General features: G+C 61.8%; 53 protein-coding genes (2 of these 53 only partly in view). 19 read left to right on the top strand and 34 right to left on the bottom strand.

The window, feature by feature from the left end:
* From HPO_RS10045 to HPO_RS10005, 9 genes are all read left to right on the top strand, one after another.
* Positions 1-551, top strand: the 3' portion of a protein-coding gene (locus tag HPO_RS10045) for an OmpW/AlkL family protein (protein WP_035597885.1). It extends 130 nt beyond the left edge of the window; the window shows 551 of its 681 coding nt (coding positions 131-681); its start codon lies beyond the left edge, outside the window; it ends in the stop codon at positions 549-551.
* Between the two features lie 168 nt (positions 552-719).
* Entirely contained in the window at positions 720-2,555 is a 1,836-nt protein-coding gene (locus HPO_RS10040) for an ABC transporter ATP-binding protein (RefSeq protein WP_035597884.1), read from the top strand.
* 45 nt (positions 2,556-2,600) lie between these two features.
* Positions 2,601-3,827: a threonine ammonia-lyase gene (locus HPO_RS10035; protein WP_114106711.1), complete on the top strand. Its 1,227-nt coding sequence runs from the start codon at positions 2,601-2,603 to the stop codon at positions 3,825-3,827.
* Between the two features lie 174 nt (positions 3,828-4,001).
* Positions 4,002-4,802: an FKBP-type peptidyl-prolyl cis-trans isomerase gene (locus tag HPO_RS10030; RefSeq protein WP_241767895.1), complete on the top strand. Its 801-nt coding sequence runs from the start codon at positions 4,002-4,004 to the stop codon at positions 4,800-4,802.
* A gap of 17 nt (positions 4,803-4,819) precedes the next feature.
* Entirely contained in the window at positions 4,820-5,608 is a 789-nt protein-coding gene (cysQ, locus tag HPO_RS10025; protein WP_035597883.1) for a 3'(2'),5'-bisphosphate nucleotidase CysQ, read from the top strand.
* 22 nt (positions 5,609-5,630) lie between these two features.
* On the top strand, positions 5,631-6,980 hold the full coding sequence (gene glmM / locus HPO_RS10020; RefSeq protein ID WP_035597879.1) for a phosphoglucosamine mutase: 1,350 nt from the start codon (positions 5,631-5,633) through the stop codon (positions 6,978-6,980).
* 88 nt (positions 6,981-7,068) lie between these two features.
* Positions 7,069-8,922 carry an AMP-binding protein gene (locus HPO_RS10015; RefSeq protein ID WP_035597876.1) on the top strand — a complete coding sequence of 618 codons (1,854 nt, stop codon included), beginning with the start codon at positions 7,069-7,071 and terminating at the stop codon, positions 8,920-8,922.
* Between the two features lie 81 nt (positions 8,923-9,003).
* Positions 9,004-9,960 carry an alpha/beta hydrolase gene (locus HPO_RS10010; RefSeq protein WP_035597872.1) on the top strand — a complete coding sequence of 319 codons (957 nt, stop codon included), beginning with the start codon at positions 9,004-9,006 and terminating at the stop codon, positions 9,958-9,960.
* 177 nt (positions 9,961-10,137) lie between these two features.
* Positions 10,138-12,483 (top strand): TonB-dependent receptor, encoded by a 2,346-nt coding sequence (locus HPO_RS10005; protein WP_035597870.1) that lies wholly within the window; start codon positions 10,138-10,140, stop codon positions 12,481-12,483.
* 131 nt (positions 12,484-12,614) lie between these two features.
* Here HPO_RS10005 and HPO_RS10000 read toward each other — a convergent pair whose 3' ends face one another.
* Positions 12,615-15,569: a TonB-dependent receptor plug domain-containing protein gene (locus HPO_RS10000; protein WP_035597869.1), complete on the bottom strand. Its 2,955-nt coding sequence runs from the start codon at positions 15,567-15,569 to the stop codon at positions 12,615-12,617.
* 186 nt (positions 15,570-15,755) lie between these two features.
* Between HPO_RS10000 and HPO_RS09995 the strand changes: the two genes are divergently transcribed.
* Both HPO_RS09995 and HPO_RS09990 read left to right on the top strand, forming a co-directional pair.
* On the top strand, positions 15,756-17,183 hold the full coding sequence (locus HPO_RS09995; RefSeq protein ID WP_084324263.1) for a protein adenylyltransferase SelO family protein: 1,428 nt from the start codon (positions 15,756-15,758) through the stop codon (positions 17,181-17,183).
* A gap of 67 nt (positions 17,184-17,250) precedes the next feature.
* Positions 17,251-18,426 (top strand): CaiB/BaiF CoA transferase family protein, encoded by a 1,176-nt coding sequence (locus HPO_RS09990; RefSeq protein WP_035597863.1) that lies wholly within the window; start codon positions 17,251-17,253, stop codon positions 18,424-18,426.
* Here the strand turns inward: HPO_RS09990 and HPO_RS09985 are convergent, their stop codons facing one another.
* The 12 genes from HPO_RS09985 to HPO_RS09925 all read right to left on the bottom strand — a co-directional run bounded on the left by HPO_RS09985 (position 18,427) and on the right by HPO_RS09925 (position 30,374).
* Positions 18,427-19,185 (bottom strand): YebC/PmpR family DNA-binding transcriptional regulator, encoded by a 759-nt coding sequence (locus HPO_RS09985; protein WP_035597860.1) that lies wholly within the window; start codon positions 19,183-19,185, stop codon positions 18,427-18,429.
* Positions 19,186-19,274: 89 nt separating this feature from the next.
* Positions 19,275-19,964, bottom strand: a complete 690-nt coding sequence (locus HPO_RS09980) for a DUF4328 domain-containing protein (protein ID WP_084324262.1) — start codon at positions 19,962-19,964, stop codon at positions 19,275-19,277.
* 435 nt (positions 19,965-20,399) lie between these two features.
* Positions 20,400-21,005, bottom strand: coding sequence for a hypothetical protein (locus HPO_RS09970; protein WP_206742147.1), 606 nt, complete (start codon positions 21,003-21,005; stop codon positions 20,400-20,402).
* A gap of 43 nt (positions 21,006-21,048) precedes the next feature.
* On the bottom strand, positions 21,049-21,852 hold the full coding sequence (locus HPO_RS09965; protein ID WP_035597854.1) for a hypothetical protein: 804 nt from the start codon (positions 21,850-21,852) through the stop codon (positions 21,049-21,051).
* 127 nt (positions 21,853-21,979) lie between these two features.
* The gene (ftsH, locus tag HPO_RS09960) at positions 21,980-23,899 is read right to left on the bottom strand and encodes an ATP-dependent zinc metalloprotease FtsH (RefSeq protein ID WP_035597852.1); all 1,920 of its coding nucleotides are present in this window, start codon (positions 23,897-23,899) and stop codon (positions 21,980-21,982) included.
* A 47-nt stretch (positions 23,900-23,946) separates the two neighbouring features.
* Entirely contained in the window at positions 23,947-25,047 is a 1,101-nt protein-coding gene (gene tilS, locus HPO_RS09955; protein WP_051612501.1) for a tRNA lysidine(34) synthetase TilS, read from the bottom strand.
* Positions 25,035-25,988: a tol-pal system protein YbgF gene (gene ybgF, locus HPO_RS09950; RefSeq protein WP_035597850.1), complete on the bottom strand. Its 954-nt coding sequence runs from the start codon at positions 25,986-25,988 to the stop codon at positions 25,035-25,037. The genes tilS and ybgF overlap by 13 nt, the downstream gene beginning before the upstream one ends.
* 110 nt (positions 25,989-26,098) lie before the next feature.
* Positions 26,099-26,644, bottom strand: coding sequence for a peptidoglycan-associated lipoprotein Pal (gene pal, locus HPO_RS09945; protein WP_035597847.1), 546 nt, complete (start codon positions 26,642-26,644; stop codon positions 26,099-26,101).
* A 217-nt stretch (positions 26,645-26,861) separates the two neighbouring features.
* Entirely contained in the window at positions 26,862-28,217 is a 1,356-nt protein-coding gene (gene tolB / locus HPO_RS09940; protein WP_035598048.1) for a Tol-Pal system beta propeller repeat protein TolB, read from the bottom strand.
* Positions 28,218-28,257: 40 nt separating this feature from the next.
* Positions 28,258-29,181, bottom strand: a complete 924-nt coding sequence (locus HPO_RS19745) for a hypothetical protein (protein ID WP_051612500.1) — start codon at positions 29,179-29,181, stop codon at positions 28,258-28,260.
* Between the two features lie 23 nt (positions 29,182-29,204).
* Positions 29,205-29,654, bottom strand: coding sequence for an ExbD/TolR family protein (locus HPO_RS09930; protein ID WP_035597844.1), 450 nt, complete (start codon positions 29,652-29,654; stop codon positions 29,205-29,207).
* Positions 29,655-29,663: 9 nt separating this feature from the next.
* Complete coding sequence (locus HPO_RS09925; protein WP_035597842.1) at positions 29,664-30,374, bottom strand: MotA/TolQ/ExbB proton channel family protein; 711 nt, start codon at positions 30,372-30,374, stop codon at positions 29,664-29,666.
* A gap of 318 nt (positions 30,375-30,692) precedes the next feature.
* Between HPO_RS09925 and HPO_RS09920 the strand changes: the two genes are divergently transcribed.
* The gene (locus HPO_RS09920) at positions 30,693-32,159 is read left to right on the top strand and encodes a PAN/Apple domain-containing protein (RefSeq protein WP_035597839.1); all 1,467 of its coding nucleotides are present in this window, start codon (positions 30,693-30,695) and stop codon (positions 32,157-32,159) included.
* 3 nt (positions 32,160-32,162) lie between these two features.
* Here the strand turns inward: HPO_RS09920 and HPO_RS09915 are convergent, their stop codons facing one another.
* Positions 32,163-32,615: a YbgC/FadM family acyl-CoA thioesterase gene (locus HPO_RS09915; protein ID WP_035597836.1), complete on the bottom strand. Its 453-nt coding sequence runs from the start codon at positions 32,613-32,615 to the stop codon at positions 32,163-32,165.
* Complete coding sequence (locus HPO_RS09910; protein WP_035597833.1) at positions 32,612-33,754, bottom strand: DUF3137 domain-containing protein; 1,143 nt, start codon at positions 33,752-33,754, stop codon at positions 32,612-32,614. Before HPO_RS09910 ends, HPO_RS09915 begins: the two co-directional genes overlap by 4 nt.
* A gap of 76 nt (positions 33,755-33,830) precedes the next feature.
* Between HPO_RS09910 and HPO_RS09905 the strand changes: the two genes are divergently transcribed.
* Entirely contained in the window at positions 33,831-34,208 is a 378-nt protein-coding gene (locus HPO_RS09905) for a DUF983 domain-containing protein (protein WP_035597830.1), read from the top strand.
* Here HPO_RS09905 and ruvB read toward each other — a convergent pair.
* The 9 genes from ruvB to HPO_RS09860 form a co-directional block, all read right to left on the bottom strand.
* The gene (gene ruvB / locus HPO_RS09900) at positions 34,205-35,239 is read right to left on the bottom strand and encodes a Holliday junction branch migration DNA helicase RuvB (RefSeq protein ID WP_035597827.1); all 1,035 of its coding nucleotides are present in this window, start codon (positions 35,237-35,239) and stop codon (positions 34,205-34,207) included. The two genes, HPO_RS09905 and ruvB, sit on opposite strands and share 4 nt — an antisense overlap.
* Positions 35,236-35,856 (bottom strand): Holliday junction branch migration protein RuvA, encoded by a 621-nt coding sequence (gene ruvA / locus HPO_RS09895; protein WP_199285913.1) that lies wholly within the window; start codon positions 35,854-35,856, stop codon positions 35,236-35,238. The genes ruvB and ruvA overlap by 4 nt, the downstream gene beginning before the upstream one ends.
* The gene (ruvC, locus tag HPO_RS09890) at positions 35,853-36,359 is read right to left on the bottom strand and encodes a crossover junction endodeoxyribonuclease RuvC (protein WP_084324261.1); all 507 of its coding nucleotides are present in this window, start codon (positions 36,357-36,359) and stop codon (positions 35,853-35,855) included. Before ruvC ends, ruvA begins: the two co-directional genes overlap by 4 nt.
* A 92-nt stretch (positions 36,360-36,451) precedes the next feature.
* Positions 36,452-37,120 (bottom strand): TrmH family RNA methyltransferase, encoded by a 669-nt coding sequence (locus HPO_RS09885; protein WP_035597823.1) that lies wholly within the window; start codon positions 37,118-37,120, stop codon positions 36,452-36,454.
* Positions 37,121-37,250: 130 nt separating this feature from the next.
* The gene (locus tag HPO_RS09880) at positions 37,251-37,841 is read right to left on the bottom strand and encodes a fasciclin domain-containing protein (RefSeq protein WP_084324260.1); all 591 of its coding nucleotides are present in this window, start codon (positions 37,839-37,841) and stop codon (positions 37,251-37,253) included.
* A 137-nt stretch (positions 37,842-37,978) separates the two neighbouring features.
* Positions 37,979-39,076 carry an aromatic ring-hydroxylating oxygenase subunit alpha gene (locus HPO_RS09875; protein WP_035597821.1) on the bottom strand — a complete coding sequence of 366 codons (1,098 nt, stop codon included), beginning with the start codon at positions 39,074-39,076 and terminating at the stop codon, positions 37,979-37,981.
* A gap of 7 nt (positions 39,077-39,083) precedes the next feature.
* Positions 39,084-39,647 carry a protease inhibitor I42 family protein gene (locus tag HPO_RS09870; RefSeq protein WP_084324259.1) on the bottom strand — a complete coding sequence of 188 codons (564 nt, stop codon included), beginning with the start codon at positions 39,645-39,647 and terminating at the stop codon, positions 39,084-39,086.
* Positions 39,648-39,733: 86 nt separating this feature from the next.
* Entirely contained in the window at positions 39,734-40,528 is a 795-nt protein-coding gene (locus HPO_RS09865) for a hypothetical protein (protein ID WP_035597816.1), read from the bottom strand.
* Between the two features lie 4 nt (positions 40,529-40,532).
* Entirely contained in the window at positions 40,533-41,384 is an 852-nt protein-coding gene (locus tag HPO_RS09860; RefSeq protein ID WP_035597814.1) for a hypothetical protein, read from the bottom strand.
* A 247-nt stretch (positions 41,385-41,631) separates the two neighbouring features.
* Here HPO_RS09860 and HPO_RS09855 point away from each other — a divergent pair, with 247 nt between their 5' ends.
* A complete protein-coding gene (locus HPO_RS09855; protein WP_114106731.1) occupies positions 41,632-42,963 on the top strand; it encodes an OpgC domain-containing protein in 1,332 nt (443 codons plus the stop codon).
* Between the two features lie 57 nt (positions 42,964-43,020).
* The gene (gene lepA, locus HPO_RS09850) at positions 43,021-44,826 is read left to right on the top strand and encodes a translation elongation factor 4 (protein WP_035598035.1); all 1,806 of its coding nucleotides are present in this window, start codon (positions 43,021-43,023) and stop codon (positions 44,824-44,826) included.
* Between the two features lie 21 nt (positions 44,827-44,847).
* Here lepA and HPO_RS09845 read toward each other — a convergent pair whose 3' ends face one another.
* The 3 genes from HPO_RS09845 to HPO_RS09835 are packed head-to-tail and all read right to left on the bottom strand — an operon-like array spanning position 44,848 to position 46,442.
* Entirely contained in the window at positions 44,848-45,273 is a 426-nt protein-coding gene (locus HPO_RS09845; RefSeq protein ID WP_035597812.1) for an MAPEG family protein, read from the bottom strand.
* A gap of 52 nt (positions 45,274-45,325) precedes the next feature.
* Complete coding sequence (locus tag HPO_RS09840; protein WP_035597809.1) at positions 45,326-45,928, bottom strand: hypothetical protein; 603 nt, start codon at positions 45,926-45,928, stop codon at positions 45,326-45,328.
* A complete protein-coding gene (locus tag HPO_RS09835) occupies positions 45,921-46,442 on the bottom strand; it encodes an RNA polymerase sigma factor (protein WP_035597806.1) in 522 nt (173 codons plus the stop codon). Before HPO_RS09835 ends, HPO_RS09840 begins: the two co-directional genes overlap by 8 nt.
* A 196-nt stretch (positions 46,443-46,638) precedes the next feature.
* Between HPO_RS09835 and HPO_RS09830 the strand changes: the two genes are divergently transcribed.
* Entirely contained in the window at positions 46,639-47,352 is a 714-nt protein-coding gene (locus HPO_RS09830) for a YceI family protein (RefSeq protein WP_035597803.1), read from the top strand.
* A gap of 39 nt (positions 47,353-47,391) precedes the next feature.
* Positions 47,392-48,480, top strand: coding sequence for a tRNA (adenosine(37)-N6)-threonylcarbamoyltransferase complex transferase subunit TsaD (tsaD, locus tag HPO_RS09825; protein WP_035598028.1), 1,089 nt, complete (start codon positions 47,392-47,394; stop codon positions 48,478-48,480).
* A 365-nt stretch (positions 48,481-48,845) separates the two neighbouring features.
* Here the strand turns inward: tsaD and HPO_RS09820 are convergent, their stop codons facing one another.
* A complete protein-coding gene (locus HPO_RS09820; protein ID WP_084324258.1) occupies positions 48,846-49,535 on the bottom strand; it encodes a TetR/AcrR family transcriptional regulator in 690 nt (229 codons plus the stop codon).
* A 176-nt stretch (positions 49,536-49,711) separates the two neighbouring features.
* Between HPO_RS09820 and HPO_RS09815 the strand changes: the two genes are divergently transcribed.
* Complete coding sequence (locus HPO_RS09815; RefSeq protein WP_035597801.1) at positions 49,712-50,008, top strand: YciI family protein; 297 nt, start codon at positions 49,712-49,714, stop codon at positions 50,006-50,008.
* Positions 50,005-50,697 carry a glutathione S-transferase gene (locus tag HPO_RS09810; RefSeq protein WP_035597798.1) on the top strand — a complete coding sequence of 231 codons (693 nt, stop codon included), beginning with the start codon at positions 50,005-50,007 and terminating at the stop codon, positions 50,695-50,697. The genes HPO_RS09815 and HPO_RS09810 overlap by 4 nt, the downstream gene beginning before the upstream one ends.
* Here the strand turns inward: HPO_RS09810 and HPO_RS09805 are convergent.
* From HPO_RS09805 to HPO_RS09780, 6 genes are all read right to left on the bottom strand, one after another.
* The gene (locus HPO_RS09805; protein ID WP_051612498.1) at positions 50,645-51,505 is read right to left on the bottom strand and encodes a hypothetical protein; all 861 of its coding nucleotides are present in this window, start codon (positions 51,503-51,505) and stop codon (positions 50,645-50,647) included. The two genes, HPO_RS09810 and HPO_RS09805, sit on opposite strands and share 53 nt — an antisense overlap.
* Positions 51,506-51,573: 68 nt before the next feature.
* Positions 51,574-52,113: a hypothetical protein gene (locus HPO_RS09800; RefSeq protein ID WP_035597796.1), complete on the bottom strand. Its 540-nt coding sequence runs from the start codon at positions 52,111-52,113 to the stop codon at positions 51,574-51,576.
* A gap of 138 nt (positions 52,114-52,251) precedes the next feature.
* Positions 52,252-54,372: a PQQ-dependent dehydrogenase, methanol/ethanol family gene (locus tag HPO_RS09795; protein ID WP_035598016.1), complete on the bottom strand. Its 2,121-nt coding sequence runs from the start codon at positions 54,370-54,372 to the stop codon at positions 52,252-52,254.
* Between the two features lie 160 nt (positions 54,373-54,532).
* Complete coding sequence (pyrF, locus tag HPO_RS09790; protein ID WP_035597792.1) at positions 54,533-55,402, bottom strand: orotidine-5'-phosphate decarboxylase; 870 nt, start codon at positions 55,400-55,402, stop codon at positions 54,533-54,535.
* Complete coding sequence (locus tag HPO_RS09785; RefSeq protein WP_035597789.1) at positions 55,399-56,226, bottom strand: S1 family peptidase; 828 nt, start codon at positions 56,224-56,226, stop codon at positions 55,399-55,401. Before HPO_RS09785 ends, pyrF begins: the two co-directional genes overlap by 4 nt.
* A 5-nt stretch (positions 56,227-56,231) precedes the next feature.
* A protein-coding gene (locus HPO_RS09780; protein WP_233349199.1) for a DUF350 domain-containing protein crosses the window boundary here: on the bottom strand, positions 56,232-56,405 show its 3' portion. Its footprint extends 246 nt past the window's final position; only the last 174 of its 420 coding nucleotides appear in the window; the start codon falls outside the window, past its right edge — the gene reads right to left on this strand; it ends in the stop codon at positions 56,232-56,234.

Genomic DNA, 56,405 nt, shown 5'->3' with positions numbered 1-56,405 from the left:
GCGCTCTGTCCGTAGGTAACACGCGCCTGCAGGGCGGCGTGGACATCGGCGACCAGTACGTCCCGGAACTCGACATCACCTATTTCTTCACCAAGAGTATCGCCGCAGAGCTGATCCTCGGGGTGACACCCCATGATGTGAAAGCAACCAGCGTGACGGTGCCGGGCGCCCTGACCAATGCCAATATCGATCTGGGCGATGTCTGGCTTCTGCCCCCGACCCTGACATTGCAATACCATTTCCAGAACGGCACCCGTTTCAAGCCGTATGTGGGCGCTGGGGTCAATGCGACCTTCTTCTTCAATGAAGATGCCGGCCCGGTGGCGGACGGGATCGACTATGATCCGAGCTTCGGTCCTGCCCTTCAAGTCGGGTTTGACTACGATCTAGATGGCAAGGAAGGTGGCTGGGCGCTGAATGCCGACATCAAGAAGGTCTGGATCAATACCGATGTTACAGTCGATTTCACCACCGCGCTCGGCGCCAAGGTGAATGCGGATGTGGACATCAACCCACTGATCGTAGGCGTGGGTCTCGGCTATAAGTTCTGATCTGGCCACGATCAGATCGAGGCAATACCAGCCTCCCATCCCAACCCCAGACTGGTATTGCTTAAACGAGAGCGCCGCGCCTGCTAGTCAGCTGGCGCGGCGTTTTCTGCGCTCTGAATCTGCTGCTGCCTCTTGCGCCCCGGCCCCGGCCCGTTACTCGTCATGGTTATGACACTTTTGACTGTGACCGGCCTGAAGGTCGATTTCGAGACGCCCGATGGCACCGTGAACGCCGTGAAGGGAATTTCCTTCGGCGTTTCGCCTGGCGAGTGCGTTGGCATCGTGGGCGAAAGCGGTTCTGGCAAGAGCCAGTCCGCCCTTGCGGCCATGGGCCTGCTTGCCGGAAACGGCAAGGCCGAAGGCAGCATCCGCTTCGGTGACACCGAAATGCTGACAGCCTCGGTGGCACAGCTGCGCGATATACGCGGCGCTGAAATGTCGATGATCTTTCAGGATCCACTGACAAGCCTTACGCCCCACATGACCGTCGGCGCGCAGATGCGCGAGATATTGGCGTTGCATAAGGGCCTCAAGGGCGCAGAAGCCAATGAACGCTGCATCGAATGGCTGGAGCATGTGCGCATCCCGGAGGCAGCCCGGCGCATGGAACAGTTTCCGCATGAACTTTCGGGCGGCATGCGGCAGCGCGTGATGATTGCCATCGCAATGCTCTGCGGGCCGAAGGTTCTGATTGCGGATGAGCCCACCACAGCGCTCGACGTGACTGTCCAGGCCCAGGTTCTGGAACTGATGGATGAACTCAAGCGCGAAACAGGCACCGGAATTGTTCTGATTACGCACAATATGGGGGTCGTTGCCCGCATGTGTGACCGGGTGATCGTGATGCGCCATGGCGAGATCGTCGAGCAGGGCACAACTGACGAAATCTTCTATTCCCCCAAGCACGACTATACCAAAATGCTTCTGGCGGCTGTGCCGCGCCTGGATATGCCTGACCCGCCGGGACGCCCCCCGCTGTCGGCCCCACCCGCCGCAGATACAAAACCAATTCTGCAGGTCGACGATATGAAGGTTCACTTCCCTATCCAGATCAAGGGCGGCCTGCTTGGAAAGCGCAAACCCCTCAAAGCCGTGAACGGCGTGAGTTTCGACTTGAAGCCCGGCGAGACTCTGGGCGTGGTCGGAGAATCCGGGTGCGGAAAATCGACACTGGCACGGGGTGTGCTGCGGCTCATTCCACCGACTGCCGGCAAGGTTGCCTGGCTTGGCAAGGACATTGCCAAGGCCAGCCGCAGCGAGATGGACGGCCTTCGCGATGAACTCCAGATCGTCTTCCAGGATCCCCTTGCGAGCCTTGATCCCCGCATGACCATCGGTGCCTCAGTGGCGGAGCCTCTGCTGGTGCATGAGCCGGACCTCTCCCGCTCCGAGCGCGAGGCAAGGGTACGCGAAATTCTGCCGCGTGTCGGGCTCGATCCAAACCTCATCAACCGCTATCCGCACGAACTCTCCGGCGGCCAGAACCAGCGTGTCGGGATTGCCCGGGCGATGATCCTGAAACCCCAGCTCGTTATCTGTGACGAAGCGGTTTCCGCCCTGGATGTGTCGGTTCAGGCGCAGGTCGTCGATTTGCTGATCGAACTTCAGAAGGAGTTCGGCCTCTCAATGATTTTCATCAGCCACGACCTCGCCGTCGTCCGCCAGATCAGCCATCGGGTGATGGTGCTTTATCTTGGGCGGATCGTCGAACTCGCAGACCGGAACGCTATCTATGAAGATGCCCGCCACCCCTATACGCAGGGCCTGATCGCGGCAGTCCCGAATGCCGATCCGCGCGGCGAGCGCGCTCGTGAGCGTGTAAAACTGACTGGCGATTTGCCCAGCCCCCTCGACAGCCGCGCCGCCCTCCGTTTCCTCAAGTCGAAGCTGGTAGATGATCCGGATGTGGATCAGTACCAGCCGCAACTCGTCCAGGTGGCCGGCAATCACTGGGTGGCGGAGCACGACCCTGCCCCAGGCGCAGCAGGATTGCTTGTAAATTAACCCCCGCCCGAATAGGGTGCGGCCGCTTTGCCGGAACCCTTTATCATGCCCGATACCCTGACCTCTCCCCTGCCCGTTACCCTGGCCGACATACAGGCCGCTGCCAAAGTGCTTGAAGGGCAGATTGAGCGGACAGAACTCGCGCATTCGAAAACGCTCTCGGCGATCACCGGCGCACAGGTCTGGGTCAAACTCGAAAACCGCCAGTTCACCGCCGCCTTCAAGGAACGTGGCGCCCTGAACAAGCTGGTGAAACTTTCCGATAAGGAAAAGAAAGCCGGCGTCATTGCCGCATCAGCCGGTAACCATGCCCAGGGCGTTGCCTATCACGCGCGCCGCCTCGGCATTCCAGCCACCATCGTGATGGCCGAGACCACCCCCTTCAACAAGGTGGAGCATACCCGTGACCATGGCGCCCGCGTGGTGCTGGAGGGCATGATCTTTGACGAGGCCAAGGAATACGCCCTGAAGCTGGGCGAGAAAGAAGGCCTGACCTTCATCCACCCCTTTGATGATGCGGACATCATTGCCGGCCAGGGCACAATCGCGGTGGAAATGCTGGCGGACAATCCGTACCTCGATACGCTCGTGGTTCCGATCGGCGGGGGCGGCCTGATCAGCGGCATCGCTGTTGCCGCAAAAGCCCTGAAGCCTGATATCAAGATCATTGGCGTGGAAGCAGCGATGTATCCCTGCATGCATGCGGCGCTGCGCGGCAAGTCGCCCAAAATGGGCGGGGCCACGATCGCCGAGGGCATTGCGGTCAAGGAAGTGGGTCAGCTGACCCGCCTGATCGCCCAGGAACTTGTCGATGACATTGTTCTTGTGGAGGAAGAACATCTGGAGCGGGCCATCACCCTCTTCGTGGAAGTCGAGAAAACCATTGCCGAGGGAGCTGGCGCCGCAGGCCTGGCCGCTCTGCTCGCTCACCCTTCCCGCTTTTACGGGCGGAACGTGGGGTTGGTGCTCTGTGGCGGCAATATCGACACGCGCCTTCTCGCTTCCGTCCTGACGCGCGCGCTCGTTCGCGAGAACCGCCTGGCCCGCATCCGCATCGTGGGGGATGACCGGCCCGGCCTTCTGGCATTGGTGTCCAAGATCATCGGGGATCAGGGCGCAAACATCATGGAAGTGGCGCATAACCGGATTGCACTGGATGTGCCGGCCAAAGGCGCCGAGTTCGACATCCTGATGGAAACGCGGGACAGCCAGCACACGCAGGAAGTCATCGACGCCCTGGCGCAGGCGGGATACCCGCCCCGCGCCATTTAGGGTACCCCTCCGGGACACGTGACTAACCCGGGAAACCAGCCTAGAGAGCACCCGACAATTCAGCCCTTTCAGGAGGCTAGCGCCATGTTCCGCGCCTTATTTATCGCCGCAGCTCTCAGCGTTTCGCTGGCCGCTTGCGCCCCGCAAACCCAAGGCGCTGCCGAGGAATCCGCTATGACATCTCCTGTCGATAAATACCTTCCCTGGAACCCTGACGCCAAAGGGATCGTGACGACGGAAAGCGGTGTCCAGTATATTGTCGTGAAAGAAGGCCCCAAGGACGGCAAGAAGCCGGTCTCGTCTGACCGGGTCAGCGTGCATTATGATGGCCGCCTGCCGACCGGGGAAAAATTCGATTCCTCCCTGGATCGGGGCTCACCCGCCGAATTCCGCCTGGACCAGGTCATCCCCGGCTGGACCATCGGCCTTCAGGAGATGAGCGAAGGCGACGAGTTTGTCTTCTACATTCCCAATCGCTTCGCCTACGGCCAGCAGGCGCGCGGGAATGTCATCAAGGCTGGAGACGATCTTGTCTTCTACGTGTCGCTTCTCGGCATCGTGGAACCCAAGAAATCGGACGCGGCCGCCTGGGCAAAATACTATCCTTGGAATCCCGAGCTTCTCGAAGTCCAGAAGACTGATAGCGGACTGCAATACATCATTCTGAAAAGCGGAGATGCCGCAGGCCAGCCGCCCGTCGGCGGGCAACTCGTTGTCGTGCACTATGAAGGCCGCCTGGCGGACACAGGCGAGCTGTTCGACAGTTCCTACCAGCGCGGCGATCCGGAAGTGTTCCCCTCCAATCAGCTGATCAGCGGCTGGGTCGAGGCCCTCGCCATGATGAAACCCGGCGACCATTGGATGCTCTACATTCCCTCCGAGCTTGGCTATGGCGAACAGGGCACGCCAGGCGGCCCGATCCCGCCCAACACGGCCCTGCAGTTCGAAGTCGAACTGCTTGACGTGATGCGTTGAAGGCCGTCAGCTCACAGATGTCTCTCAACGCCACCACTCTCGCCGCCATCGCTCTCGCCGCTGGAAAAGAGATCATGCGGGTCTACCGCACGGATTTCAGCGTCAGCCACAAGGATGACCATTCGGTCCTGACAGAAGCCGATGGTCTCGCTGAAGCGGTCATCCTGAAGGGCCTCGCTGAAGCAGACCCCAGCCTGCAGGTCATTGCCGAGGAATCCGTCGCAGGAGGCCATATCCCGGAACATGGCGCCCGCTTTGCGCTCGTCGACCCGCTGGATGGCACCAAGGAGTTCGTCGCCAAGAACGGCGAGTTCACCGTGAACATTGCCATTATCGAACATGGCCGCCCGGTCATGGGAGTTGTCTACGTTCCCGCGCAGCACCGTCTGTTCGTGGCAGAAAGCCCCACGCACGCCTGGCAGGCAAAAGCCGCCCCCGACGGCCCGGTTCCCACCAAACGTGCACCGCTGAGAATCCGGCCCGCCCCCGCGGCTGGTCTGACTGCGGTTGCTTCGAAATCCCATCGCAGTCCCGATACGGATGAGTGGCTCTCCCGGTATCCGATTGCTGAAATCAAGGGTGCTGGATCTGCTCTGAAATTCTGTCTCGTGGCGGCAGGGGAAGCGGACGTGTACCCGCGTCTTGGTCGCACGATGGAGTGGGATACAGCCGCGGGCCAGGCCGTTGTGGAAGCTGCCGGAGGGCGCGTCCTGACGATCACCGGCGAACCCCTTCTTTATGGCAAAAGAGAACGCGGATACGATAATCCCAGTTTTGTCGTCTTTGGAGATGTGACGCCGCGCTGAACGGCCGTCCTCGGAGGAAAGCATGGCACGCCAGTATTTTGGAACGGACGGCATCCGCGGCCGCATCAACAAGAAGCCGATGACCGCCGAAACGGCGCTGCGCCTCTCCATAGCGGCTGCGCGGACCTTCGCGCCGCAAGGCGGGCGCGAAGTGGTGATCGGCCGCGATACGCGCCGGTCCGGCGAAATGATAGAAGCAGCCCTGATCGCCGGTTTTGCCTCCATGGGCATAACCCCCGTGCGCCTGGGCGTAGTGCCGACGCCCGCCGTCGCGTTGATGGCCCGCGAAACCGGGGCCGCCCTCGGCGTAATGGTCTCGGCGAGCCATAACAAGTTCGAAGACAATGGCCTCAAGCTCTTCAGTCCCGATGGTGTGAAGTTTGACGATACCGTTGAGGAGGCACTGGAGGCCAGCATGAGCGCGGCGCTCGAGGGAGACTACGCTGCCCCCGCAGAAATCGCCCTCCCCCGCGAGCTTGCGGGCGCCCCAGCCCGATATGTCCGGCGCTGCCTCGACACGTTGACCGGGGCGCGAGACTTTTCAAAACTGAAGGTCGTGCTCGATTGCGCGCACGGAGCAGGTTTCGAGACCGCGCCAGCAGCGCTGAGAGAACTTGGCGCGCAGCTTACGGTCATCGGCAACGCGCCCGATGGTGTGAATATCAATGCCGGCGTCGGCTCGACGGCAACGGGCGCTCTGAAAGCAGCCGTTCTGGAAACCGGCGCGGATATCGGCATCGCCCTGGACGGCGACGCGGACCGGCTGATCGTGATAGATGAGACAGGCATGGAAGCGGATGGGGATCAGGTAATGGGTCTCATTGCCGGAGAGATGCACCGCACCGGCCGCCTCAAGGGCGGCGGCATGGTCGCGACCGTCATGTCAAATATGGGGCTGTCGGAATTTCTGAAAGCCGAGGGCTTGACCCTCGCCCGAACAAAGGTCGGCGATCGATACGTGGGCGAGCATATGCGCGCACACGGATTTAATCTCGGGGGCGAACAGTCCGGGCACATCATATTGTCGGACGTCTCCACGACAGGAGATGGCCTTCTGGCAGGACTTCAGGTCCTGTCAGTGCTCGCCGCCCGCGGTGGCAAGGCATCAGACATGCTGCGCGTCTTCAAGCCCGCGCCACAAAAGCTCGTTAACATACGCTATTCCGGCGCGAACCCTCTCGAAAGTGATAGGGTCAAGGCCGCGCTGGCAGAGGCGGATGATATGCTCGCCGACCGTGGTCGGATGGTTGTGCGCAAATCCGGAACCGAGCCGCTTATTCGCGTTATGGCTGAAGCACTGGATGAAGCCCTGATGCAGAAAGCGCTCGACCATGCGGTGAGCGCGGTGAAAGCCGAAGACGGCGTCAGCTGACCGGCTCTTGGCGCGGCGTCACCTGTTGCGCGCGCTCACAGGCAAGTTATCCTCCGGAAAGATAATTCATACTTCCGGAGGAACTCCCATGGCCGAGGGTCAATCCCTTCCCCCGTTTCGCCCCCTGCCGCAAAAGACACCTGATGTCGAAATGACCCGCAAGGGCGGCGCCATCTATATCAGGTCCCGGCAGGCACCGGGCGCTCGCCCCGCCACTATCCCGCACGCGCTGGACGAACGCGCGGCGCTGCATCCTGAGAGGGTCTTCATCAAGGAGCGTGATCCGAATACGGATCAATGGATCGAGATCACCTACGGCGAAGCAAAGCGGCTGACAGATTCCCTGGCCCAGGCTTTCCTTGATCTGGGCGCTGGCCCGGACGCGCCCGTGATGATCCTTTCGGGCAACTCCATCCGCGCCGCCCTGATCATTCTGGCGGCCCAGAAGATTGGCGCGCCTGCCGCCCCCATCTCCGTTCCCTACTCGACCATGTCCAATGATTTCGACAAGCTGAAGCATTGCTACAACACGGTGAAGCCCGCCATAATCTTTGCCGAGCAGCTGGCCCCCTTCCAGAAAGGCATTGCCGCGCTCGGCGCTGAGAACTGCACTATTGTCAGCGCCGACCCTGGCGGGGACAATTCCGTGCGCCGGTTTGACGATCTTGTCGCAACCGTACCGACCCCCGCTGTCGCAGACGCTATGGCGACGCTCGGCGACGATACGGTCGCGAAGTATCTTTTCACATCAGGCTCCACAGGCCTCCCCAAACCCGTTCCGCAAACGCAAGGCTCCATGTGCTCCATGATCGCCGGCCAGGAAGGCTTGCGGGATGATGCGCGCGACCCCGACTATGATCCGGACAAGGTCGCCAATGTGCTCGACTGGCTGCCCTGGAACCACATTTCGGGATCGAATGTGAATTTCAACGGCGCCCTCTGGAATGGAGCCACCTTCTGGATTGATGGCGGCAAGCCCACCCCGGCCCTTTTCCATGAAACCCTCCGCAACATCCACGAGTGCAGCCCGTCGACCTTCGGGACCGCGCCAATCGCGCTGGCTATGCTCGCAGAGGCGATGGAGCAGGACGAAGGCCTCCTGAAGGCCTTCTTCAAGAACATGCGCTCTATCGGCTATGGTGGCGCCACGCTTTCAGACGACCTCTATGATCGCCTTCAGGCGCTTTCGATCAAGGCGACGGGCCGCCGTATTCCCATCATCACCATGTACGGCGCCACCGAGACGCAAGGCATCACCGTGGTCCACTGGGAAGTTGAGCGGGTTGGCCTGGTTGGCCTTCCGCTTCCCGGCACGACCCTCAAGCTGGTCCCCAATGGTGAAAAGCTGGAAGTACGCGTCAAAGGCCCGAGCGTCATGCCGGGCTATCTCAACGATCCGAAGAAGAACGCCGAAGTCTTTGATGAGGAAGGCTTCTACTGCCTCGGAGATGCAGTGAAGTTCGTTGATGAGAACGATCCCAATCAAGGCCTCATCTTCGATGGCCGGGTGGGCGAAGATTTCAAGCTGTCTTCCGGCACATGGGTGTCGGTGGGAACGTTGCGGCCAGATTTCGTTGCTGCCTGCTCTCCGCTCATCTTCGACGCCGTAATCTGCGGCCAGGACAAGGATTACGCCACCGCGCTGGTCTGGCCCTCTCCGGTCACAGTGGAGCAATATGCCAAAGCGTCAGGCGACACCGCCAAGGGCTTTGCGGCGCTGATGGCAGACCTTGGCCGCAAGGCAGCAGCCTTCAACGCAGGCGAACCGGGCTCTTCCCGCCGGATCAAACGGGTGCTTGTCATGACCGAACCGCCCAGCATCGACGCGGGCGAAATCACTGACAAAGGCTATGTAAACCAGCGCCTCGTGATCTCCCGCCGGGCAGCCTTGGTTCAGGCGCTTTATGCAGAGCCACCCGGCCCCGGGGTCATCCAGCTATAAGGGCCACCAGGACGCCCTACCCCTTGTTTCATCGCGCATGCGCCATCACATCGCCGGAATTGCCGAGCAGGTGTGTGGCGCATGACATTTGATGATGCCTTCCGGAATTTCAGAGAAAAGTTGCACCTCCCTGAGATGCAGCCACCTGATCTGCGCCTGCCGATTGAGCGGCTTCGCCAGCAATTCTTCAGGATGGATTATTCCGGAGAGCCCGATGCGCCGGAACTGGCCGAAGTCAAGCTGCTCACAGTTCCTGGCCCCTCCGGCCCCCTCAAAGCGCGGCTCTACGTACCGCTAGGCGCGGGCATTCCGCCTGGCCCAGGCATTCTGTTTTTCCATGGCGGCGGTTTTGTATTGGGCGACCTGGAAAGTCATGACATGATTTGCCGCCGGATGGCGGAGGGATCGCGGTGCCGGGTGCTGGCCATCGATTACCGGCTCGCGCCGGAAACCTGTTTTCCCTGCGCGCATGACGACGCGCTCGCCGCTTGGCAGTGGATCAGCCATCACGGCGAGGAGATCGGCATCGACCATCGCCGGATTGCCGTTGCCGGCGATAGCGCCGGCGGGAACCTCGCTGCCTTCATCTGCCAACAGATGAACCGCGAGGGCGGCCCCATGCCGGCCTTCCAGCTGCTTCTCTACCCGCTTCTGCAGTTTGCGGACATTCGCAGCAAGAAGATGTCGCCCCAGGAGAGTGGCTTCTTCATTTCCGTTGGATTGTTCGAATTCTTCCGGGGACATTACTTGCCTAGTCCGGAAACCTTTATGGACCCCCGAATATCACCTTTGTTTGCACCTGCCGAAGAACTCCGGAATCTTCCGCCTGCCCATATTATCGTGTGCGGATGGGATCCGCTGCATGACGAAGGTCTGGCCTACGCCGCAAAGCTCCGCGCCATGGGCATCCAGGTGAGCGAGAAGGAATATCCTTCAATGGTACACGGATTTCTGAACCTTACTCACATCTCTGCAACAGCAAGAACAGCGGCGCGCGAAGTGGGGAAAGTGACGGGCGAAGCACTGGGTGCAATTTAAGAATCAACATAAGTTCCGAAATGGAACTATTGTTTTGCGTGACCCACGGGCAACACTTGGACTCTAAAGCCAATTATTGCACCGCAGCAAATATTTCAAATGCTTGATAACCGTCTATTTAGTGCGCAAGGGCCAGACACCGCTGGCACCGATAAGTACTAGAGGAAACTCCCAGAAATGACGCTCAACAAAATGCTGATGACGTCTGCTTCCGCAGCCCTCATCCTGTTCGCCCCCGCCTATGCGCAGGAAACTCCCGAAGAAACAGCTGCGCGCGAATCCGCAATCGATCGCGTGCTTGGCACGGTCACCGTGACCGCCACCAAGAAAGCAAACGTCGAAGACGTGCAGACGGTCGCAGTTGCCATGACGGCATTCAATGCTGACACCCTCGACGCCCTCAACGTCACGACGCTCGAAAGCCTGAGCTATTCGGCACCCAACGTCTCGCTCGACGATGTGGGCACCGCGCGCGGCACGGCCAACTTCGCCATTCGCGGCCTCGGCGTGAACTCCTCCATCCCCTCGATCGACCCGGCCGTCGGCGTTTTCATTGATGGCGTCTATCTCGGCGTCAACAACGGCGTTGTCGTCGACATGTTCGACCTGGACAGCATCGAAGTCCTGCGTGGCCCGCAAGGTCTTCTCTTTGGCCGCAACACCACGGGCGGCGCAATCGTCGTCAATACCGCGAACCCGACCGACGAATTCTCGATGAAGCTCCGCAGCAGCATCGAAAGCCCCATCGACAGCGGCCGCGGCGGCCCCAACAGCAATCTTCAGGCTATTGTTTCGGGCCCCCTGATCGAAAACGTCCTGAACGGGAAGCTTGGCGTCTCCTACAATTATGACGACGGCTACTTCAAGAACCTCTACAATGGCGAGAACCACGGCCAGCTGCGTGCACTGACCTATCGCGGCGCGCTGGAGTTCATGCCGACCGATTCGCTGACCTTTCTCGGTAAACTCGAATACACCGACTCGCGCTCTGATGGTCCTTCTGGCAAAAACCACGCCTATTTTGACCGCGACAATTTCGATTTCTCGATCAACAATCCGGGCTTCGGCGAAAGCGAAACCATTCAGGGCTCGCTGCGCACCGATCTGGATGTCGGCTTCGGCAACGGCGTGATCACCAACATCTTCGGCTACCGCAAGTATGAGTCGACCTCCTCCAGCGATATCGACGCGACGCCCTTCACGCTGTTCCACTCCAACGCCGAATTCAATCAGGAACAGTACTCCAACGAGCTGCGCTATGCCGGCACGTTCGACAAGCTCGACCTGACGACAGGCGTCTACTACTTCGAGCAGACTCTGGACTACACAGAGATCCGCAACCTTCCGAGCACGCGCCCGGCAACCCTTCCGGCTTCCATTCCGTGGGGCTTCTACGGCGGCGGCAAACTCGATCACACCGTGTGGGGCGCCTTCGCGAACATCGATTATTCGATCACGGACAAGCTGATTGCCACCGTTGGCGTGCGCTACTCGGTTGAGGAAAAAGCTGGTGACGTGATCTACATCCGTCCGCGCAACCCCTGCTCCGTGATCCAGGGCACATGCTCACCAGATGGGAACAATGCTCTGATCGGGCTCATCTCGGGCGGCACTGTCCAGGAACCCAACGGCTTCCGCGACTCGAACGAGTGGAAGAACTGGACGCCGAAAGTTGGCCTGCAGTACTTCTGGAACGACAACGTCCAAACTTATGGCCACTATACCAAAGGCTTCCGTTCGGGCGGCTACAACTTCCGCATCACCGATATCCCGATCTTCAACCAGTTTGTCGCACAAACCGGCAGCCTCGGTTTTGACGAGGAAGAAGTTGACTCCTATGAAGTCGGCTTCAAGGCACAGAGCTCTGATGGCCGAATTCAGGTCAACGGCGCAGCCTTCATGACCGAAGTGGGCGACATGCAGCGTGAAGTGAACACCGCTGGAGCTTCCGGCGTTGTCCAGAACATCATCAATACTGCAGACGCTACGATCTACGGTCTTGAGTTTGACGGCCGCGTCGCCGTTACAGACACGCTGCTGGCATCGTTCAATGTCGGCTTCATGGATGCAGGTTATGACCGGGTCTTCTTCGATCTGAATGGCGACGGCGTCATCAATGATGCAGACGTCAACCTCGATCTGCCCCGCGTGCCGCCGATCACCTATGGTGTTGGTCTCATGAAGGAGTTTGATCTGGGCACCTCCGGCGCGGTCGTTGCCCGCGCGAACTACCAGTACCGCGACCGTATTGCGTACACGGACAGCAACTTCGGCTGGATCCAGGATGCAAACATGGTCGATGTGAACGTGACCTGGGAAACGCCGGTGCAGGGCCTCTCTGCCTCTCTCTATGGCAAGAACCTGCTCGACGAAGTGCAGCTCGGCAACGACACCCAGCTGCCCTTCCCCGGCCCCAACTCGACGGGTCTGAACTATTCCTATCCGGCGCTTCCGGCCGGCGGCACCTTCTCGCCGCTGAAAAAAGGGCGCCTGCTCGGTCTGGAACTGACCTACGTCTACTAAAATCACCGGCCACCTGGCCAGGATCAAAACGGAAGGGCGGCCCATGGGCCGCCCTTTTCCTTTTGGTGCACCCATAAAAAGAGCGGCCCCCGATACCGAGGGCCGCCCTGATTTCAAAAGTTTAAGACCTATCAGCTACCGGCGCCAAAACGCTTGGTGAAGCCGATTTTAAACGTCCGGCCGATAGCATCGCCCGTGAACGGATCGTAGTTCAGCTCGAGACGGGCAAACGGGGGATCTGTGTCCAGAATGTTCTCGACCGAGAACGACACAGTCGTGTCATACGGAAGCGACCAGACAACTGTTGCGTCGTAGCTGACAAAGGAATCGATCGTTCTGCCCTGAGGCGTTAGAACCGATGTTCCAGTTGCCGTATTCGGAACGTCGAACAACACGGCTCGCTGATCCTGATACTCTCCGATATACCTGGCTGTGAGACGCGCGTTGATATTGTCCGTAGAACCGTTGATGTAGGCCTCGAACTTGGTCTCCGGCAGCGGGGTGGCAATCGTCTGGAAGTTCAGGAAGCCGACGGCCGAGAAAGGCTGACCGACCACGATTCCCTCGACCGAGACTTCACCGACGTCATACTCAAGGACGTGAGAGCCGGCGAAGCCCACCTCGACGTCCAGGCCGGCGCGAACTACATCCTCAAACGTGTAGTCTGCGCTGAGGTCGATACCAGACGTTTTGATGTTTGGGCCGTTCGTGTACTGAGTTGAAAGGCGCGACACGTTACCAAGTGCGCAGGCACCGGTGAACGTGAAGCGCGCTTCAAGTCCAGCGAAGGTTGGATTGCCGCAATTATTTGCCCCAGCAGCGCCGTTGGGGAACATGGCGCTAACCATGCTGGCAACAGGCTCCGTCACAACGGAATCGTCAAAATCGAAATTCCAGTAGTCGAGGGTCATCCTGAAGTTTCCTGTCCGGAGAATGCCGCCGACATTGTATGTCAGCGCGCTTTCCGGCTTCAGGCCAGGATTGCCTGCAATATCTACCGCGCGGAAGGTCCCGCCCACGTTCTGCAGAGACGTCACAGAACCCGTAGCCACTTGCGTCAGCGCGGGCCCCCGGAAAGTAGTGCCGACGGAGGCCCTGAGAGCAAGGGGTTCAGCTATCTGCCACCGAAGAGAGAGCTTAGGGTCGAAAGTCGAACCAATATCGCCACCATAATCCTCATACCGGGCCGCAAGCTGAGCATTGAAGTTCTCCGTGAACGGCAGGCTGAGCTCGCCGAACAGGGCGACCACATCCTGAGAAGCATTCAGAGGCCGGGAGCCAGCAAGGAATCCAAGTGCGCCGACCGGCTGGGCACAGGTGGTCGTGCCGGTTGTTACAGTTGCGATACAGGGGGTAACGTTGAGGTTAGCGATGTCATTATACTGACGATCAAACTCCTCTTCGCGATACTGTCCACCGAAAGCCCATCCGATATTCCCGTTTCCGAGGGTGATCGGGAGCTGTCCATCCAGCACAGCCTCAATGACCGTCAGTTTGATTTCCTGCTCGGTGAAGGAATCTTCCAGGATGAAATCCAGAACGTCCAGTGAGTTACCGGCCGCCGAGTTGTAGTTGGGGTTTGTGGCGCCGGTAACCATGTTTTGAGGCAGAGCGTTTGAGAACGGATTGAACCAGAGACATCCATTCTGTCCGGGCGTGTTGGCAGCAACATTACAGCCAAACCCGCCCAGCCCGCGCAGCGCCAGGGCATACCGGTTGACGACGGTATCTTCATTGGTCCTGCGGCCGGTCTGAGAGCCCGTAGTAAGCGACGCGGTGTAGTTGATCGATTCAGTAAGCTCGCCCTTGAGCTCCGCCGATATGCGGTAATGCTCATATTCTCGCATACTCCGCTCGGAACCACGCCCCCCAGCGAGCGCATTGCCACCATAGCCGAGTGGGCGCGTGGCGATCATGAACGCACCCTGAGCTGCTGGCGAAACAAGACCAGGGTTCTGCGCAATCAGGGTCTGAAACCCTGGATTCGTTACCGGGACAAAGAACTGGCCCGGAATGAGCGACGCATCCGCAGTGGGAGAGCTGGCCCCACCCACAGGTGGGAACGACGGCGAGAAGGCAATCTTCGGCACTTCAGTTGACGAGTAGAATGCCTGAAGTGACAGGTTGTGCTTTTCGGTAAGCTCAAAACTCGCCTTCCCGAAAACCTGATATCTCTTTTCTTCCTCGGTAATGTTGTCATACGGCGTGAACTGGAAGCCACAGACCGGTGTGGCGCCGGAAAAAAGAGGCGTGCCTGCAAAGTTCCCACAAGCGGGATCTCGCGTTACGCCCTGCACAGGGGTCGGCACGCCGCCCACGAAGGCAACCGGAAGGAAAGCCCCCGGATTACCTACAAGCGACCAGCCGCCTTGGGGGTTATCAAGGTAATCGCGCACAGCCCAATCGCGTTCTGTTGCGGCCAGCTCAGAACGATGCTGATAGCCTGCTGCAAGCAGGAAATTCGCTGTCCCTACATTCCACCCTCCGACTGCTGCGATCTTGTAATCGCCGTCCGAGCCATCAACGTATTTGTAGTCGCCGCTGAGTTCGAACCCTTCAAAATCATTCCGGGTAATGAAGTTCACAACGCCCGCTACAGCATCGGAGCCGTAGGTGGCTGCGGCGCCATCCTTGAGTACTTCAATGCGGCCGATTGCGGCCAGCGGCAGGATGTTCGTGTCAACAGAGCCGTTGCCTGCGAAGGCAAAGGGGTTCGGTGCCAGCCGTTTCCCATCAAGGAGAACAAGCGTCCGCGAAGCGCCCAAGCCGCGCAGGTTCACTGTGCCGGAACCTTCCGATCCCTGCGCACGCCCGTCGAACTGGTTTGTGTCCCCCAGAACACCACTCGAAACAGGCAGGGATTTGATCATGTCCAAGGCAGATGGGCTTCCCTGCAGGCGAAGGTCATCTGCTGTCAGAACGTCCACCGGCAGAGCAGCATCTTCGGGGGTCCCTTGAATAAGAGACCCCGTGACCGTCACCGTGCTGAGTTTGCGTTCGCTGTCGTCCTGTTGAGCGTGGGCCGTCATTGCACCACTCAACGCAATTGCTGAGGCGCAAAGAAGCGCTCCTTTGAAATACTTCATTCGTTTCCTCCCGTTTTATGAGGTCCAAGCGCAAGCTTTTGCCGCTTGTCATTAATTGGACTCATCTCACTCTTATGCGGTATTGCCGGGTCGCAAAGGGGTGACTTGTGCTGCAGCGCTGCATACAAAAAAGGAACTTTTCACGCCGTTCAACTTAGTCCGTCCACCCACAAGCTGGTGTATTTCATGCAGAACCCTCCTCCAGAACAACCCGCTTCCCCGGCCTCTCCGTTCCTGCAGATAGCGGATTCTTTCGCGGATGCAGTGGCGCCAGCAGATTTTCCATCCGCCATGTTGCGCTGGCGCAACCAGCGCTGGGCGGCCGAAACGGGGCTCGATCATCTCTCGGAAGATGCGTGGATCCGGCATTTCGCACACTTCGACGCGCTTCCGGGAAACCTCCCTGAGCCGCTGGCCATGCGGTATCATGGCCACCAGTTCGGGACATACAATCCTCAGCTCGGAGATGGCCGCGGCTTCCTCTTCGCGCAGCTGCGCGATACAGCCGGGCGCCTGCTCGATCTGGGCACCAAGGGGTCAGGCCAGACCCCCTATTCCCGCCAGGGTGATGGCCGGCTCACGCTCAAAGGGGGCGTGCGGGAGATCCTGGCCGCGAGCTATCTGGAAGCCCTCGGCGTCAACACATCCAAGGCTTTCAGCCTCGTCGAGACGGGTGAGCAGCTCAGCCGGAATGACGAGCCCTCCCCCACGCGCGCCTCGGTGCTGGTGCGCTTGTCTCACAGCCATGTCCGCTTCGGCACCTTCCAGCGCTGCGCCTGGCATGAGGACCGGGAGAGCATGGCGCGGCTCGTCGATTATTGCATTGCCGAATTCTACCCGGCTGCTGATGCGCCCGAGATGGCGGTCAGGACGCGAAATCTTCTGGAATCTGTAGCCATCGCTACAGGCCGGATGATTGGCCAGTGGATGGCTGCCGGCTTTGTCCACGGTGTGATGAACACGGACAATTTCAACATCACGGGCGAGACTTTCGACTTCGGCCCCTGGCGCTTTCTGCCGGTCTCCGATCCGAATTTCACCGCGGCCTATTTCGACAGCCAGGGGCTTTACCGGTTTGGCCGCCAACCGGTTCAGGGCGGCTGGGCCCTGCAGCAACTCGCCTCCGCCATGCTGCTGCTTGCCGAGGCAGATGACCTTGCCAAGGCGCTCGTGCCTTATGAAGCCGCCTACCGGGAAAGCTTCATCGCCCACACCCATCATCTGTTGGGGCTGGAGCCTGAAAATGACACGGACACTGACATTTCGTTCCTGCAGGCGTTCTATGCCTGGATGACGGAAAGCGGGGCAAGCTGGCCGCAGACTTTCTTCGACTGGTTTGGCGGCAACGCCAGCGCCGCGCGTGCAGCGTCTTCCCCTCAGGCCAACCTTTACACCACCGCTCAGTTTGCCCCCGTCCACGCTGCGCTGACCGAGCGGGCCCCGGTACGCCCTGAACGGCTCAGCCACGCCTATTTTCAGAGAGCGGCCCCTGTCAGCCTTATCATCGAGGAAGTCGAGACCTTGTGGGCCCCGATCGCCGAAGCGGACGACTGGTCCCTGTTCCACGCAAAGACGAGCCATATCGAGGAAGCTCGCCTCGCCCTAGCACTTTAACGCTAGGGAACGCCTTGATCTTCCGGGCCGCCTGCAGGCACTTAGCCAAAAAATATGGAGGCCCTTAATGACCGATAAGTCCCGCCCCGGCCCGCTTTCCGGAATCCGCATCGTAGATATGAGCTCCGTGGTGCTCGGGCCGTTTGCGACGCTGATCCTTGCCGATCTCGGTGCGGAGGTCATCAAGATCGAGCCTCCCAAAAAGGGCGATACCATGCGGTATGCTGGCGCCTCCCCCACCGGTGATCTCGGCCCGATCTATATGGCCCTCAATCGTAACAAGAAGGCGATGACGCTGGACGCCAAGACGCCGGAGGGCAAAGCCGCCCTGACAGAGCTGCTGAAAACCGCCGATGTATTCTTCCACAATGTCCGCCTCGCCGGCATGGAACGGCTCGGCTTTGGCTATGAGCAGGTCAAGGCGCTGAAGAAAGACATCGTCTATGTCCATTGCGCCGGCTTCGGCAAAGGCGGCGCCTATGAACGCCGCCAAGCCTATGACGATCTGATCCAGGGCGCTTCGGGTTTTGCCGATCTCAATGCGCTGCGTTCTGGCGGGCGGCCGGAATACGCCCCGTCCCTGGTGGCCGACAAGACCGCAGGCCTCTTCGCCACCTACGCCACCCTGGCGGCACTCTTTCACCGCGCGCGCACCGGCAAGGGCCAGTTCGTGCAGGTGCCCATGCTGGAAAGCTTCACTTTCTTCAACATGGTCGAAAATCTCTATGGGGAGACCTTCCTGCCGGGCAATGGAAAGCTCGCCTACACCCGCTCCATCAATCCCAACCGCCGCCCCTACCCCACAAAGGACGGCTTCATCGGACTTGTTCCGTATTCGGATGAGCAATGGGAGAAATTCTTTGCCATCGGCGGGATGCCAGAGATCTTCAAGGATCCGCGCTTCTCAACCTATCAGGCCCGCACGGAGAATGTCGGCGCGCTCTACGCCCTTATCGAGCAGGTCAGCGCCACCAAGACCACCGATGAGTGGCTGGCGCTGATGGACAAGGCAGATATTCCCGCCATGCGCTACAACACAATGGCCGAAGTGCTGAGCGATCCCCACCTCGTCTCGACCGGCTTCTTTACAGAGGCGGAGCATCCCGAGGCGGGGAAGTACCGCACCATGCGCCATCCGGTCCACTTTTCGGAAACACCAGCGAGCCTGCGGCTGCCGCCGCCGCGTCCAGGCGCCGACACCGAAAGCATTCTGGAAAGCCTCGGCCTCGGCGCCGAAAGCTGATCAGCCCCCGGCCAGGCGCGCCATCTCGTCTTCGGAGAGCTCAGAATTGTCATAGACGTTCTGAACGTCATCCAGCTCATCAAGGACGTCGAGCAGCTTCATCAACTGGTCGGCGGCATCGCCCGAAACCGGCGTGGTGACTTTCGGCTTCCAGATGATCTTGGCAGACGTGGGCTCCACCTTGGCGCCAAACGTTTCGGCAAGCGCGTTGGACACGGCCGCAAAGTCTTCCCGCGCCGTATAAATCCAGTGGCCTTCCTCGTCGGACTCCACGTCCTGGGCGCCGGCCATGATCGCCGCTTCCATCACCTCGTCTGCGGTTCCGGCGCTGACGGGATATTCAATCTCGCCAAGCTGGTCGAAGTTGAACGATACAGAGCCGGTCGTGCTCAGGGCGCCGCCATTCTTGGAGAAGGCCGTCCGGATATCGGTGGCCGCACGGTTCTTGTTGTCCGTCGAGGCTTCGATGATGATGCCGACGCCGCCGGGGCCGACGCCCTCATAACGGATGTCGGCATAGTCGGCCCCGCCGCCGCTCTGGCCCTTGTCGATCGCCCGCTGGATATTGTCCTTGGGCACCGAAACACCCTTGGCGTTGGCGATTGCCAGACGAAGGCGCGGGTTCATGGCCGGGTCCGGCCCGCCCATCTTCGATGCCACGGTAATCTCTTTGGACAGGCGCGCGAACAGCACCGCGCGCTTCTTGTCCTGCTTGCCCTTGCGGTGCTGGATATTGGCCCATTTACTGTGCCCGGCCATGGGAAAACCCCTCGATACTGTCTGGTTTCTGGCTGTGTGGGGCGGTGTCTATCGCGCCAAAACGCGCTTGGGAAGCCGCGCCGGTGCGATCAGCCGAACGTATCGGCCAAGCCGCCGGACCTCATTTCCGCCTGAACCTGCGTGACCTCCTTCGCGGTGCGAAGCAGGAGAAACCCGCAGACGACCGAGAGCACGCTGCCAACAGCGCCCACGAGAATGCCCACGTCATAGGTCGGCAGCGGGTCGGTGAATCCCGTCAGGCGCAGGGATATGTTGGCAAGAATGTTCGAGGCGACCCAAGTTGCCCACCACCAGCCCATATAGGCCGCAACCTTTTCAGGCCTCCCGGCAAGGCGGTGAGACTCGCGCCATATCTGCAGCATGCCTTCAAATGGCTTCCAGAGGTTGGCGATGGGAATGAAATACCACCCGACCGCCCAGCCCGGAGACATGGCGGCCGCCACAGCCTCGACAATGTGGAGGTTCTTCATGGCCCGGTAGGTCCACATGGAAACAAGGATGACCGAAGCGATCAGGCCACCAATCTGCGCAAGGCTGACGCCGAGAACGGCAATGGAAAAAGCGGACGACATCGCCCCAAGATCCAAATACGGGTCTAGCCCCCGCGCGTTGAGAACATAATATTCTACGATACTGGCCAGCGCGAGACCTGCCTCTCCCGCCATATAGACAAACAACGCCACCCGCATTGGTTTGAACCGGCCCAAAAGCGGACGTGTCATCTCAATCTGGCCCGAAGCTCCAGCAACATTTGCCATGATACGCGCCCCCGATCTATTGCAACCCCGAAGGGTACCCTGCCACGGATCCCGGCCATGGCAAGGACTTACAGGTTACCGCACTGGGACAGTGCCGCCGATAATCTGCGAACGACCTCCTGCCGCACTTTCCAGCTCAGCCAGGCCTTATCCATACGAGAGAGCCAGTGGGAATTGACCGCGCTGAATTCCGCCCCCAGGACGCGCGGGTCGGGCAAAATTTTTTGACCCAGAACACCAGCAACATGCGCCATCTCTTCCGGGCTCGCAAAATGGAGCTCATGACCGCGATGCTCGAGGATCCATATCGGCCAGCCCTTCCCCGCGTCAGGAGCAGGGAAAGCCGGTTCAAACTGCGTTGCTGAATGAAAGGCGCCGTCCACCGGCCGGTGGACGTAGGGGCTGACCGGCGTTCTTACCGGTTGCCCGCGATACTCACATCGGAGGCGCAGGAGGCGCCCAATGCGGCGGCGGGATTTCGACCGGTTTGGAGAGGTCCACTTCGACGCGGAAGAAACGTTCCGGCCGTTTCAGTTCGTAGGCAAACATCTGCTGGCCCGAGCGCACTTCCACAGCCCACACATTGGCCTTTGATACCGGTATGCCCTCACCGTCGAACAGATCCTTGGTGGACTGATCCGCCGGGAATTCCTGACGCGCAGCGGCGGGGTCAGAAATCGAATAACCACCATAGCTGGTCAGCGCGTCAAGGCTGCCGTCTTCATGGCGATGGATGTGGCGCAGTTCCCAGCCGCCATCCGGCCCTGTGGTGGACAGCACCCAGGTGCGGGAGCGATCTTCGCCCACGCTCAGCGGCAGACGGAACACGCCGGGTTCACAATCGCGCACATGCACGACGAGACGGTTCTCGCGCCACTCGTCATCTACCGCGTCATGGCTCACCACGCGGCCTTCAAAGGCCTTTCCACACGTTGCGGCAAGGCCTTCCGCAAACGGAAGATCAGGCGGTCCGGCGGGCGCCGTCGCGCAGGCGGCCAGAACAAGGGCGAAAGCGGGGGCAACTGCCAGTCTCAGCATCATGACAGGCAACCTACCGGTCACCCCCGGAAAGGCAAGCCTTCGCTCAACTGCCTCCCGCCGCAACTTTCTCAGAGACCGGCGTGATGCTCTGCGCTTTCACGGCAAGCTGCTCGAGAGCGCCGTGAAGTTCGCCGGCAAGTTCAAGCACCGCTTTGGCAGACGCGTCCTTCATCATGTCCTGCCGCACCTGCCAAGAGTTGATCGTGCGCGAGAGGCCCTTCTTGTCGGCAAATGCCGTCAGCGTGGCATAGGGATAGCCATTGCGCACATCGATCAGGATACCGCTTGCTGCAGCCTCAGCCTCAACACTTCGTCCCGGCAGCACAAACATGCCAATCACTGTGAGATCGGCAAAGGAAAGCGCGCTGCCTTTGCTCCGATTATTCGTGGAAACCTCATAGGCAAGCACATAATCGAGATGCTGGCGCGCCGCGCCCCGGCGGATTTCAGCAATCGTATCGGCGGCTGTGTAGGAATAGCGGGGCTTGTCATTTTCCGGCGCCACCATCGCGGCGATCAGAGGGCTGACGGGAACGAACTCGCCATAAAGCCCGTCAAGCTCCTGGGTGAGGGCGGCCCACGCCTCCCCTTCCCGCTCCGGGATCGCCGCAAGATGCCCCCGTTCGATCCGGGCGAGCCCGATGCGCGCCGGAAATCTGATGTCGGGTTCGACGGCGGCAATCTGGCGAACCCGAGCATCCACCTCCGAACCAGCCGCGCCCGCCGCCGGTGTATAGCTGCCGTCATACCGCGCCAGATAATCCGCCCCCGACGTTGTCTGCACATGCGTTGCGCAGGCTGTCACAATCAGCAGGGCCAAGCCCGCTGCCATCAAATTGAACCGCATCCCCTCAAGCCTCCTTGGCAGTTTATCAGAAGGCAGATTACCGGAAATTCAGACAAAAATGCGCCCGCAATAAGAAAAAGCCCTCCCAGCGGGCTGGGAGGGCTTTTTTGTAACAACTGCTTAAGCGTCAGGCCGGATTGGGCTCAACGTCGCCGATGCCGTCATCCTTGGGCTTCTTGCGCTTGCCGATGACTGGCACAGCGGAAGCTGGCCCGGCATCATCATCCGAGATATCCGGACGGCTGGGCGGCGTGCCTTTCAGCAGGTTGGCAATCTCTTCGCCCGACAGCGTCTCGAATTCGAGCAGGCCGGTGGCAATCGCTTCCCACTCATTGCGGTATTTCGTCATGATCTCGCGGGCATCTTCCTTGCCCTTTTCGATCAGCTTACGGACTTCTTCCTCGATCTTGCGCGAGGTTTCTTCCGAAATATGGCTGGACTGCATCAACTGCTGGCCCAGGAACACATCGCCCTGATCAGAGCCGTAATCGACCGGTCCGATAATGTCCGAATAGCCCCAGCGTGTGACCATGGCGCGGGCCAGACGGGTGGCCTGCTGAATGTCGGAAGCTGCCCCGGCCGTGACATTGTCATCGCCGAATTTCAGTTCCTCAGCCACGCGGCCGCCCATGATGATGGCGAGACGCGAGGTCATTTCGACCCTGGACATCGACAGCTTGTCGTCTTCGGGCAGCTGCATGACCATGCCGAGTGCGCGACCGCGCGGGATGATCGTCGCCTTGTGAACCGGATCGGCGGCGGGCACCTTCATGGCAACCACGGCGTGGCCGGCTTCGTGCCAGGCGGTAAGAATCTTTTCCTTCTCCGACATGACCATCGAGCGGCGCTCCGGTCCCATCAGAACCTTATCCTTGGCGTCCTCGAATTCCTGCATCGCCACGACGCGCTTACCGCGGCGGGCCGCCAGAAGCGCTGCTTCGTTGACGAGGTTTGCAAGGTCAGCGCCGGAGAAACCAGGCGTTCCGCGCGCAATCGTCTTGGAGTCCACGTCCTTGGCGAGGGGCACATTGCGCATGTGAACGCGCAGGATCTTTTCACGCCCGATGATGTCCGGATTGCCGACCGTCACCTGGCGGTCAAACCGGCCGGGACGCAGCAGCGCAGGATCAAGCACGTCAGGACGGTTGGTGGCCGCCATGATGATGATGCCTTCATTGGCTTCAAAGCCATCCATCTCGACCAGCAGCTGGTTCAGCGTCTGCTCGCGCTCGTCATTGCCACCGCCGAGGCCGGCGCCGCGCGAGCGGCCGACCGCGTCGATCTCGTCGATGAAAATGATGCAGGGCGCAGAACGTTTGGCCTGCTCGAACATGTCGCGGACACGGCTGGCGCCGACGCCGACAAACATTTCAACGAAGTCAGACCCCGAGATCGTGAAGAAGGGCACGCCGGCTTCACCCGCAACGGCGCGGGCAAGCAACGTCTTGCCGGTGCCCGGTGGGCCGACCAGCAGCGCGCCTTTCGGGATCTTGCCGCCCAGGCGCTGGAATTTGGAGGGGTCTTGCAGGAACTCGACGATCTCCTGCAGTTCTTCCTTTGCTTCATCAACACCGGCAACGTCATCAAAGGTGACACGGCCCTGCTTCTCCGTGAGGAGGCGGGCGCGGGATTTGCCGAAGCTCATCGCGCCGCGGGTGCCCCCGCCCTGCATCTGGCGCATCATGAAGAACACAAAACCGACGATCAGCAGGATCGGCAGAAGCGAGAGAAGCACCGAAGCCACATTATTGCGGCCCGTGTCCGGCTTCACCGAGAAGGGAACATTGTTCTGGGTGAGAACGTCCTCGGTTTTCATGTCGAGGGCGCGCAGCTCGCTTTTCAGCGTCCGCCCATCCGTCGTCTTGGCGATGATGGTGGTATCTCCCAGCGTCGCATCGGCAATCTTGCCCTGTTCTGCGAGCTGATAGATCTCGGATAGCTTTGTGGGCTGGGCACGGGCAACCTCGGGGTTGCCGCCCATCATCACAGCCATACCAATTACGAGCAGGGCGAGCGCGCCCCAGATCGCCAAATTACGGACGTTCATAGCAAGGTTCCGTCAGAGACTATTCGATCAACCATACGGGATTGAATTTAGAAGATAGGCACCAAATCCTCTAAAAACGACTCCTTTCCTGCTGCTGCGGCAATTTCATGCGTATTGCCGGAAAGGATGGCCTGATGCGCCGCGAGGCGGGCCGCGATGCCGGGGATGGGCGGGCCGGTCTCGGAGGCAAGCTGCAGGCGGCCCCGGCGGGGGCGGATCTGGCAGCCGCCCAGAGTGGCGCCGCGAAAATCTTCTTTCGAAACAATGCGTTCCACAAGCCGCGCGAGGCGTTCACCGCGGGGCGGGACCTCTCTGCCAGCCGCAATCTGGATCAGCAGACCCAACGCGCGGGCAGCCCTTTCGGTCGGCAGTAAAGTGAGGAAAGTTACCTCGATCACCCCCTCCGAAACGCGGATATTTGCGGTCATCCAGCGCCAAAGAGCGGCATCCTCAATCATTCTTAATGTCTGAAACCGGTCCATCACGGACAGGATTTGGACAGATCCGGACATTTTCGGACAGAGCAGCCGGCGCATACGCACCCGCTCGAAGGCCGGATTGTCGTTGGACGGGTCGTCCACCCAGCGGACGTCTTCGGCCCTGAGGAACGTGCGAAGCTCCTCCCGGCGGGCGCCAAGCAAAGGCCGGGCGATAAACACCCCCTGCCCCTCCGGCCAGACCGGCGAGAGCGACAGCGGGCGCATCCCGGCCAGCCCATACCAGCCTGAGCCCTGCCGGGCGCGCATCAGGAAGGTCTCGGCCTGATCGTCCGCGGTATGGCCTGTCAGCAGGAGACGGCTGCCCCTCTGCCGGGCGGCGCGCGCGAGGGCGGCGTGGCGTCCCCGGCGCAGAGACGCCTGGCGCGGGGCAGCGCCTTCAAGGCGCAGTGTTTCATGGGGAAGGCCCAGTTGCCGGCAAAGCGCGGCAACGGCCTCAGCCTCGGCGCGGGCCTCCGGGCGCAAACCATGATCGACGGTCAGGGCGAAAAGCGTTCGCCCCCGCCCGGCCGCCCAGCGCTGGGCGAGAAGCAGAAGGGCCAGGGAATCCCCACCGCCGGAGACGGCAACCCCGATGGGCGCATCGAGCAGGCAAGCCGGCAGCGCGGCGAGCGCTGTCTCAAAGGCCGGCCCTGGCCTTAGCCCTTGCATCCGGAACGGGTGCGCTCAACGGCGGCCAGATCGCGCACGACCTTGGATGCGTTGGGATAGCGCTTGGGCAAGGTGTCGAGCGCCTGACAGGCCTTCTCGGTATCCCCGATGAGGCGCATCGACCGGGCCAGGCGAGCCAGGGCGTCAGGCGCGCGCTGATCATCCGGGAAGGAGCGGATCATCGTGGTGTAGGCCTGTCCGCTTTCGGCATAGGCATTCTGCTGATGCAGCGTTTCGCCAAGCCAGAAATAGGCTTCGCCTGCCTGCGGATCGCTGCCGAACTTGGTGACGAATTCCTGGAAGGCCTCCTGCGCGCCGGCATAGTCTAGCGCCAGCAGGCGCTGACGGGCGACGGCAAAAAGCGGGCCGGCCTCGCCCGGAAGCTGGCTGGCCGAGATCGTGCCGAGCGAGCCTTCCGGCAGGCCGCCCTGCGCGTTGCGCGCCGGGGTCAGCACGGAGGGGCCGCCACTGGAACCAGGCTGGGCGCTGGGCGCCGGGCCAACGGGAAGCTGCGCCGAGGCCGAAGGCAGCGGCCCGGCAGCCGCAGGGCCCGAGCCGGTATCGAGCATTTCGGTGGCCTCAACGCCCACAACCATCTGCAGCGCGGTGATGGCGCGCGCCTGAGCCTGGAGCTGTTGGCGGAGCTCTGCGTTTTCCTGTGCGAGCGTCTCATTATCCAGCATCTGCTGCTGGGCGCCATCCCGCGTGCGGGAGAGTTCGTATTCGAGCGTTTCAATCCGGCCATTGAGCTGGTTGATCCGCTCGGCATTGCGATTGATCTCGAGCATCAGATCTGCCGTCTGCTGACGGGTCTGATCGACCTGCTGGGAGAGGTCGCCGGTGGTGACGCCCTTCACGATTGGGGCGCTGCGTGTCTGCGCAAAGGCAGGGGTTGCGAGAAGTCCAAGGGCAGCAAGACCAGTAAGGGAGGCTTTCAGCATGACGGGTACTCCGGGTGCGAGGGCAGACTTCAGCCCGGTGGAATAAAAGAAACAGCCGGGGCCAAATTATGGCACCCGGCTGTCCTTTTCATCACGTAAACGCAGTCAGCTTAGCTGGTGGCGCCAGAAACGATCTGGGTCCAGGCGTTCCGGTTCATCGCCCAGGACTCTTCGTTCGAGCCGCCGGCGATCGGACGCTCTTTGCCGTAGGAGACGGTGTCGATGCGCGAAGCGCTGACGCCGAGGCTGACGAGGTAGTCTTTCGCAGCCGAAGCGCGGCGCTCGCCCAGGGCGAGGTTGTATTCGCGCGTGCCGCGCTCGTCAGCGTTGCCGGCGACGAGAACGCGAACGTTCGGATAGGCGTTCAGCCAGGCAGCCTGACGCTTCAGGATTTCCTGATCGTCGGAGTCAAGGCGGTACTGGTCGAGATCGAAATAGACGCGCTCGCCAACGTTCACGCGGAAGTCTTCCAGCGAGCCCGGGGTGATCGTCGATTGCTGAACCGGGTCGGTGCGCACGGTTTCAGTTTCCGTCACGGTCTCCCGGACCGGCGGAGGGGTGACCGGCGTGTCATCGGCCGGCGGGGGACGGGAAGCGCAAGCAGCCGTCGCGGCCAGAAGAGCGGCGGCGGCAGAGGCTTTCAGTAGAATATGCATGTGTCGGGGCTCCAAGTTTACTTCAGTTGGCACTTTACGGACCGCTTCGCGGCTTCTGTGTCGGCGGCCGTCTTATCGGGCCTTTATTTCCTTATTCTGACTAAATTACCGCGACAATCGGTATTCCGTTGAATTTTCGGCGACTTGTGCTGTTTTTGCCACAAAACGGCCTTATTTGGCCACATCCCGGGGCTACTGCCCCAGGATGGGGCAGATTCTACTGCAGAACTGGCGACCAGGCGGGGTCTGAAGCGTCGGTCTGGGTCATCACGCGGCGCTCGTTCCGGCCCGAAAGATCGACCGACCAGAGCTGGGGACCCGCACCCGGGCGGTTTTCGCGGAAGAAGACGATGACGCGGCCATTGGGCGACCAGTCCGGACCTTCATCCAGATAGGACTCCGAAAGCAGACGCTCGCCTTTGCCATCAATCCCGATGACGCCGATATAAAATTTGCCGCCTTCCTGTTTGGTGAAGGCAATCAGGTCACCGCGCGGGGACCAGACAGGCGTGGAATAGCGGCCCCGGCCAAAGGTGATACGGCAGGCGGTATCGCGGCCACCCGAAGGACAGGCGCGCGGGCTGCCGTCGGTGTTCATGATATAAAGCTGCGGTGTGCCGCCCCGGTCGGAGTTGAACACGATCGACTGGCCATCGGGCGACATCGAGGGCGACGTATCGATCGCCGGATGGTCCGTTAGACGGCGGCTTTCGCGCGTGCGCAAGTTCATGATGTAGATATCGGTATTGCCGCGCTGAGCCTGGGAGAGCAGCACGCTCTGGCCGTCGGTGGCAAAACGCGGGGCAAAGGTCATGCCGGGGAAATTACCCAGCAGTTCCTGACGGCCCGTCTCGATATTGAAGAGATAGACGCGCGGGCGGCCCCCTTCATACGACATATAGGTGATTTCCTGAGCCGAGGGGCTGAAGCGGGGCGTCAGCACGGTCGAGCGGCCGGAGGTGAGATATTGCTGGTTGGCCCCGTCGCTGTCCATGATGGCCAGGCGTTTCACACGTTCGGTCTTCGGGCCGGTTTCGGCGATGTAGACGATGCGAGTGTCGAAATACGGATCTTCGCCGGTGAGGCGGGTGTAGATCGAGTCGGCAATCTTGTGGGCAATACGGCGCCAGTTTTCCGGCGTGGTGGTGAGGCGGCGGCCCGGCTCTCCATTAATGCGCATCAGTTCCCCGCCATACACATCCCACAGGCGGAAGGAGACGGCGAGCTTGCCGTCGGGCAGTTCCTCGAAAGCGCCAACAACGAGCGCGTCCGTGCGGATGATCTTCCAGTCTGCAAAGCGCGGTTCGGCATTGATGGACAGATCGCGCTGGATGAAGGAGGCCGGGTTCTGCATGTCGAACAGGCCGGTGGAGGCGAGGTCAGCGCGCACCACATCGGCAATCTGCCGGGCAAGCTGGGTATTGGTCCCCGACACCTGGAAATCAGGGATGGCGATCGGCGTCGGCTTGAAGTTCCCTTCATCCACGCGGACCTGCAGCTGGGCACTGGCAGGCGCAGCCAGCCCAAGGGCCAACATGATGACTGCCAGGAGCGGCATCAGTCTTTTCAGCATCAGTTCGGACTCCTCATCGAATTCTTGCGACGCATCTGTCTCAACCCTGTTTCGGGCCAAGGGTCACGTCGATATCTTTCCAAAGCTCATAATCTTCCGCCGGCAGGCGATAATTGCCGATTTCACCGCATTTACGGACTGCCAGCAGCGCGCGGTCAACCGCGATGCCCGACCGGCCGACCGGGCGCGAGCGGGGATTGAGCAGGCTGGTGCTCATCACAGACCCGTCACGGGCGAGCTTCATGTTCACGGTAACATCAATCTGATGCTCGGGCGGCAGGTCATCGACCGTGGCCCAGCATTCCATGATCTGGCGGCGCAGAGCGGCCTGCAGCGAAGCGGTAGCGCCAGTGCGGGCCCCTGCCCCGGTCTGGTCGCGGTCGGAATTGGCCAGCACGGGACGGTCAGTCTGCTGCGCGTCGGGGCGCTGCTCGGAGGTGCGCTTGGATTGCAGTGCGCTCTCGAAGTCGTCAAGGAAAGAGAGATCATCCTTTGGCTTTGCCGGGGGCTTCTCCACCGGCTTGGGCTTCGGCTTGGGTTCCTCTTTTTTCGGTTCGGGCTTGGGCTCTGGCTTTTTCGGCGGCTCAGGCTCGGGCTGGCGTGGGTCGGGCACGGCAACCTCAGGCTCAGGCTCCGGGGCGGGCTCGGGCTCAGGCGGGGGCGGCTGTTCATCCACTGGCTCTGGCGCCGCTTCCGGTTGGGCTTCGGGCTGGGGCGTATCGGATTTGCGCAGCTCGGCGAGATCGGCAACCCGGCCGATCTCGACAAAGTCGATCGGCAGATCCGCCGAAGACGCGCACTGGGGCAGCTGCATCAGGATCTCGACCGAGCTGATACCGGGCTGCTCGCGCCGGATACGGTCGATCTGGTCCTGGCAGTCATCCCGGCTCTGCGGCCACGAGAATACCGCCATGGCCAGCACGCTGGCATGTACAAGAGCGGAAACTGTCAGGCCACGAAGCATTCGTTAAGCTGGCTCCTCAGGGGTCAGCGGGGGGTGTTGGTCTTCTGTTCAGTGATGAAGGACATCCGGGTAAAGCCGGCGCCGCGCACTTCGGCAGTCACGTCCATGACGATGCCATAGGGCACACTTTCATCGGCATAGAGGAACACGTCCTTGTCATACCCCTCCCCCACAATGGCCTGCAGCTGAGCGCCGAGGGCTTCAACGGGCACTTCGGTCTGCTGGATCAGGACCGTGCCATCGGCCTTCACCCACACCGTCAGCGGCGCATCATTGGGATCGGATTTGATCGGGGCGGACGTTGTCCGCGGAAGGTTCAGCTGCTCGCCGCGCACCAGCATGGGCGCGGTCACCATGAACACGATGAGCAGCACCAGCATGACGTCCACGAAAGGCGTCACGTTGATCTCGGCATTCAGGGAACGGCGCCCGCGCCGCCCGCCCTTGCCGCCAGAACCGAGGATCAGGCCCATGGGTGCTCCTCAGTCCCGCGCTGCATCCGACGCGCGCCGGGAAAGGCGCACGAGGACATCCTGGGAGAATGTGTCGAGCTGGTCGCCGAGCTTGGTCAGGTCGCTGGTGAACTTATTGTAGAAGATGACCGCCGGGATAGCGGCGATCAGGCCAAGGCCGGTGGCGAAGAGCGCTTCGGCAATTGGGCCGGCAACGGTGCCAAGGCTGGTATCCTGTTGTTCGGCGATGTTGAGGAAGGCGTTCATAATGCCCCAGACCGTGCCGAAGAGGCCGATGAAGGGCGACGCCGAACCGATGGTGGCCAGCACCGAGAGCCCGCTGCCTGCCCGGCCGAGTTCACGGTCTACCGCGGCGCGCATCGAGCGTTCGGCCCGGCTGACGATGGCGGAAGCTTCTGCCGGGGCCGGGCCCTTGCCTGCGTCCGACCATTCCCGAGCTGCCGAGATGAACACCCGGCTGGCAGGATCCTTGCCGCCCTGGCCGGGGCGCATGTCGATCTCGCCGGCACGGCCACTCCAGAAAGCGTCTTCAAAATCCCGTGAGGACTTCTTGAGGCCGCCCAGTTTGAAGAATTTCTCGCCGATCACGATCCACGACCATATCGACGCAAGGAACAGCGCGAGCAGCACCAGCTTCACGACCGGATCAGCAGCCATCAGCAGGCTGATCAGGGAAAAATCCGAATGGCTGGCAACCGTGCCGATTGCTTCCGTTTCCATGGGTCTTGTCATCTCCTTGGCCCGCCGGGGCAAATCACCCTGCCCTGAACCGCTTCTGCGGTAGCAGAAACGCGGGTGGGTTCAACTGCAGGCACTGGTTATTTCCGCTCTGTAATCTAGTGCAAATCCGGCAGAAACACGGCGTGTTGCAGGCTTTGCGCAGTCGATATGAGCCTTAGTGCATGATGGTTAAGCCATTATGGCAGATTCTTAATCTTCCGGAGGACGCGTGCCCCCCAATTCAGGGGCTGCGCGGCGGGCGCAAAGCATTCTAAAATCAGCCCAATTGCCGTTTGCCCCCCTCAAAGGCGCCTGCTCATGATCCGCAAGTTCCTGACCGCTAGCGTTCTCAGCGCGCTCACGCTCGCCTCTGCCGCCCAGGAGCCAGGACCAGGCTACAAACCGCTGATCGATGAGTATCATCAGACCCTCGAATACACGAACAAGGACTTCACCGGCAAAGACTGGAAAGCCTGCAAGGCCGTGTGCGAGGCCGACCGGCGCTGCCAGGCGTTTTCGCACTTCAAGCCGAACACCGGCGGGGCGCGTTGCATCCTGCGGCCCGGGATCGGCGGCGGGCACACTACAAAGGCCTGGGGCACGGTTTCGGGCGTGCGGGAAACGCCCATACCAGAACTCTCGCCGGAGCAGGCGTTTGCCAAATCCGAACGCGCCAAACGGTCGCTGGAAGAAGTGGTCGACCTCTATGCGCCGCGCATGAAGCCGCGCAAGCTGACGGCGGCGGAGAAGTCAGAGGCCAATGCCCTGCTGGCAAAGATCCATGACGACCCGGTCTGGCCGGATGTCGAGCGGCTGATGGTGCTGGCCGAATCCGGCGACAGGGAGGCGATGCTGAACCTGCTGAAGGCGTTCAAGGGGAAGCCGGACGGCTCGCAGTCCACCGGCATCTGGTTCACACCCTGGGAGAGCTGGTATGGCGTGCCGCAGGAAGGCATCGCGGCACGCTGGGCAGCCGAATACTGGATGCGGCACGGCGCCGACACGGTGGCGATGGGGTTCCTCATCAACGCCGACAGCCTGGAAGCCGGCCATGTGATCGAATACGGTGTTGAGGTTCCGCGCGACCAGAAGCTCCTGGGCAAGATGTGGGATTATTACTGGGGCAAAACAAAGAAGGCGCCCAAGCTGAAGATCAGCGCCGGCAAGGCATATCAGGGCGAAGCGGCGCTGCGTGCCAAGTATGACCGGCTTGTTGCCGGACGGCAGAGCGGCACCGAAACTCACCCCATCGTTAAGGATTGGACCGAGGCCTATGCACGCCGGCATCCGGAGGTGGCGGGATCGCTGGCCGCCGCGAAGACGGCCGAAGACAAGCGTGTGCAGGACGAGATCAACAGGCGCCTGGCGCAAGTGGCGTTGTCGCGTGAGAACAGCCAGCGGGTTTGGGACCGGCTGTCAGGCAAGTCCCAACTGACCCAGGAGGAGCGCCTGGAATTGGAAGCGCATGTTGGCAATCTGGGCGACGATTACTTGGAATCCTTCGCGGCCCGTTATCCGATCTCCTACGATTCCAGCGCCAAACGCCTGTGCGCGCTCGGCAATGCGGCCTGTGAACAGGCCAAAGCGAGCGTCGCCTTCGCACGTCAACTACAGGAAGCGGAGTATGCAAGGAACGCCCAGTTGAATGCTCAGGCGTCCGGGTCAAGCAGCGCTACCAGCTACAGCCTGCCATTCGTTGAAGTGCGCACCTATGACCGGAGCGGCAATTATGTCGGCACACAGACTATGACCCAGATGCAGGCAGATATAATTGGCGCCCGATAGGCGCTAGCCCTGCCAGCGATAGGCTTCCAGATGCTCGGAAATTTCCCGGATCGGGCGGCGCAGGCGCCCATCGGCATGGATCATCACCGCCGTGATTTCGCCTTCGGCCAATACCTCGTCCCCGCGCAGGCAGGTCTGGGAGAAGCGGATGCGCGGGCCATCCATGCCCAGATAGCGCGTGCGGATATGCAGAAGATCGTCCACCTTCGCGGGCTTGCGATACGTGACGCTCACATTGGTCAGCGTAAAGGCAGCGGGATCCTCCCGTGCCAGCAGCGACTGGTGCGAGATGCCGGCATCGCGCAGATGGTCTGACCGGCCCCGCTCGAAGAAGCGCAGATAGTTGGCGTGATACACCATGCCGGTGAAATCGGTGTCTTCATAATAGACGCGCACGGCAATCCAGTGCTGGCGCGCGGCATCGAAATTCTGGGCATCGAGAACAGGCAGGGTCATTCCCCGCCCGTATCAGACTTTCTCGCCAGCATGAAGGCGTGGGCCAGCGTATCGACCAGGGCGAGCGCGGCCGCCAGATCGCCTACGGTACGCTCCAGCGTTTCCGGGCTCCAGGCGCCGGTGACAAGATCAATCAACGCGAACCGGTCGCCCCCCGGAAAATCGAACACCAGCCGGTTACCCTTCCCCACCGCCCGGAAGGCCCCGCCTTCGGCCAGCGCGATCACCCGCTCGATCACGGCTGGATTGAAGATGGCGCGGGCCTCCACCTGATCGGTGGCGCGCAGCCGGTAAAGCTCCCCGAAAGCGCGCGGGCCAAGATCGACGTCGGCAAACCCGCTGGCAGTGCCCTGCGGCCAGCCCGTCTTGCGGGCGCGCAGCTGGGTGACGCCGTGCAACAGGAAGGGAGCTTCCAGCACGATCACCAGATGATGGATCGAGGGGGCGTCCTCCACGCGCTCGACCCATTCGAAGAGTTCAAAATCAATCCCCGCGCGCCGCCCATGGAAACCATCTTCCACCTGTCTCTGCCGGGCAGCCGCCTCCTGATACTGCGCCTTCTGCTCGGCCGACCCGACAACATAGACATTGGACTCGATCATCAGCCCGGCATCGCGCGCGGCGGCGACGGCGTCCTCCATGCCGCCTGCTTGCTCCATCGCCTGGGCCGCCTCCTTCAACTCGCCGGGCGCCCAGGATTGGTCAGAAAGCCATTTGAGCGCCAGCGGCATTCCCCCAGGCACCGCCACATAGGAGAGCCCCAGTGGCGCGCCCAATGCCGACAGGGCTTTCGCCCGGAGAAGCAGGCGTGACTTGGCGTCCAGCAGCAGCCGGATCAGGCTGTTCCGGAACAGGAACAATGACCCAAGGATGCAGCCGAAGAACAGTAGCGGGAACAGGATGAAGGTGAGGGCTTCTCCCCACCATGTCCCCGGCGTGAACGCCTCAACCAGGAAGAAACAGACAATGAAGGCGATAAACCCGCCAAAGAAGGCCCGGCTGATCCGGCCTTTGAGGCGGGCACCATCGCCCGCCTTCAGATCAGCGCTTTCCAGGATCGGCAACACAGTGGCTTCGGCATGCGCCCGCAGCCCGGCAAACCCGTCCAGCTTCTCGATATCGTCCCAACCCATCCCCATGGCAAAAGGCTAGCAGGCAGGGTGTGCGGCGTCATCCCTCATAACAGGGGGGCGCCTTCAGGGTGTAAGCGGGGGAATGCCAGAGACCGCGCCGCCCTCTTCTCCCCTGCTGCCCGTGCTGCGGGGACTGGGCCATCGCTGCCCGAATTGCGGGCGCGGGAAGCTTTATGCGCGCTATCTGAAGCAGGTTTCCGAATGCAGCGCGTGCGGCGCGCCGATCGGGGGGATCCGCGCCGAAGATGGCCCGCCCTGGCTGACCGTGCTGATCCTCGGGCCCTTCCTGGCAGGCCTCACCTTCATCAGCGCGCGTCAGGAAAACTGGCCGATCTGGATCAAGCTGCCGGCACTCGGCGCATTTGCGATCTTCGCCGTGCTGATGCTCCTTCCCCGGATCAAGGGGGCGATCATCGGCCTCTTATGGGCGATGGGCGCGCAGGAGAAGGAAGAGGACTAACTTTCGTCTTCCCCGAACAGGGCAGACTGCTGGCCCTGCGGGGCCTTGAGGCCGAGGCGTTCATAAGCAAGCGGCGCTGCCACCCGCCCGCGCGGCGTGCGCGCCACATAGCCCTTCTGCATCAGATAAGGTTCGATCACGTCTTCCACCGCGTCGCGCGCTTCAGACAGGGCCGCCGCCAGCGTATCGGCGCCCACGGGGCCGCCCGCATAGGTTTTCACCAGCGCGTGCAGATAGCGCCGGTCAAGCGCGTCGAGGCCGTCCTCATCGATTTCCAGACGCTTCAGCGCCTTGGCGGCAGAGGCGCGGTTGATGGCGGCGCCGTCGGCCTCGGCAAAGTCGCGCACGCGGCGCAGGAGGCGCAGCGCGATCCGCGGCGTGCCGCGCGCGCGGGCGGCAATCTCCACCGCGCCATCTTCCGTGATCTGAGCACCGAGCTTGCGGCCCGCCGCCATCACGATGCGGCCAAGTTCCTCGGCCTCATAGAATTCCAGCCGCACCGGGATACCGAACCGGTCGCGCAGCGGCGTTGCCAGCAGGCCCGCGCGCGTGGTGGCGCCCACCAGCGTGAAGGGCGCGAGATCCAGCCGCACGGAGCGCGCCGCCGGCCCCTCCCCGATCACGATATCGAGGGCGTAATCCTCCATTGCCGGATAGAGGATTTCCTCCACGATGGCCGGCAGGCGGTGGATCTCGTCGATGAAGAGCACATCATTGGGCTCAAGATTGGTGAGGATGGCGGCAAGATCGCCCGCCTTGGCGATGACTGGCCCGGACGTGGCGCGGAAGCCGACGCCCATTTCCCGCGCCAAAATCTGCGCCAGCGTTGTCTTGCCAAGGCCCGGCGGGCCGAACAGCAACACATGGTCCAGCGCTTCCTTGCGTCCGCGCGCGGCCTCGACATAGACCTTGAGATTGGCCTTCGCCTTGCGCTGGCCGACATAATCCTCAAACGTCTGTGGACGGAGGGCGCGGTCGAGCGCATCGCCGCCTTGGGCGTTAGGATCGGAGAGGCTTCCTTCGCGGCTCACCGCGCCAGCTCCTTCAGCGCGCCTTTCACGAGGGCGCCGACTTCATCGGCGCCGTCTTTCGCGGCGGCGGCAACGGCCTTGGCCGCTTCGCCTTGCGTATAGCCGAGATTGACCAGCGCGCTGACAGCTTCGGCGCGGCTGCCCGTGACACCTTCAGGGCGGGCAGACGCAAGGCCCGCAACCGCCGCCACCTCAAATTTGCCGAATCGCCCAAGCGGCGGCGCCTTACCGGCCAGTTCCGTCACGATCCGTTCACCGAGCTTCTTGCCGATACCCTTGGCGCGGGTGAAGGCGCCTGCATCGCCCAGCGCAATCGCGTCCATGATCTCTGCCGGGGAGAGGCCATCGAGAATGGCGAGGGCAGACTTTCCGGCAACGCCCGGCACATCCTGCAGGCGCACGAACCAGGCGCGCTCTTCATCGGTGGCGAAGGCAAAAAGCGTGATCGAGCTTTCGGTGACGCGCGTTTCGATATGGGCGGTGATCTTGTCGCCGGTCTGCAGCTTTGCCAGCAGGCGCGTGCCCGCCAGCGCGACATAGCCGACGCCGTTCACATCGATCAGCACATGATCGAGCCCGACGGCGGCGACCTCGCCCCTCAGACGTCCGATAATCATGCCGCCCCCTTCTTGATCATCTGCATCGGCAGATGGTGCGCCGCGCAGATGGCGCAGGCAAGGGCATCAGCGGCGTCCAGCTTCATCTCCCCTGCCCTCGGAAGCAGGCGCTGGACCATGAATTTCACCTGATCCTTGTCTGCCGTGCCAGTGCCGACGACCGAGAGCTTGATCTGGCGGGGCGCAAATTCGGCCACGGGCACGCCAGCCATGGCAAGGGCCGCCATCGCCGCCCCGCGCGCCTGGCCAAGCTTCAGCGCCGAGCGAGGATTGGCGTTCACCAGGGTTTCTTCCACCCCGGCCGCATGGGGTTCATGATGGCGGGCAAGCTCCCCCACCGCCTCGAAGATATGGCCCAGGCGCTCTGCCATCGACAGGTCTGTCGGCGCCTCGATGACGCCATGGGCGATATGCACGAGGCGGGCGCCGGCCTGCTCGATGATGCCCCAGCCAGTATGGCGGAGGCCCGGATCGATGCCGAGGATGCGAATCGGGGTGCTCATGCGTGCCACCCTATCAGGGAGAGTGGTTAATGGCAGCTTGCATTTTCACTTTTTGTTCGCCCGAAGCGGGAAGCACGAATTACGTTAGCGGCCTAACTTTTCCTGGCCTTGGCAAAAGCCGGCTTCGGTGGGAGCTCAGTCGGCAACGGCATTGCCCGCTCTCCCCTGCGATTGCGCATCGCGTATTTGCTTTGGTAAGCTCGGCGTTGCTTTGCGACCTCGTAGAGAACAATACCCGAGCTCGTGCCAAGATTTAGACTTTCGATCATGCCGAACATCGGAATGCTAACGCACATATCGCTGCGTTCAACGGCGAGGTCGCTTATGCCGGTTCCTTCATTCCCGAACCATACGGCCAGTTTAGGAAAAACGGTATAGTCGCCTTCATGCAGGAAGATGCTGGTTTTCCCTTTCACGTGCGGCGAGGTTACGACCGATGTGAAGTTATTCTTTTCCAGATATTCGTAGCATGCCGCAGTGCTGTCGAAGCGCTTCACAAAAGTCCATTTCACTGCGGAGGCGGAAAGTTTCGAGAGCGCCCTTTCTTCTCGAAAATCTTTCCAATCTTCCGGAATTACCTTATGCGGATCAACCACCAGGACCTTCTCAACCCCTAACGCATTTGCATTTCTGATCACTGATCCAATATTCTTGGGATTGTCGGGGTTCTCGAGAACAGCGACCAGATTCTTGCACCGAAACGGCTTGATTTCATTCGCGCGGCTACGAACCGAACTCTTCGATTTGGTTTTATCGTTCATTGCAGCCTCAATTGCACACGCATCAATGATGCCCGCCACCGCGAGGCGTTGCAACCACGAGATGCTCACATAAAAGCCGCGCGAGCCTTCCGGCTGGCGCGGCTTTCGCTGTTTCAGCCTGTGTCCCGGCCTATTCTTCCATGCGCGGGATCAGCACCCCGTCGATGACATGGATGACGCCGTTGGAGGCCTGAATGTCGGACGTGGCGACCGTGTACTGGTTCACCATCACCGTGCCATCGGCCAGGCGGCGGACAGAGAGATCCAGATTGTTGATGCTGGCGGTCGCCACGCCCGCGTCTTCGGCCGGCACATCCCCAGCAAGCACCTTGCCCGGAATGACGTGATAGCCGACGATCCGGGTCAGCTTGTCCTTGTTTTCCGGCAGCAGCAGCGTGTCGAGCTCGCCGGGCGCCAGCGCGGCGAAGGCTTCATTGGTCGGGGCAAATACCGTGTAGGGGCCAGGGCCGGCCAGCGTTTCGCTGAGGCCGGCCGCATCGATGGCGGCCAGCAGGGTCGAGAAGTCCGGATTGGTGGCGGCCACATCCACCAGCGTCAGATCCTCGGCCGGCTGGGCCTGGTCAGCCAACGGCGCGTCAATCGGTGTTTCCGGCGCTTCCACCGGTGGCGGCGCAACCGCCGGGGTCCCGTCTTCGGTGGCGGGCGAACAGGCCGCGAGGGCAAACACGCTCGCAGCGGCAGCAAAGAAAAACGGTTTCATAAGGCAGATCCTTTTGATGGCGCGCCTTGGGGGAATGAGAGGCGCGGGCCTCTACATGGGGCGATCCCGCCCTGCGGCCAGAGGCCAACCTCTTCCTTTTCCGGGGCATTTTCAGGGCAAATTGGAGGCAGCTTGCCTCAACTCATCCATCTCAGCACACGCGGCTCAATCGGGTTGGTGAAGCCTCGGTCTTCGCTGCGGGCGGCGGTCCATTCGCGTTTCAGCATCTGATACCATTTGGCCTGCACATCGATATCGTCGATCCACAGCATCGCCTTCTGATGAGCCATGCCCTGGTTTTGCAAATCCACCATGTGCCCGTCCTGCGCGAGGAAGGTCTTGCCCATGCGTTTGGCCATCGGGATGGCAAGGGTGAGCAGCGGCGCGCCCGTCCACCAGGTGAACTGGGTAATCCGTGTACGTTTGGGCGCTTCCGGCGTCAGACAGGTGAGCGTCAGAAGGCGCGCGGTATTGTTGGAGATGATCTCCCACCGGTAGCCCGGCAGCTGGAAGCGGATCTCGGTCATCACATCGCCGCCGAACACCCAGCGATAGAGCTTGGAGTTGGAGGACGGCGCGTGCCGGTCAATCGCCCAGCCGCGCAGGGTTGGCACGAACGGCTTTTCCTTGAGTTTCAGCCCCGCAGAGGGCGGGCGCCACCACCACTGATTATGCACGAAGGGCACATGCGCCGGGTCCATCAGGCCGACCACCGCATCATCCATATGCGCGTTGAAGATGTCATGGATGACAAAGCCCGGCTTGTCCGGAAGTGGCCCGAAATCCGGGGGCGGAACAACTGGCGGCGCAGCAGAGCGCGGGTCGTGCGCCACATAGATATAAACCGCGCCGTTTGCCTCATGCACCGGATAGCGGCGCACCTTCACCTTTGAAGGATCATAGGGGCTGCCTTCGGTGAGGCTCGGCATCAGCTTGCAGCCGCCATCGGTGCCAAAGCGCCAGCCATGATAGGGACATTGCAACGTCCACTGACCATCTGTCTCCACCTGCTGGCCCGCCGATAGCGGCACCAGCCGGTGGGGGCAGATGTCGCGCAGCGCAAACGCCTCCCCTGCCGGCGTGCGCCCCACCACCACAGGCTCGCCCAGCATCATGATCCGCTGCTGCCGGCCCGCCTTCAGCTCCGCAGACGGCGCAGCCAGATACCAGCTGTCGGTCAGGAAGCCGTCGGCGGTGATACCGGTTTTCGGCGGGGTGTGCTGGGTGTCGGGCAAGGGCGGCCTACTCTGCAGCGGTGACCGTAACGGTCACTTCAAATGTGTCGCTGGCCGGTTCATCTGATTCCCAGGGGCGGCCTTCTGTCAGCTTCACCACACCGGTGCCGGGCGCGGAGGCCTTCAGATCAAAGCTCATATAATGATTGCCCCCCGTAAAGCCCGGCTGGCTTTGCAGCGCCGGATTGGTGGCGCGGGTATTCTCACCCGTCAGTTCCAGGAAATCGGGCTTTTCGGCGATCTGCCAGACATAGCCGGCCGTGGGCACGGATTCGAGTTCGATCCGGAGGATCTGGCCCGCCGGAACAGAAATCTCCCCGCCCTTCTTGTCTTCGCCGACATAGACAACGCCCGCCTCTGCCTCTGCTTGGGCGGCCTCTGCAGCGGCGGTCTGAGCGGCTTCATCCGGCATCTCGCCCATCATCTCATCCCCGGCTGCAGCCATTTCGCCTTCCACATCGACGGCCGGCGGCTCGACACTGCCGGTGTCTACCGGGGTCTCCGCCGGCGCGCAGGCCGCAACGCCAAGCGCCACCGCGCCAGCCAGCATCATTCCAATCGGGTATCGCATGAGAAACTCCTGTTGCTCTCGCCAATATCGCTAAGTTCGCCGCGAAGTGAAAGCAACTGCGCAAGAATGCGGGGATTGCCGCAGTTTCAGCCGTCGGTGCGGGCCGAAAACTCGACCTGACCGCCACCTTCGAAGAAATAGCGGGTCCAGAAACCGCGCAGCTTCGCATCCAGCGCAGACGGCAGCGGCGAGCGGGCCTGGTCGTGCAGGCGGCCATAACCGATGACGCGGATGCCTGTCCCCGGGGTCCTTGCGCCCGCACTATGCTCGGCCACAATCTCCATCAACTCGTCTTCCGGAAGCGAGGAAAATTTGCGCCAGGCGATCATGTCGCTGTTTTCCAGCATGTCCGAATAGATGATGATATTCGTATAGGGCTCTGCCGAGGCCGACCCCGTCCAGTGGCCGATGGTGCGGATGATGTCGGAGCCCGAGGCGTCTTCGGCCGTGTTGATGATCTCCCGCAGCGAGCCGGCGAGGCTGCCCATGAATTGCTGCTGGTCCTGCTTGGCCTTCATCGTGCTGCACGAACCCATGATTTCATCGACCACCCCGCCTGCGTCCGGACATCCCGGCTTGCAGGCATTCGCCAGACGGCGGGTTCTGGAATAGTGGTCGGAAATCGTGGCGATGATAATCCGGTCGCCGGTCTGCAACTTGTCGACCACGCCGCCGAGGCTTTCCATCAGCAGCGCCTGATCATCTGCATCAAAGGTTGTCGTCCGGTCGATCAGGAACAGGGTGGAGCGATCGCTGAGCGCGCAATAGTCGTCCGCCGTACGGTTCACGAAGCCGGACCCTGCCGGCCCCGAACATGCGGGCAGCAGCATCAGGAGCGCTAGAACCGGCAGGGCAAGCCGGCATCCCGGAAACATGGTCATCTGGTCAGGCGCTGGCCCTGTTGATCTGGTTGGCATGACGGCGCTGTTCAACGGATTCGGCGTCGGCGCGGTGACCCTTGATATGCGCCAGCTTTTTCTCCGCTTTCTTGCGCTGGATGTCGGCAGACTGAAAATCCGGATGAGGATCATGCGAGAAATAGGCCGCCGTCAGACCAACCGCCACGATGCCCAAATTGATAGCAAAGAAGATCCACCCGGAAATGCCAAGACCTGCCTTGAACATGTCACCCGCCATTTGGGCGGCGCCCGTTCCCGCCAGCATGTCCGAGAAACTGGCCTGAGGCTGGGTTTCAAAATCGAGATAGCCCTGGCGCAGCACGGAGACACCATAGATCAGCGACAGAATGATTGCCGTGATCAGCACCACCTGCAGAAGCTGCCCGGCCCAGCCGGACCTCTTCACATGATAGCCGAACCGGCAGAGCACCAGACCAAGCCTGTGGGCCAGCGTGACGAGAATGACGCCCACAAGAAAAGCCACGCCGAGCGACACGGTGGGGCTTTCGCGGAAGAAAAGCTCAAAACTCAGCCGGTTCACCGGGATTTCGAACAGCATCAGGGCCAGCATGAAAGGCCAGTAGAAGAAGCTGCGGGCATAGCGGGGCTGGCGGTCCACTTCGGCCTGGATCGTGTCCCATTTGGCATTGATGGTATCGAGCGTGTCCTGAGCATCGGCGATGCGCCCGCCATACTTGGTCTCGATCGCATTCATGTTGCCGGCATGGAGATCGTTGAGACGCTCAATCTTGGCATTGCGGGCAGCGGCGCGATCCATCGTCCTGTCATTGCCGATAACGCGCAGGGAGGAGGGCGTCCGATCCGGGGTTTCCGCCATGTGCTGATCCTCCAAAGGTCAGATAAAAATATTAACTGAGCTTCCCCCCCTGTCGCAAGGCGCCCGCACAGGACGCTGTTAACCATTGGGGACCCGGCGCCACTGCGGCCGGCCGCCTGTTTTATTGGCTTCCCGCGGGAAAATTGTCCCCACAGCGCCGCCATTAAGCAAAAGAATTCAGATAGTTAGTGAAAACCCCACAAGAAGATGATATGGAGCAAAAGTATTTTTTCGTGTGAGCACAAGAATGCACGGCAAGAGCGTAGAGTTAACCAAGTACAACGAGACCCAAGCGCCTGAACTCGCGCGCGCTTCTTTTCCCCCGACGCGGGAATTACACGCCGAAACGGCCGCAGCATCTTCATCAGCCGCTCAAGTGCGCATCATCGGGCTGGATATATGCCGGTCTGCGGCGATCCTCGCGACAATGTTCAGCCACGCGCTCGCGGAAGGCGGCGCCCAGCCCTATTACTCGTTCGACCATGCCGGGCTGATCTGGCTGCGCTTTTTCCTCCAGATGAGCCCGCCAATCTTCATCATCCTGTTTGGATCGGTATTGGAGATTGTCTACCGTCCCCGAATCGAAGCGGGGCAGAAGCAGCAGACCATAGCCCGGCTTTTGACCCGCGCCGCTCAATGCTACTTGCTCTATCTGGTCACGCTGCTGGCCATGCTGGCGGCAGGCCTCAGCTCGCCGGGATATACGCTGCGTTGCGCGCTGTTCCTCGGCGGCTCGCCCTATGGCGACATCCTGAAATTCTACACCCTTGCTCTGGCCCTAGCCCCGGCGTTGATCTTCCTGCGCGACAGGCTTGGCTTTGTGGCGCTGGGCGCTGTCTCGGTGATCATCCACCTGCTGCATCCGCTGATCACGCAGCTTCAGGTGCCGGAAACATCCTCCGCAGATGTCTATCTCAGCCCGTTGATATGTTTCCTGATCGGCGGTGGAGAGATTGTGACGGGCGGCCCCTCCTTTTTGCACGGGATGACATTCGTAATCTGGGGCATGATGATCGGCCGCGCTGTGATCGTCCTCAGCCGCCCCAGTTCCAGCCGCCAGCAGATCGTCCAGGCAGCCATCGGCATGGCAGCCCTTCTGCTGGTTTCAGGCGCCGTCCTGCTTAGCTTCTGGAATTACGATGCACCCCTCACCACTGTGCGAGACCTCAGCAACCTTACCTACCGAAATATCAACCATCCGATCTATTTCGCCTTCGGGCTTTTCGGCACGCTGCTGGCGGTGTTCGTCTGCCTGGTCCTCTATGACGGATTCCGGGTGAAGTTCGGCCTGTCTCTGGGCTTTGCCGGCAAGACCAGCCTTTTCACCTTCTCCTTTGGCAATGCCCTGCTCTACCTCGCCCCGGCGCTGACCCTCAGCCTCACCGGCAGCTGGATCTATACTTTCGCGCTGTTCTTCCTGGTCTGCCTGCAAAGCTATGCCTTCAACTGGCTGCAGACAGCGCGCGGCAACTGGCTGGCCACCCGGTTCCAGGCCTTGATTGTGCGGATAAATTCGGCGGTGGGCTGGCTTCCGAAGCAACTTGCCGCGCCCTATGGCGGGCTGCTGGGCTGGCGATAGGCACGTAGCCGCCTGAAACCGCTTTCAGGCGGGCGAATGCAACGCTATATGCCGCCCATGACCCCACGCGACAAAATCCGTAACTTTTCCATCATCGCCCATATCGACCATGGGAAGTCGACCCTTGCCGACCGCCTGATCCAGGCCTGCGGCGGGCTGACCGACCGGGAGATGAGCGAACAGGTGCTCGATTCGATGGATATCGAGAAAGAGCGCGGCATCACCATCAAGGCCCAGACGGTGCGCCTGTCCTACACGGCGCAGGATGGCGAGACCTATACCCTCAACCTGATGGACACGCCCGGACACGTCGACTTTGCCTATGAAGTCTCCCGGTGCCTCGCGGCCTGTGAAGGCTCCCTGCTGGTGGTGGATGCCTCCCAAGGCGTGGAGGCCCAGACGCTGGCCAACGTCTATCAGGCCATCGACCAGAACCATGAGATTGTGCCGGTCCTCAACAAGATCGACCTGCCGGCCGCTGACGTGGACCGGGTGAAAGAGCAGATCGAGGAGATCATCGGTCTTGATGCCTCTGACGCCGTTCAGATTTCGGCCAAGACCGGCCTTGGCATCCCCGATGTGCTGGAAGCCATCGTCACCCGCCTGCCCCCGCCGCGGGGAGGCGATCAGGCCGCGCCCCTCAAGGCCGCGCTCGTTGACGCCTATTACGACCCCTATCTCGGCGTGGTCGTCATCGTCCGCGTGCATGACGGCGTGCTGAAGAAGAAACAGTCGATCCGCATGATGCGCACCGGCGGCGTCTACGAGATCGACAAGGTCGGCACATTCAATCCCAAGCTCACCGAAGTCGATGCGCTCGGCCCCGGCGAGGTTGGCTATTTCGTGGCCTCGATCAAAGAGGTCGGCGACTGCTCCATCGGTGACACGATCACCGAAGACAAGCGCCCGACCGACAAGGCCCTGCCCGGCTATAAAGACGTGCAACCGGTCGTGTTCTGCGGCCTCTTCCCGATGGATGCGGGCGACTTTGACGACTTGCGCGCCGCAATGGGCAAGCTGCGCCTCAACGACGCCTCCTTCACCTGGGAGATGGAAACCTCCGCCGCGCTCGGCATGGGCTTCCGCTGCGGCTTCCTTGGCCTCCTCCACCTGGAAATCATCCAGGAACGCCTCTCCCGCGAGTTTGACCTCGACCTGATCGCGACCGCGCCGAGCGTCGTCTATGAAATGACGATGACGGACGGTACCGAGATCGAGCTGCACAACCCGGCCGATATGCCGGACGTGGTGCGCATCGCCGAAATCCGCGAGCCGTGGATTGCCGCCACCATTTACACGCCGGACGAATATCTCGGCTCGATCTTGAAACTCTGTCAGGACCGCCGCGGCATTCAGACCGAACTATCCTACGTGGGCGGACGGGCCTGCGTGAAATATGAACTGCCCCTCAACGAGGTGGTGTTCGATTTCTATGACCGCCTGAAATCCATCTCGCGCGGCTATGCCAGCTTTGACTACACCCTCATCGGCCACCGCGCCGAAAACCTCGTCAAGCTGCAGATCCTCGTCAATGAGGAGCCTGTCGATGCGCTCGCCATGCTCGTCCACCGCGACCGCGCCGAAAGCCGGGGCCGCCAGATGTGCGAGCGCCTGAAAGAGCTGATCCCGCGCCAGATGTTCAAAATCCCGATCCAGGCGGCTATCGGCGGGCGCGTGGTGGCGCGTGAAACCATCAGTGCCATGAGGAAAGACGTGACCGCGAAATGCTATGGCGGCGACGCTACGCGCAAACGCAAACTCCTCGACAAGCAAAAGGCCGGCAAGGCCCGCATGCGCCAGTTCGGCAAGGTGGAAATCCCGCAGGAAGCCTTCGTGGCGGCGCTCCGGATGGATGGGGATTAAGCCCCATCCGCCTCCCGCGCATCAGGTGAGCAGAAGATAAATCGCCCGGCCCGCCATCGGGAACAGCACCAGCGTGGACACCACGAACAGGTAGAAACGGATCATCACGACGTTACGGGTCACCTGCCAAAGTGAATGGATGATCCGCAGGGCAACATAAGCCCAGGCGAGTCCCACATCTACCATGCCTGTCTCACCGCTGACAGCCAGCACCATCACGATGGCATAGAAAATCGTCGGCTGTTCCATAAGGTGGTTGTAATTGTCCGCCACCTGACGAACCTCTGAGGGCAGCGCGTTCCACGCATCCCCGCGTGTGTGCTTGGCCTTCTCCGGATGCAACCGCGCCTTCTGCATGGCCGGTACGTGGGTCGCCAGCATCCAGGCCCAGATGATCAACGTCCAGGCAACCAGAATTGCGGCGGGCAGCAACAGAGCGGCAGTCATGGGCGTGCTCCTGAGTGGTAAATTGCAGGCGTCCAGCGTGGCGCGATCTTCCCTAAGAATCAACCGGCCAGTCCTCGCCCGCACCTTCCAGCGCCGCTATCTCTCCGTCCAGCGCCTTCACCGCCCGCTGGTTCAGCCACCACACTCCATAAAACAAGGCAGCAACCAGCATTGCCGCAAACAGCAAAATGACGAGCTTCACCGCCAGTGGCGCCGGATTGTCCGGCGCAAAGCTTACCCCGCCCAGGAACACCGCCATCCCCGGCACGAACGGCAGGAGATACCAGCGCCACACCGATGCCAGCGCCGCACGCTGGCGCAGCAGTTCTGCCCGGTGAAACGTCATCAGGTTCTGGGCGGCGTCCATCTCTGCCCCGCTGGCAGACCGCGCCAGGCCGTAGAGTTTCCAGCAGACATAAAGCGCCCCGAAGATAATCAGAAAACACCCCGCCCGGACGATGGGCTCCGGCACGGTGATCGCCGTCCAGCCGAAAAGGGCAATCACCAGGGCGGCAGCGGCATATTCGGTCATGTTCCGACGCAGGATGGTTTTCTGAAAGTCGCGCGCCTTCCGGCGCACGTCCTCAAGCGGCATGACAAAATTGCCCGTCTCCTGGCCTGCCCAGAGATCGCGAAGGGGATCATGATCAGACATCGACTTTCTCCCTGAAATCTTCTGCCAGCCGCGCCTTGAGGCGAGAAATGCGCGTCGTCACCGCGCCGGGCGTAAAGCCAGTAATCTCGGCGATGGCCGGCGCGTCCAGTTCCTCCAGATAAAGCGTCATCACCTGCCGGTCTGCCGGCTTCAGGGCGCGTATCCAGGCGTTGAGGCGTTCCAGCGCGTCCTCACGCTCATAATCCGTTGCCGGATTATCGGCCGCCACCACCGGGCCGATGGCCTCCTCCCCCACCAGCCCCCGATTGCGCCGCACCTCGCGGCCCACATGGGTGGACGCCACATTATGCGCCACCCGGTAAACCCAGGTCTTGAGGCTGCAGCGCCCATCAAACTTCGCAAAGCTGCGCCAGAGGGCGACATGCATTTCCTGCAACAGATCCCGGCGCCGCTCCGGATGGGCCTCCATCGCGCGGGCCAGCCGCTCCAGCGCGCCGCCATGGGCCTCTACGGCCTCCATATAACGCTGATCCTGATCGAACACCGGCTTCATGACAGGATAGTCTGGCAGGCGCAGAGTTTCTTACAATCCTTACCGGAAAATCGTCACGCCCACCCATGCCAGCAACGGCACGAGCATCGTGATGGCCATCCAGTCGCGCAGGAGGCCGGCGAAATTCTATTTCCCGGCTAGCCGCCGCGCGCGGAAAGGGGCACACAAGCAGGCCAGACTGCGAAAGGACGATCCCATGCGCCCCCGCCCGATTTCCGCGCTCCTGCTGTCAGCCATCCTCTTCAGCGCCTGCATCAGCGCGCCCCAGGCGACCGCCCCGGAGTCCAGCCCCGCCGACGCCGCCATTGCGCCGGTCACCCCCGATCCTGCGCTCGCCAATGGCGCTGGTGCCGGCGTTTACCGGCTCGACAAACACCATGCGAGCCTCGTCTTCGCCGTGGATCATCTCGGCTTTTCAAACTATGTGGGCCAGTTCACGCGCTTTGATGCCACCCTGACGATCGATCCCGCCGCGCCCGAGGCCGCCACGCTCACCGCAACGGTCGATCCAACCTCGCTCACCATCCCCACCCCGCCCGAAGGTTTCCTCGAAACACTGTTGGGCGCCGACTGGCTGAACGCGGCCGCCTTCCCGGAAATCACCTTCACCTCCACGCAAATCCGCCAGACCGGCCCCGCAGACGCCGAAGTCACCGGCGGCCTGACCTTCCTGGGCGCAACCGTCCCGGTCTCTTTTGAGGTTCACTTCAATGGCGCCTATCCGGGCTACCCGCCCTATGATCCAAACGCCCGCGCCGGTTTTCACGCCGCCGGCAGCCTTAACCGCTCGGATTTCGGGATGACCCATGGCCTGCCGCCCGAAGGCTCCACCATGGGGGTCGGCGATCAGGTGAAATTCTGGATCGATGCCGAGTTCACCGGCCCGCCCACGGAAGCCCTGCCGACTTAACCGCTTCTATCCGGCCCCTTGCCCCGCTATATGCGGGCGATGACCAAGCCCCTGACGATCCTCGGCATAGAGACCAGCTGCGACGAGACGGCCGCCGCCGTGCTGCGCTATGAGGACGGCCGCGCGACGCTATTGTCAGACGTGATCCGCACGCAACTTGCCGAACATGCGCCCTATCTGGGCGTCGTGCCGGAGATTGCCGCCCGCGCCCATGCCGAGCTGGCAGACCTCACGGTCGCAGCCGCCATGAACACTGCAGGTCTTTCCTATGCTGATCTTGACGGCGTTGCCGCCACCGCCGGCCCCGGCCTCATCGGCGGCGTGCTCGTCGGCCTGATGACCGGCAAAGCCATTGCCCAGGCCGCCGGCAAGCCCTTCATTCCGGTAAACCATCTGGAAGGCCACGCGCTCTCCCCCCGTCTGGGTACGGATTGCCCCTTTCCTTACATCCTGCTGCTGGTCTCCGGCGGGCATTGCCAGTTTCTGGAAGTGCGCGGTCTGGGGGATTATCGCCGCCTCGGCTCCACCATCGACGACGCCGCCGGCGAAGCTTTTGACAAGGTGGCCAAACTGCTCGGCCTCGGTTTTCCCGGCGGGCCGGCGGTAGAGCGCATGGCGGCGGCGGGTAATCCGAAGGCGCATGATTTTCCGCGCCCGCTGCTCAATCGGCCGGGCCTGGAAATGAGCTTTGCAGGCCTCAAAACGGCCGTCGCCCGCGCTGCCGAAAACGCTCGCAGCGACAACGAAAAGGCCGATATCTGCGCCAGCTTTCAGGCCGCCATCTGTGATGTCCTCTCGGCGCGGGCCCGGCGCGCGCTGGAGAAGTTCGATGCGGGCACGGACGAAAAGCGCTTCGTCGTAGCCGGAGGCGTCGCCTCCAACAAGGCTATACGCGCCGCGCTCGAAGCAGAGGCAGAGGCAGGCGGCGCGCGCCTGATTGCCCCGCCCCTGCGCCACTGCACGGATAATGCCGCAATGATCGCGCTGGCCGGCGCGGAGCATCTGGCATCCGGCCGGGAAACTGGCGAAGGCCTCGCCTCGGGCGCGCGGCCGCGCTGGCCGCTGGATGAAGCCTCGGCCAAGGCAGACCCCGTCTTCGGCGCGGGCCGGCGCGGCGCGAAGGCCTGACCGCACAGAGACTTACCCTCGCCTCAAATGAAAACGGGCGCCTGCTTGAGGCGCCCGTCTGGCCGGTATCCGGGTGGGAGGAAGCCCGGAACGTTCCGGCATCAAGCTGCACGCGGTAGGGGAAACGCGCGCAGCGATGCCTGTTTGCGCGCCGGCCTTAGCCGACGAAATAAGCGAGCTGCACGGTCGCCCACATGACGAGGGCGGTGGCAGGGATGGCCGCAAGGAAAGACAGAACGGCCTGACGATTTTCCTGGGAGGACATGGGGAGAGCTTTCTGACGGTGCCGGGCAGCGACCATCGCCGCCCATGAACGTCATATAGCACCCCATTGAGGAATAATCAATGAATAAATTTGATTTCGTTCACTCGTCAGCGTTCAGGTGCTTTTTCATGACGGCATCGACGCCCGGAACGCAATGCGGATCAACCGCTTCGGGCAGGCTCTCCCAGGCCGCAGGCGGGGTCGCGCCGGGAGACAGGCCCGCCAGCAGCAGATCCATCACCCCGTCTATTTCGCGCTGCAGTTTGGGCAGGGTCAGTTTCGAGAAAAGCTGCGGAAAGCGAAACTTCATCAGCGCCGCCTGCCACATCTCGGCAACCTCTTCAGGATTGTCGATGGACCGGAATTCGCCGGCAGCCACACCATCCTTCATGATCTGAACCAGATAGGTGCGTTCCTTGGCGAGCTTTTCATTCATGTAGAGCGGACGTTCATCCGAAAGGACTTCGGCCACTTCCAGAATCTTCGCCTCTTCTGCAATGGCAGAATAGGTCCGCGTCAGTTCGTAATGGAAGATTTCCCGCATCCGGTCCGCCGCAGACACTTTCTTGTCCGCGATCTTGGCGAAGGTGGCGTAGGCTTCCTCATTGAACTTGCGAGCCATGGCCTCGGCAATGTCGAGCTTGGAGGCGAAGAAGCGATAGATATTGCCGGCGGACATGTTGCAGTCCTTGGCAATCTCCGCCATCGTTGTCTTCGAATAGCCATAGTGAAGAATGCGCTCCACGGCAGCGTGGAGAATCATCTTCCTTGTATCGTCCATCTGGGTCATTTGGTAAGTCTACAGCAAATTGCTGAACGTTCAATATATTGTTCAGCGTCCATTTTGTGTCATCTACCTGACATTGCACGCGCCAAACGTCTACTTCAAACCGGCACCAGAACAGCGATGACACTGCCCTTCTGACTGTGCCATAGCGGCGGCAGATCAAAAGGGAGATGCCTGCAATGCCGCTTTACTGTCTGCACTGTCTCGACAATGAAACCGACGGCGCCGCGCGCCGCGCTGCAACCCGCCCCGCGCATCTGGAATGGGTCGCCAGCCTCGGTGATACCTGCCGCATGGCCGGCCCGCTGCTGAGCGAAGAAGGCGGCATGATCGGGTCGGTCTTCCTGATGGTGGCCGAAAATGCCGTTGCCGCCCGCGCCCTCAATGCCGCGGACCCTTATACGAAAGCCGGCGTCTTTGGCCGGGTCCATATCAGCGAAACGCGCTGGGCCTATGGCGAGGGAAAACCCGCATGAGGAAGTTCATTTCCGGCAATCTCAACTACTCCAGCTGGTCGATCCGCCCCCTCATGGCCGTGCGCAAGGCGGGCCTAGGCATTGAGGAAGAGATCCTGCCGCTGGATTTCCCCGAGACCACGGCCCGCCTGAAGGAGATCAGCCCAACCGCCAAGGTGCCGCTGCTGATCTGGGATGATCTGATGATCTGGGAAAGCCTGGCGATCACCGAATTTGTCGCCGAACTGGCCGCCCCCGGCGTGATCTGGCCGAAGGATACGGCCCGGCGCGCCATTGCCCGCGCCGTCTCTTCGGAAATGCATGCCGGCTTTGCCGCCATCCGCAACGCCTGCTCAATGGACATTCGCGGCCGCACGCCCGCGCCAGAGATGACCCCCGCCCTGGAAGCAGACATTGCCCGTCTTCAGGCGATGTGGTCCCAGCTGCGGGAAACCCATGGCCGCAATACAGAAGAGCCCGGCCCGTTCCTCTTCGGCGCCTGGTCGGCGGCCGATGCCTTCTACCTGCCTGTAGTGACCCGTTTCCGTACGTTCGGCCTCCCGCTCACGGGCGCCGCCGCCGATTACGCCGCCGCTGCTCTGGAAGATCCGGACTTCAAACGTCTGGAAGCGGAGGCAGCCGCTGAGCCCTGGTGGATCAAGTACGGGCCTGAAGGGCGCTCGGCCGGACTTCTGAAACCGGCGGGCTGAAAAGGTCGTAGCCAAGATCATGCCGGACGAGGTCTCTGACCCGTTCGGCATAGATCTCCATAGCCTCGCCGGTAAACAGCTCGTCCAGCGTCTCCCGGCGGTTCTGCAGCACATTAGGCTCCGCCGCAGGATCAACGCGTGTGGCCATCGCCTCTTTCGTGCCCGCTTCCAGCGCAGCCAGAATCGCTTCCGGCTTCAGCGTTACGCCCCAATGCTGCGCCATGGCATGTAGCGCCGCGCGCGGATTGGCGCTGGTGGCCTCATACTGCAGCACCCTAACCTCACCTGGAAAAGCTGCGTGGATATCGCCCCACCGGTTCCAGAACCGGGCGATCCAGTAAAGGTCACACCGGAACTGCTTTCCGGCCGGATCGCCGCGCAGATAGTCCAGCCAGCTCACCTGGATGTCGTCCTGCCATTTGGCATAGTGGGAGGCCAGAATGCCCATCGGGTGGCGCACGCACAGCACATAGGGCGGCAGTTTCGCCGCCTTGCGCGCCCACGGCCAGCTGGCCATCTGATGGGGTATGGAATGGCTTTTCGCCAGGCGCGGCAATTGCCCAAATACTGGCGCATCCGTTGCAAAGCCGATATAGGGCCGCGTGGCATTTTCGGAGAAATAGGCTGGGCGCTGGATGCCGTAGGTGTCGGCCAGCGCCACCGAAAACATGTAAAGCATCCAATGCGTGCCGGAATTCTTCGAACTGACAAAGAACCCGTCAAACGCGCCGTGCCGTAGCACGGAGAAATTCGTCCATCGCTCTTTGCGGTCCTTTGCCAGGAAGGCTTTGGGCGGAGAATGGGGCATGAGGGGTGGTAACCGTCTCTGTTGGAGCGATGCAACAGCCCGATGCATTACAGGAAGGTGTTGCACAGTTATGTCTTGAGACCGGCCATATCCCGATAGATCTGCAACAAGGACAGCTGTGCCCGTGTCGGCAGCCCTTCTGCCTCCGAAACCGCCACCAGCATCGTGTCCAAGTCTACTACTTCCTTGGGGCTCAACTGCGGCGCATTCACCACCAGCCTGCTCAGGCGGCGCATCTGCTCCTCCCCCGGCAGCTGGCTGCCTGCCACCCAGGCGGCATGGGCTGCCAACTCTTCCGCTTCCTGCACGGAAAAGCTGAAATGTGTGCGGATCTCAGCTTCGATCATGTCGGCCTGCCGCGCGGAAAGCGGCGCCCCGCGCCCCAGCGCCACCATCATCATCATGATCGCGGCGGCTTCCCGCGGATCCTCGATCAGCTCGACACCGCCCCTGCCCGCGCGCCATTTGAACGCCAGACGCCGGGGCGCATTGGCAACCGTTTTGGCTGCCTGTCCCAGCTCATCCAGGCCGCGCCTCGCCATCCGCAGACGCCAGGACCACACGGCGACGGCGGTGAGTACGGTAAGGATGGCAAAGACAATATGCATAAGGACAGTTTAGTCCGGCAAAGATCGGCGCGCCATGACCAATTCGGTAAGGTTGGATTTCCATTCTTGCAACTGCTTACAAAAACGGCGCCCTCATGAGGCGCCGTCCTGAAGTTGTCAGTTCCTGGCCAGGCAGGATCAGTTTTCCGGCGCCGGTTCTGCCGCCGCATGGGCCTGTGTCAGCACATAGGCGCGGATCGCCTCAGCCTCGTCCGGGGTGACGTATTCGGCAAACGAGACCATGCCATTGGCAGCCAGGTTACCTTCCAGCACTACGCCCTTCCAGGCGTCTGAATTGGCAGTGATCGCCGACCAGCGCAGGTCAGGCAGCACGCCGGAAGAAACCGCCAGCGGGCCGTGGCACACCGCGCAGTTGCGCGCATAATGCACCGCGCCTTCCGAGATCACCGCCATCGAGCCGAAAGCTTCACCTTTCGGGGTGGCTTCTACCGGGGCAAGCCCGGAATCGGCAATCTCGCCTGTGCCGCCGATCTTGAAGGTCACCACCTTGCCAACGGTGGAGGCGACTTTCTCGTCATAGGCAAAGCCCGCCGCCAGCGCGAAGGCAGAGCCCCAGCCAGTAGTGATCGTGACATATTGCTCGCCATCGATCATGAAAGTGCCGGGGCCAGAGGCACCACCCGATTTGAGATTGTGGCTCCACAGCTTGTCTCCGGTGGCGGCGTCATAAGCGACGAACTCACCATTCAGCTTGCCCTGGAAGACCAGCCCGCCGGCCGTCGACAGCACCCCGCCATTCCAGGCATTGTCATGCTCCACGCTCCAGCGCGGGGCGCGCGCTACCGGGTCCCAGGCAATCAGACGGCCCTTGAGGCTGGCGCGGAGGAATCTTGCCACTTCCGGCGGCGCAATCGGCGGCACGCCGGCCGAAAAGTCCACGCCCGTATTCCAGCCGACCGGCCGGGCCGAGAAGCGCGGATCTTCGGCATATGCCTGCGGAATTTCCTGGGCCGGAATATAGGCAAGGCCCTCATCCGGGCTAAACGCCATCGGGTGCCAGTTATGGCCGCCCAGCGGGCCGGGGGTCTGCTCATAGGGCTGTTTGGCATAGCGCGCTTCGGGCACTTCAATCGGCCGGCCATTTTCATCCAGGCCTGTCGCCCAGTTCATCGGCACATAGGCATCGCCCGAGATGAACTCGCCCGTCGCCGCATCGACCACATAGAAGAAGCCATTTTTCGGCGCCTGCATCGCTACCCGGCGCGGCGCGCCATTCTCGCCCAGCGGCAGGTCCGCCAGGATGATTGTCTGGGTTGCGGTATAGTCCCAATTATCGCCCGGCGTTGTCTGGAAGTGCCATTTATAGGCGCCGGTATCCGCGTCCACCGCAACGATCGAGGAGAGGAACAGGTTGTCCCCGCCGGCAGGATCCCGGAACGTCCGGTTCCAGGGAGAGCCGTTACCAACGCCGAAGATGATCTGGTTGTTCACCTCGTCATAGACGATCGAATCCCAGACGGTGCCGCCGCCGCCATCGGTCGTCCAGGCGCCTTCATCGCCCCAGGTCACATTGCCGACCTGCACGAACGCGTCATCCGAGGCCGCCCCGTCCGGCTGTTTCAGAGGGTTGGGAACGGTATAAAACCGCCAGACGAGATCGCCCGAACTTGTGTCGTAGGCGGACAGGTAGCCGCGTACGCCCAGCTCTGCCCCGCCATTGCCGATCAGCACCTTGCCGTTCACCACGCGCGGCGCGCCAGTGATCGTGTAGGGCTTGTCCTGATCAACCGTCACCTTGCTCCAGATGACTTCGCCGGTCTCGGCGTTCAGCGCTTCAAGGCGTCCGTCGATCACGCCGACATAGACTTTGCCGTCATAGACCGCCACGCCGCGATTAACGACATCGCAGCAGGCTTTGACGCCCACCGCGCGATCCGCCTGCGGATCATACACCCACTTCTCCGCGCCGGTCTTGGCGTCCAGCGCATACACCACCGACCAGGCCGAGGTGACATACATCGTTCCGTCCACGACAATCGGCGTGGATTCCACGCCGCGATTGGTGGCCAGGTCATAGGTCCAGGCAACGCCCAGCTGGCTGACATTCTCCCTGTTGATCGCCGTCAACTTTGAATGGCGCTGCTCATCATAGGTGCCGCCATAGGTCAGCCACTCATTGCCGGCGCTTTCGCTGGAAATGCGGGCGGTATCGACGGCCGCAAAGCCGCGCGGTTCGGCCTTCTGCACCTGCCCCTGTCCGCAGGCCGCCAGAATAAGCGCCGCGCTCGCAGCTGCCATGAAGGGCAAGGCCCGGCGGGCCATTACATACTTGCTCACGATAATCCTCCCAGACCACGTCCTGCGGCGCCTTGCGCGCAGGATCAGTTCGGCAGGAGACTAGCCGCTCGCCCGGTAAAGTCGAGATGTGACGCGGCGGGAGCATCCGCCGGCGGCTGCCTCAGGCCACCGCCGCCAGGCGAAGCTCGTCGCGCGCGGCAAGGATGGCTTCTTCAACCGCGCGCCGCCAGCCTGCCATGTCCCCGGCATTGGCCGCCGCCTTGGGAAAAGTAACGGATCGTGACGCACTGACCACGCCGCCCTCGCCGTTCACAAGCCCGGAACACGCCTCGGCCGCCCCGGCTCCCTGCGCGCCATAGCCCGGCACCAGAAACAGCGCCTTGGGCGCCAGCGCCCGCACGGCGCGGGCCTCTTCGGGCGCTGTCGCGCCGATCACCATCATCAGGCTCGACCAGCCACACGGGCTCATGAGCCGCTCGGTCAGCGGCTGAAGCGCTTCGGCCACGCGCACATAAAGCGGCGCCCCGCCCATGATGCGCGACTGGAAATCCGCCGCGCCGGGATTGGACGTACGCACCAGAACGATCACGCCCTTGCCGTGCGCCTTGGCGAGCTTTGCGTAAGGCTCCAGCGTGTCGAGCCCCATATACGGGTTCACGGTCAGACCGTCGCCTTCAAACGGCGCGCCCGGCGCCAGATAAGCCTGCGCATATCCTTCAGCGGTCGAGCCGATATCGCCGCGCTTGGCATCCATCAGCACGATCAGCCCGGCGGCCCGCGCGGCTTTTGCCGCCGCCTGCAGCGCCGCCATGCCTTCGGGCCCGTGGCGCTCGAACAGGCTGACCTGCGGCTTCACCACCGCCACCTTGCCGGCCGCTGCCTCGATGATCGCCTGCGACCATTTCCTGACACCCTCGGGCGTATCCCCGCCGAAAAGCTCCGGAATCATGCCCGGATGAGGGTCGATCCCCACACAGAGCGGGCCGAATTTCCGTGTGCCGTCAATCAATCGGGATGCAAAATCAGTCATGCGCCCACCTCGCACATAACCTTCACCACCTGCAAGCGCCGCCGGGCGGTGTCGGAGGCCGCGCCGTAATTGCGGATGCGGAACGCGTCGGATGGGCCAGCTTCGCGCGGCACGCCCATCGTGGTGAGGAACGCGTCCACCGATTGCGGCGCTGTTGTATAGACGCGGCCCCGGCGCGGGCTTTCGGCCACGATCACTCCGCGCACCGCCCCGTCCTTGCCGAAAACCGGCCCGCCGGAAATACCGCCGAGCGTCCCGGTCAGACCATTCGTGCGGCCAACCTCGGCCCAGGCGAGGATCGGCATGTCCGCCTCGCGCAGGCCGCGCGTCACCAGCCGCGAGCGGCCCACCAGCTTGCTGGCAAGCTCGCCGGGCTGGCCCTGCGGGAAGCCGACCAGATAGCCCTCGCTGCCCAGAAACATCGGCGATGTGAGGTCCAGCCTCACCGGATTGGGGCTGCGCCCGGTCGAGAGCAGCGCCAGATCATGCCCGTCATCCAGCGAAACCCGCGCCACCGGCACATAATTGCCCGGCGCCACTTCCAGGCTGACCTTGGAACAGCCATCGACCACATGCCGGGCGGTCAGCCAGTCGCCGCGCGAATTGATCGCAAAGGCTGTGCCTACGCCGTTCTGCGGCGGCCCGGTCTGCACCACGACCAGCTCGTCCAGCGGCGATGGGTCGGGCAGCAGCGGCCCGATTTCCTCGGCGATGATCGACGGCGGCGGCGGCGCGGGCGCCTCGGCCTCCGGCACCAGCGAGAATACGACCAGGAGGATAAAGCCGAGCGCGGCGGCATAGATCACCCAGTCAAACGCGCGCATGCTCTTCAGATCCTCTGCAACACTGGATCCCACAGCCCTGCCGCAAAGATCAGCCCGGTGCCGAGCTTTGCAGCGGCGAGCACCACCGCCGCGCCCATTTCATCATTCGAAATGCGGCGCGGAATGCCTCGCAGGATCAGGTCCACGATACGGTAGGTAATGAGTTGCATGAGCAGTGC

The sequence above is a fragment of the Hyphomonas polymorpha PS728 genome, assembly GCF_000685315.1.
Classification (GTDB): domain Bacteria; phylum Pseudomonadota; class Alphaproteobacteria; order Caulobacterales; family Hyphomonadaceae; genus Hyphomonas; species Hyphomonas polymorpha.
The sequence above is the reverse complement of the archived record's forward strand: the minus strand, read 5'-3'. Positions and strand labels throughout refer to the sequence as shown.

What these genes read in the sequence shown, in the direction of transcription:
- ybgF (WP_035597850.1), bottom strand. Translation starts at nt 25,988, where the DNA reads ATGCTGAAAGCCTCCCTTACTGGTCTTGCTGCCCTTGGACTTCTCGCA.
- HPO_RS09845 (WP_035597812.1), bottom strand. Translation starts at nt 45,273, where the DNA reads ATGACTGCCGCTCTGTTGCTGCCCGCCGCAATTCTGGTTGCCTGGACG.
- HPO_RS10000 (WP_035597869.1), bottom strand. Translation starts at nt 15,569, where the DNA reads ATGAAGTATTTCAAAGGAGCGCTTCTTTGCGCCTCAGCAATTGCGTTG.
- HPO_RS09785 (WP_035597789.1), bottom strand. Translation starts at nt 56,226, where the DNA reads ATGCGCGCGTTTGACTGGGTGATCTATGCCGCCGCGCTCGGCTTTATC.
- HPO_RS09910 (WP_035597833.1), bottom strand. Translation starts at nt 33,754, where the DNA reads ATGGGGATGGGTTGGGACGATATCGAGAAGCTGGACGGGTTTGCCGGG.
- HPO_RS09880 (WP_084324260.1), bottom strand. Translation starts at nt 37,841, where the DNA reads ATGAAACCGTTTTTCTTTGCTGCCGCTGCGAGCGTGTTTGCCCTCGCG.
- lepA (WP_035598035.1), top strand. Translation starts at nt 43,021, where the DNA reads ATGACCCCACGCGACAAAATCCGTAACTTTTCCATCATCGCCCATATC.
- HPO_RS19745 (WP_051612500.1), bottom strand. Translation starts at nt 29,181, where the DNA reads ATGCTTCGTGGCCTGACAGTTTCCGCTCTTGTACATGCCAGCGTGCTG.
- ruvC (WP_084324261.1), bottom strand. Translation starts at nt 36,359, where the DNA reads ATGAGCACCCCGATTCGCATCCTCGGCATCGATCCGGGCCTCCGCCAT.
- ftsH (WP_035597852.1), bottom strand. Translation starts at nt 23,899, where the DNA reads ATGAACGTCCGTAATTTGGCGATCTGGGGCGCGCTCGCCCTGCTCGTA.
- HPO_RS09990 (WP_035597863.1), top strand. Translation starts at nt 17,251, where the DNA reads ATGACCGATAAGTCCCGCCCCGGCCCGCTTTCCGGAATCCGCATCGTA.
- tsaD (WP_035598028.1), top strand. Translation starts at nt 47,392, where the DNA reads ATGACCAAGCCCCTGACGATCCTCGGCATAGAGACCAGCTGCGACGAG.
- HPO_RS09855 (WP_114106731.1), top strand. Translation starts at nt 41,632, where the DNA reads ATGCACGGCAAGAGCGTAGAGTTAACCAAGTACAACGAGACCCAAGCG.
- pal (WP_035597847.1), bottom strand. Translation starts at nt 26,644, where the DNA reads ATGCATATTCTACTGAAAGCCTCTGCCGCCGCCGCTCTTCTGGCCGCG.
- HPO_RS09805 (WP_051612498.1), bottom strand. Translation starts at nt 51,505, where the DNA reads ATGCCCCATTCTCCGCCCAAAGCCTTCCTGGCAAAGGACCGCAAAGAG.
- HPO_RS09810 (WP_035597798.1), top strand. Translation starts at nt 50,005, where the DNA reads ATGAGGAAGTTCATTTCCGGCAATCTCAACTACTCCAGCTGGTCGATC.
- HPO_RS09815 (WP_035597801.1), top strand. Translation starts at nt 49,712, where the DNA reads ATGCCGCTTTACTGTCTGCACTGTCTCGACAATGAAACCGACGGCGCC.
- HPO_RS10005 (WP_035597870.1), top strand. Translation starts at nt 10,138, where the DNA reads ATGACGCTCAACAAAATGCTGATGACGTCTGCTTCCGCAGCCCTCATC.
- HPO_RS09930 (WP_035597844.1), bottom strand. Translation starts at nt 29,654, where the DNA reads ATGGGCCTGATCCTCGGTTCTGGCGGCAAGGGCGGGCGGCGCGGGCGC.
- HPO_RS10030 (WP_241767895.1), top strand. Translation starts at nt 4,002, where the DNA reads ATGACATCTCCTGTCGATAAATACCTTCCCTGGAACCCTGACGCCAAA.
- HPO_RS09980 (WP_084324262.1), bottom strand. Translation starts at nt 19,964, where the DNA reads ATGGCAAATGTTGCTGGAGCTTCGGGCCAGATTGAGATGACACGTCCG.
- ruvA (WP_199285913.1), bottom strand. Translation starts at nt 35,856, where the DNA reads ATGATTATCGGACGTCTGAGGGGCGAGGTCGCCGCCGTCGGGCTCGAT.
- glmM (WP_035597879.1), top strand. Translation starts at nt 5,631, where the DNA reads ATGGCACGCCAGTATTTTGGAACGGACGGCATCCGCGGCCGCATCAAC.
- HPO_RS09925 (WP_035597842.1), bottom strand. Translation starts at nt 30,374, where the DNA reads ATGGAAACGGAAGCAATCGGCACGGTTGCCAGCCATTCGGATTTTTCC.
- HPO_RS09865 (WP_035597816.1), bottom strand. Translation starts at nt 40,528, where the DNA reads ATGACCATGTTTCCGGGATGCCGGCTTGCCCTGCCGGTTCTAGCGCTC.
- HPO_RS09985 (WP_035597860.1), bottom strand. Translation starts at nt 19,185, where the DNA reads ATGGCCGGGCACAGTAAATGGGCCAATATCCAGCACCGCAAGGGCAAG.
- HPO_RS09915 (WP_035597836.1), bottom strand. Translation starts at nt 32,615, where the DNA reads ATGACCCTGCCTGTTCTCGATGCCCAGAATTTCGATGCCGCGCGCCAG.
- HPO_RS09965 (WP_035597854.1), bottom strand. Translation starts at nt 21,852, where the DNA reads ATGCGGTTCAATTTGATGGCAGCGGGCTTGGCCCTGCTGATTGTGACA.
- HPO_RS10010 (WP_035597872.1), top strand. Translation starts at nt 9,004, where the DNA reads ATGACATTTGATGATGCCTTCCGGAATTTCAGAGAAAAGTTGCACCTC.
- HPO_RS09830 (WP_035597803.1), top strand. Translation starts at nt 46,639, where the DNA reads ATGCGCCCCCGCCCGATTTCCGCGCTCCTGCTGTCAGCCATCCTCTTC.
- HPO_RS09860 (WP_035597814.1), bottom strand. Translation starts at nt 41,384, where the DNA reads ATGGCGGAAACCCCGGATCGGACGCCCTCCTCCCTGCGCGTTATCGGC.
- HPO_RS10035 (WP_114106711.1), top strand. Translation starts at nt 2,601, where the DNA reads ATGCCCGATACCCTGACCTCTCCCCTGCCCGTTACCCTGGCCGACATA.
- tilS (WP_051612501.1), bottom strand. Translation starts at nt 25,047, where the DNA reads ATGCAAGGGCTAAGGCCAGGGCCGGCCTTTGAGACAGCGCTCGCCGCG.
- HPO_RS10015 (WP_035597876.1), top strand. Translation starts at nt 7,069, where the DNA reads ATGGCCGAGGGTCAATCCCTTCCCCCGTTTCGCCCCCTGCCGCAAAAG.
- HPO_RS09820 (WP_084324258.1), bottom strand. Translation starts at nt 49,535, where the DNA reads ATGACCCAGATGGACGATACAAGGAAGATGATTCTCCACGCTGCCGTG.
- HPO_RS09795 (WP_035598016.1), bottom strand. Translation starts at nt 54,372, where the DNA reads ATGGCAGCTGCGAGCGCGGCGCTTATTCTGGCGGCCTGCGGACAGGGG.
- HPO_RS10040 (WP_035597884.1), top strand. Translation starts at nt 720, where the DNA reads ATGACACTTTTGACTGTGACCGGCCTGAAGGTCGATTTCGAGACGCCC.
- HPO_RS09840 (WP_035597809.1), bottom strand. Translation starts at nt 45,928, where the DNA reads ATGTCTGATCATGATCCCCTTCGCGATCTCTGGGCAGGCCAGGAGACG.
- cysQ (WP_035597883.1), top strand. Translation starts at nt 4,820, where the DNA reads ATGTCTCTCAACGCCACCACTCTCGCCGCCATCGCTCTCGCCGCTGGA.
- HPO_RS09995 (WP_084324263.1), top strand. Translation starts at nt 15,756, where the DNA reads ATGCAGAACCCTCCTCCAGAACAACCCGCTTCCCCGGCCTCTCCGTTC.
- HPO_RS09870 (WP_084324259.1), bottom strand. Translation starts at nt 39,647, where the DNA reads ATGCGATACCCGATTGGAATGATGCTGGCTGGCGCGGTGGCGCTTGGC.
- HPO_RS09800 (WP_035597796.1), bottom strand. Translation starts at nt 52,113, where the DNA reads ATGCATATTGTCTTTGCCATCCTTACCGTACTCACCGCCGTCGCCGTG.
- HPO_RS09885 (WP_035597823.1), bottom strand. Translation starts at nt 37,120, where the DNA reads ATGAACGATAAAACCAAATCGAAGAGTTCGGTTCGTAGCCGCGCGAAT.
- pyrF (WP_035597792.1), bottom strand. Translation starts at nt 55,402, where the DNA reads ATGACTGATTTTGCATCCCGATTGATTGACGGCACACGGAAATTCGGC.
- HPO_RS09835 (WP_035597806.1), bottom strand. Translation starts at nt 46,442, where the DNA reads ATGAAGCCGGTGTTCGATCAGGATCAGCGTTATATGGAGGCCGTAGAG.
- HPO_RS09970 (WP_206742147.1), bottom strand. Translation starts at nt 21,005, where the DNA reads ATGATGCTGAGACTGGCAGTTGCCCCCGCTTTCGCCCTTGTTCTGGCC.
- HPO_RS09920 (WP_035597839.1), top strand. Translation starts at nt 30,693, where the DNA reads ATGATCCGCAAGTTCCTGACCGCTAGCGTTCTCAGCGCGCTCACGCTC.
- tolB (WP_035598048.1), bottom strand. Translation starts at nt 28,217, where the DNA reads ATGCTGAAAAGACTGATGCCGCTCCTGGCAGTCATCATGTTGGCCCTT.
- HPO_RS09905 (WP_035597830.1), top strand. Translation starts at nt 33,831, where the DNA reads ATGCCAGAGACCGCGCCGCCCTCTTCTCCCCTGCTGCCCGTGCTGCGG.